The sequence below is a fragment of the Enterococcus sp. AAFC-DPL-6103 genome (assembly GCF_058216595.1).
On record NZ_CM177102.1, the window covers coordinates 287438 to 345108 of the forward strand.

General features: G+C 36.6%; 51 protein-coding genes, 1 pseudogene and 1 other annotated feature (2 of these 53 running past the window's edge). Of the genes and pseudogenes, 41 read left to right on the plus strand and 11 right to left on the minus strand.

What is annotated here, in order from left to right:
• The 4 genes from AC4BC3_RS01440 to AC4BC3_RS01455 all read left to right on the plus strand — a co-directional run.
• Positions 1–1522: the end of a SpaA isopeptide-forming pilin-related protein gene (locus AC4BC3_RS01440; protein ID WP_490466772.1), read on the plus strand. 3020 nt of this gene lie to the left of the window's left edge; 1522 of the gene's 4542 nt are visible here — the last part of the coding sequence; its start codon lies off the left edge, out of view; its stop codon occupies positions 1520–1522.
• Positions 1519–2811, plus strand: a complete 1293-nt coding sequence (locus AC4BC3_RS01445) for a pilin N-terminal domain-containing protein (RefSeq protein WP_490466773.1) — start codon at positions 1519–1521, stop codon at positions 2809–2811. The genes AC4BC3_RS01440 and AC4BC3_RS01445 overlap by 4 nt, the downstream gene beginning before the upstream one ends.
• Positions 2812–2820: 9 nt before the next feature.
• A complete protein-coding gene (locus tag AC4BC3_RS01450) occupies positions 2821–4479 on the plus strand; it encodes a SpaH/EbpB family LPXTG-anchored major pilin (protein ID WP_490466774.1) in 1659 nt (552 codons plus the stop codon).
• Positions 4480–4564: 85 nt separating this feature from the next.
• Positions 4565–5803 carry a class C sortase gene (locus AC4BC3_RS01455; protein WP_490466775.1) on the plus strand — a complete coding sequence of 413 codons (1239 nt, stop codon included), beginning with the start codon at positions 4565–4567 and terminating at the stop codon, positions 5801–5803.
• A 64-nt stretch (positions 5804–5867) separates the two neighbouring features.
• On the opposite strand, the gene AC4BC3_RS01460 is transcribed toward AC4BC3_RS01455, so the two are convergent.
• Entirely contained in the window at positions 5868–6470 is a 603-nt protein-coding gene (locus AC4BC3_RS01460; RefSeq protein WP_206909367.1) for a sugar O-acetyltransferase, read from the minus strand.
• 300 nt (positions 6471–6770) lie between these two features.
• On the opposite strand from AC4BC3_RS01460, the gene AC4BC3_RS01465 reads away from it, so the two are divergent.
• A complete protein-coding gene (locus AC4BC3_RS01465) occupies positions 6771–7100 on the plus strand; it encodes a hypothetical protein (RefSeq protein WP_490466776.1) in 330 nt (109 codons plus the stop codon).
• A 102-nt stretch (positions 7101–7202) separates the two neighbouring features.
• Here the strand turns inward: AC4BC3_RS01465 and AC4BC3_RS01470 are convergent, their stop codons facing one another.
• Together AC4BC3_RS01470 and AC4BC3_RS01475 are read right to left on the minus strand one after the other, a co-directional pair.
• Positions 7203–8897: an oleate hydratase gene (locus AC4BC3_RS01470; RefSeq protein ID WP_206909364.1), complete on the minus strand. Its 1695-nt coding sequence runs from the start codon at positions 8895–8897 to the stop codon at positions 7203–7205.
• 50 nt (positions 8898–8947) lie between these two features.
• Positions 8948–9076 (minus strand): methanol dehydrogenase, encoded by a 129-nt coding sequence (locus tag AC4BC3_RS01475; RefSeq protein WP_206899385.1) that lies wholly within the window; start codon positions 9074–9076, stop codon positions 8948–8950.
• 233 nt (positions 9077–9309) lie between these two features.
• Between AC4BC3_RS01475 and AC4BC3_RS01480 the strand changes: the two genes are divergently transcribed.
• The 6 genes from AC4BC3_RS01480 (at position 9310) to csn2 (ending at position 16435) form a co-directional block, all read left to right on the plus strand.
• Positions 9310–9675 (plus strand): DUF1622 domain-containing protein, encoded by a 366-nt coding sequence (locus AC4BC3_RS01480; protein WP_490466777.1) that lies wholly within the window; start codon positions 9310–9312, stop codon positions 9673–9675.
• Positions 9672–10043, plus strand: a complete 372-nt coding sequence (locus AC4BC3_RS01485) for a DUF1622 domain-containing protein (protein WP_206909360.1) — start codon at positions 9672–9674, stop codon at positions 10041–10043. Before AC4BC3_RS01480 ends, AC4BC3_RS01485 begins: the two co-directional genes overlap by 4 nt.
• A 556-nt stretch (positions 10044–10599) precedes the next feature.
• Positions 10600–14583, plus strand: coding sequence for a type II CRISPR RNA-guided endonuclease Cas9 (cas9, locus tag AC4BC3_RS01490; RefSeq protein ID WP_490466778.1), 3984 nt, complete (start codon positions 10600–10602; stop codon positions 14581–14583).
• Positions 14584–14587: 4 nt separating this feature from the next.
• Positions 14588–15454: a type II CRISPR-associated endonuclease Cas1 gene (gene cas1, locus AC4BC3_RS01495; RefSeq protein WP_490466779.1), complete on the plus strand. Its 867-nt coding sequence runs from the start codon at positions 14588–14590 to the stop codon at positions 15452–15454.
• Positions 15451–15798 carry a CRISPR-associated endonuclease Cas2 gene (cas2, locus tag AC4BC3_RS01500; protein ID WP_206909353.1) on the plus strand — a complete coding sequence of 116 codons (348 nt, stop codon included), beginning with the start codon at positions 15451–15453 and terminating at the stop codon, positions 15796–15798. Before cas1 ends, cas2 begins: the two co-directional genes overlap by 4 nt.
• Positions 15782–16435, plus strand: a complete 654-nt coding sequence (csn2, locus tag AC4BC3_RS01505) for a type II-A CRISPR-associated protein Csn2 (RefSeq protein ID WP_206909350.1) — start codon at positions 15782–15784, stop codon at positions 16433–16435. The genes cas2 and csn2 overlap by 17 nt, the downstream gene beginning before the upstream one ends.
• 739 nt (positions 16436–17174) lie before the next feature.
• Here the strand turns inward: csn2 and AC4BC3_RS01510 are convergent.
• Both AC4BC3_RS01510 and AC4BC3_RS01515 read right to left on the minus strand, forming a co-directional pair.
• Positions 17175–17504 (minus strand): AzlD domain-containing protein, encoded by a 330-nt coding sequence (locus tag AC4BC3_RS01510; protein ID WP_206909348.1) that lies wholly within the window; start codon positions 17502–17504, stop codon positions 17175–17177.
• Positions 17491–18198, minus strand: a complete 708-nt coding sequence (locus tag AC4BC3_RS01515; protein WP_206909345.1) for an AzlC family ABC transporter permease — start codon at positions 18196–18198, stop codon at positions 17491–17493. Before AC4BC3_RS01515 ends, AC4BC3_RS01510 begins: the two co-directional genes overlap by 14 nt.
• A gap of 206 nt (positions 18199–18404) precedes the next feature.
• Here AC4BC3_RS01515 and AC4BC3_RS01520 point away from each other — a divergent pair, with 206 nt between their 5' ends.
• The 15 genes from AC4BC3_RS01520 to AC4BC3_RS01590 all read left to right on the plus strand — a co-directional run bounded on the left by AC4BC3_RS01520 (position 18405) and on the right by AC4BC3_RS01590 (position 36474).
• On the plus strand, positions 18405–18986 hold the full coding sequence (locus tag AC4BC3_RS01520; protein ID WP_490467272.1) for an NUDIX hydrolase N-terminal domain-containing protein: 582 nt from the start codon (positions 18405–18407) through the stop codon (positions 18984–18986).
• Between the two features lie 136 nt (positions 18987–19122).
• On the plus strand, positions 19123–19575 hold the full coding sequence (locus AC4BC3_RS01525; RefSeq protein ID WP_490466780.1) for a MarR family winged helix-turn-helix transcriptional regulator: 453 nt from the start codon (positions 19123–19125) through the stop codon (positions 19573–19575).
• 18 nt (positions 19576–19593) lie between these two features.
• A complete protein-coding gene (locus tag AC4BC3_RS01530) occupies positions 19594–20130 on the plus strand; it encodes a GNAT family N-acetyltransferase (protein ID WP_490466781.1) in 537 nt (178 codons plus the stop codon).
• Position 20131: 1 nt separating this feature from the next.
• Positions 20132–20842, plus strand: a complete 711-nt coding sequence (locus AC4BC3_RS01535; RefSeq protein ID WP_206909340.1) for a B3/B4 domain-containing protein — start codon at positions 20132–20134, stop codon at positions 20840–20842.
• A gap of 192 nt (positions 20843–21034) precedes the next feature.
• Positions 21035–22348, plus strand: a complete 1314-nt coding sequence (locus tag AC4BC3_RS01540) for an NCS2 family permease (protein WP_067483128.1) — start codon at positions 21035–21037, stop codon at positions 22346–22348.
• 154 nt (positions 22349–22502) lie between these two features.
• Positions 22503–23063, plus strand: coding sequence for a bactofilin family protein (locus tag AC4BC3_RS01545; RefSeq protein WP_206909338.1), 561 nt, complete (start codon positions 22503–22505; stop codon positions 23061–23063).
• Positions 23064–23414: 351 nt separating this feature from the next.
• The gene (locus AC4BC3_RS01550) at positions 23415–25028 is read left to right on the plus strand and encodes a glycoside hydrolase family 13 protein (protein WP_490466782.1); all 1614 of its coding nucleotides are present in this window, start codon (positions 23415–23417) and stop codon (positions 25026–25028) included.
• A 509-nt stretch (positions 25029–25537) separates the two neighbouring features.
• Positions 25538–26836 (plus strand): FAD-dependent oxidoreductase, encoded by a 1299-nt coding sequence (locus AC4BC3_RS01555; protein ID WP_490466783.1) that lies wholly within the window; start codon positions 25538–25540, stop codon positions 26834–26836.
• The gene (locus AC4BC3_RS01560) at positions 26826–28286 is read left to right on the plus strand and encodes a helix-turn-helix domain-containing protein (RefSeq protein WP_490466784.1); all 1461 of its coding nucleotides are present in this window, start codon (positions 26826–26828) and stop codon (positions 28284–28286) included. The genes AC4BC3_RS01555 and AC4BC3_RS01560 overlap by 11 nt, the downstream gene beginning before the upstream one ends.
• A 148-nt stretch (positions 28287–28434) precedes the next feature.
• A complete protein-coding gene (gene glpK / locus AC4BC3_RS01565) occupies positions 28435–29931 on the plus strand; it encodes a glycerol kinase GlpK (protein ID WP_490466785.1) in 1497 nt (498 codons plus the stop codon).
• A gap of 13 nt (positions 29932–29944) precedes the next feature.
• Positions 29945–31777: a type 1 glycerol-3-phosphate oxidase gene (gene glpO, locus AC4BC3_RS01570; protein WP_206909333.1), complete on the plus strand. Its 1833-nt coding sequence runs from the start codon at positions 29945–29947 to the stop codon at positions 31775–31777.
• Positions 31774–32490, plus strand: a complete 717-nt coding sequence (locus AC4BC3_RS01575) for an MIP/aquaporin family protein (RefSeq protein WP_206909332.1) — start codon at positions 31774–31776, stop codon at positions 32488–32490. The genes glpO and AC4BC3_RS01575 overlap by 4 nt, the downstream gene beginning before the upstream one ends.
• A 148-nt stretch (positions 32491–32638) precedes the next feature.
• Positions 32639–33508 carry a VOC family protein gene (locus AC4BC3_RS01580; RefSeq protein ID WP_490466786.1) on the plus strand — a complete coding sequence of 290 codons (870 nt, stop codon included), beginning with the start codon at positions 32639–32641 and terminating at the stop codon, positions 33506–33508.
• Between the two features lie 391 nt (positions 33509–33899).
• Positions 33900–35825 carry an endonuclease MutS2 gene (locus AC4BC3_RS01585; RefSeq protein WP_490466787.1) on the plus strand — a complete coding sequence of 642 codons (1926 nt, stop codon included), beginning with the start codon at positions 33900–33902 and terminating at the stop codon, positions 35823–35825.
• A gap of 85 nt (positions 35826–35910) precedes the next feature.
• Complete coding sequence (locus tag AC4BC3_RS01590) at positions 35911–36474, plus strand: CDP-alcohol phosphatidyltransferase family protein (RefSeq protein WP_490466788.1); 564 nt, start codon at positions 35911–35913, stop codon at positions 36472–36474.
• A 195-nt stretch (positions 36475–36669) separates the two neighbouring features.
• On the opposite strand, the gene AC4BC3_RS01595 is transcribed toward AC4BC3_RS01590, so the two are convergent.
• Positions 36670–36906: a metal-sensitive transcriptional regulator gene (locus AC4BC3_RS01595; RefSeq protein WP_206909448.1), complete on the minus strand. Its 237-nt coding sequence runs from the start codon at positions 36904–36906 to the stop codon at positions 36670–36672.
• 204 nt (positions 36907–37110) lie between these two features.
• Between AC4BC3_RS01595 and AC4BC3_RS01600 the strand changes: the two genes are divergently transcribed.
• The 4 genes from AC4BC3_RS01600 to AC4BC3_RS01615 all read left to right on the plus strand — a co-directional run bounded on the left by AC4BC3_RS01600 (position 37111) and on the right by AC4BC3_RS01615 (position 40394).
• A complete protein-coding gene (locus AC4BC3_RS01600) occupies positions 37111–37425 on the plus strand; it encodes a rhodanese-like domain-containing protein (RefSeq protein WP_490466789.1) in 315 nt (104 codons plus the stop codon).
• A gap of 1 nt (position 37426) precedes the next feature.
• Complete coding sequence (locus AC4BC3_RS01605; RefSeq protein WP_490466790.1) at positions 37427–39076, plus strand: FAD-dependent oxidoreductase; 1650 nt, start codon at positions 37427–37429, stop codon at positions 39074–39076.
• Positions 39069–39365 carry a rhodanese-like domain-containing protein gene (locus AC4BC3_RS01610; protein ID WP_490466791.1) on the plus strand — a complete coding sequence of 99 codons (297 nt, stop codon included), beginning with the start codon at positions 39069–39071 and terminating at the stop codon, positions 39363–39365. The genes AC4BC3_RS01605 and AC4BC3_RS01610 overlap by 8 nt, the downstream gene beginning before the upstream one ends.
• 183 nt (positions 39366–39548) lie before the next feature.
• Complete coding sequence (locus AC4BC3_RS01615) at positions 39549–40394, plus strand: LPXTG cell wall anchor domain-containing protein (RefSeq protein WP_490466792.1); 846 nt, start codon at positions 39549–39551, stop codon at positions 40392–40394.
• Positions 40395–40453: 59 nt separating this feature from the next.
• On the opposite strand, the gene AC4BC3_RS01620 is transcribed toward AC4BC3_RS01615, so the two are convergent.
• Together AC4BC3_RS01620 and AC4BC3_RS01625 are read right to left on the minus strand one after the other, a co-directional pair.
• Entirely contained in the window at positions 40454–40765 is a 312-nt protein-coding gene (locus tag AC4BC3_RS01620) for a hypothetical protein (RefSeq protein ID WP_242589926.1), read from the minus strand.
• Positions 40766–40940: 175 nt separating this feature from the next.
• Positions 40941–41261 carry a putative heavy metal-binding protein gene (locus AC4BC3_RS01625; RefSeq protein WP_206909316.1) on the minus strand — a complete coding sequence of 107 codons (321 nt, stop codon included), beginning with the start codon at positions 41259–41261 and terminating at the stop codon, positions 40941–40943.
• A gap of 144 nt (positions 41262–41405) precedes the next feature.
• Here AC4BC3_RS01625 and AC4BC3_RS01630 point away from each other — a divergent pair, with 144 nt between their 5' ends.
• The 6 genes and pseudogenes from AC4BC3_RS01630 to AC4BC3_RS01655 all read left to right on the plus strand — a co-directional run bounded on the left by AC4BC3_RS01630 (position 41406) and on the right by AC4BC3_RS01655 (position 46113).
• Complete coding sequence (locus AC4BC3_RS01630; RefSeq protein WP_490466793.1) at positions 41406–42062, plus strand: HI_0552 family protein; 657 nt, start codon at positions 41406–41408, stop codon at positions 42060–42062.
• Between the two features lie 286 nt (positions 42063–42348).
• A pseudogene (locus tag AC4BC3_RS01635) lies at positions 42349–42637 on the plus strand (PAS domain-containing protein); the annotation flags it as partial.
• Positions 42638–42743: 106 nt separating this feature from the next.
• A complete protein-coding gene (locus tag AC4BC3_RS01640; protein ID WP_490466794.1) occupies positions 42744–44651 on the plus strand; it encodes a heavy metal translocating P-type ATPase in 1908 nt (635 codons plus the stop codon).
• A gap of 27 nt (positions 44652–44678) precedes the next feature.
• Entirely contained in the window at positions 44679–44909 is a 231-nt protein-coding gene (locus AC4BC3_RS01645) for a heavy-metal-associated domain-containing protein (protein ID WP_206909312.1), read from the plus strand.
• Between the two features lies 1 nt (position 44910).
• Positions 44911–45441, plus strand: a complete 531-nt coding sequence (locus tag AC4BC3_RS01650) for a ferritin-like domain-containing protein (protein WP_206909311.1) — start codon at positions 44911–44913, stop codon at positions 45439–45441.
• A 12-nt stretch (positions 45442–45453) separates the two neighbouring features.
• Positions 45454–46113, plus strand: coding sequence for a Crp/Fnr family transcriptional regulator (locus tag AC4BC3_RS01655; RefSeq protein ID WP_490466795.1), 660 nt, complete (start codon positions 45454–45456; stop codon positions 46111–46113).
• Between the two features lie 183 nt (positions 46114–46296).
• Here AC4BC3_RS01655 and AC4BC3_RS01660 read toward each other — a convergent pair whose 3' ends face one another.
• Both AC4BC3_RS01660 and AC4BC3_RS01665 read right to left on the minus strand, forming a co-directional pair.
• Complete coding sequence (locus tag AC4BC3_RS01660) at positions 46297–47907, minus strand: ABC transporter permease (RefSeq protein WP_490466796.1); 1611 nt, start codon at positions 47905–47907, stop codon at positions 46297–46299.
• 21 nt (positions 47908–47928) lie between these two features.
• On the minus strand, positions 47929–48810 hold the full coding sequence (locus AC4BC3_RS01665) for an ABC transporter ATP-binding protein (protein WP_490466797.1): 882 nt from the start codon (positions 48808–48810) through the stop codon (positions 47929–47931).
• Positions 48811–49031: 221 nt separating this feature from the next.
• On the opposite strand from AC4BC3_RS01665, the gene AC4BC3_RS01670 reads away from it, so the two are divergent.
• The gene (locus AC4BC3_RS01670; protein WP_206911095.1) at positions 49032–49628 is read left to right on the plus strand and encodes a TetR/AcrR family transcriptional regulator; all 597 of its coding nucleotides are present in this window, start codon (positions 49032–49034) and stop codon (positions 49626–49628) included.
• Positions 49629–49873: 245 nt separating this feature from the next.
• Positions 49874–51868, plus strand: a complete 1995-nt coding sequence (nagE, locus tag AC4BC3_RS01675) for an N-acetylglucosamine-specific PTS transporter subunit IIBC (RefSeq protein ID WP_206911094.1) — start codon at positions 49874–49876, stop codon at positions 51866–51868.
• 52 nt (positions 51869–51920) lie between these two features.
• On the opposite strand, the gene AC4BC3_RS01680 is transcribed toward nagE, so the two are convergent.
• Positions 51921–53216: a polysaccharide deacetylase family protein gene (locus AC4BC3_RS01680; protein WP_490466798.1), complete on the minus strand. Its 1296-nt coding sequence runs from the start codon at positions 53214–53216 to the stop codon at positions 51921–51923.
• Positions 53217–53510: 294 nt separating this feature from the next.
• Positions 53511–53715, plus strand: a binding site (T-box leader).
• 107 nt (positions 53716–53822) lie between these two features.
• Here AC4BC3_RS01680 and tyrS point away from each other — a divergent pair.
• From tyrS to tyrP, 3 genes are all read left to right on the plus strand, one after another.
• Positions 53823–55079 (plus strand): tyrosine--tRNA ligase, encoded by a 1257-nt coding sequence (gene tyrS, locus AC4BC3_RS01685; RefSeq protein ID WP_490466799.1) that lies wholly within the window; start codon positions 53823–53825, stop codon positions 55077–55079.
• A gap of 290 nt (positions 55080–55369) precedes the next feature.
• Entirely contained in the window at positions 55370–57247 is a 1878-nt protein-coding gene (gene tdc / locus AC4BC3_RS01690; RefSeq protein WP_206899346.1) for a tyrosine decarboxylase, read from the plus strand.
• Between the two features lie 237 nt (positions 57248–57484).
• Positions 57485–57671, plus strand: partial view of a tyrosine-tyramine antiporter gene (gene tyrP, locus AC4BC3_RS01695; RefSeq protein ID WP_206911091.1) — the 5' portion only. It continues 1271 nt past the right edge of the window; the window shows 187 of its 1458 coding nt (coding positions 1–187); it begins with the start codon at positions 57485–57487; its stop codon lies beyond the right edge, outside the window.

Below are 57671 nucleotides of genomic sequence, written 5' to 3' on the forward strand. Positions count from 1 at the left end.
ATACGTGCAATTAGAAATGAAAAATGAATATAAACCAATTCAACTAAACTTGAAAAAGGTAGCAAAAGAAAGTCGATTAGCAATCGATGGTGCTGAATTTTCTCTTTATGAAACAAATGGTTCAGGCGAACTTCAAGGGAAGCCCATTGCAAAAGGTATTTCTGGCGAAAATAAAGAATCTGCTAAAGGTCTGCTGACTTTTTATGAAGTTGATGACACTGGTGAATACGTCTTAGACGGAAATGGACAAAAAAAAGTTTATTCTTTAGCCAAATCCGGTAGCTTTGTCCATACTGGCGATGGTTATCAATATGTAGAATATCGAATTGTTGAGACAGAAAATCCTGCGGGGTATCAAGATCCGGTAAAAGAAGAGGATTGGTTATTACAGGTCCATAATAATGATCGAATCCGATTAAAACAAATAAATGCAACAGATTGGACATTTTTAGCTTATACCGTTGATGAAACTGATGATACGCTGTGGATCGAATTTGAGGTTGAAAATACTTTCTTATATCGAGAAGTCCGCGTAAAAAAAATAGATAAGAATAATCAACTATTAAATGGTGCAGGATTTACGATTACAAAAGAAAATGATACGTCTTTCCCTGCTTATCGTGCTTATACAGGGAATCCGTTAGAGCCAAACACGGAACGACAGGCGGATGGTATCGGTTATTTCTACGCTTATCGTTATCACACTGAAAAATATGCTGATTTAGACTATGACATACCACTGAGATTGATGCCAGGTGAATACACAGTTACAGAAAACGTTGCGCCAAATGGCTATCAATTATCTGATAAAGTTTTTCGATTTGAAGTTAATGAAGAAGGTAATTTTATTGTTGATGGAATAAATCTTGATAAAGAGTCAGCTCAATCCCCAACTGGCTACCAACTGATTGACGATATTTTAGAATTAACTTTAACAAATGATTTAGCACCAATAGATTTAATGCTAGAAAAATTAGACAGTGTAACCAAGAAAAAACTGGAAGGTGCAAGTTTTAGTATTGAAAAGCAACTAGACAATGGCTTCGAGTTGATTGAAGAAGGCTTGACTGTGGATGAAAAGGATCCAGCAAGTTTTATCTCCAAAGATCTAGAAGCTGGTAATTATCGAATTATTGAAACAAGTGCACCTAAAGGGTACCGAAAATTGCCGGGCTATTTCTTGTTAACTATTAGTTACCGAGAAGAAGCTGAGTTAGATGAAAATTCAAAAGTCATTCCTGGAAAGGAAAAAGGAAGTTTGAAAGCAGAAATTGCTTATTATCCAACAATGGATGCAAGCTCTCCAGCTGAGACAAAGGAACTTACGTATGAGTTGATTGATAACGAGAGAATCGAGTTGTCCGTTGAGGTAGGTAATGATACGGAAAATCCACTTCCGGCTACAGGTGGTCGTGGTAGGCAGATCTTTATGTTGATTTCAGCGATTTTAGTTGGCTTGGCTGGAATAGTCGGTGGAAGTTATTTCTATTATCAAAACAAAAGAAAGAAGGGATTGAAATGAGTCGCAAAATAGTAAATCTAGTTGGTGTGATACTGGCGACTCTTTCTTTTCTGTGCATTCCTTTGACGATCGCTCAGGCACAAACAAATGATGAAGTTGAGATTATTTTGCATAAGCGCATCATTCGTGATGTAGATTACAGTCAGGAAAACTTCGAGATGTATGAAAATGACGGCAAAGAAATTGATAAAAACATGACTGAGGTAGATGTCATCACACAAACAACGCCATTGAACGGAGCAAAATTTCAGGTGTACGACCTGACCGAATACTATGGCAAAACAAACACGGAAACAGCGAAACAATTTGTTCAAACAATGGCGAATTATAGTTTTCAACAGATTAATAACTTAGTCGAAAAGGAAGGCATCCCATTAGTTGGCACGATCCAGACGCAAAATGAAGGCGAAGTGAATGGAAAATATGGTGGGGGGATTGGCAGAATTCATCTTCCACGAAAGAGTAATAACCAAGATGCGGTGTATTTGTTTGTTGAGCAAGATACCGATACTGGAAGTGGAACGAATTTGGCTAAAGACACACTGACTACGCCCTTAGCAGTTGTTTTACCAATTATGGACCCAATGGATGCAACAAATGAATTACAGGAAATCCACTTGTATCCCAAAAACATCGGGTATTTACGAGATCCTTATTTCTTTAAATATGGCAGAACGAAAGGGACAAATGAAGAAGGCACTCCAATAGCAGGAGCAAAATTTGTTCTGTATAAAATTGAAAATGGAGAAAAGCTGTATTTGACAGCTGATTCTACTAAAAGTTTTAACAGCAAGTGGGAAAAAGCAAAGAATAATGAACCATTGACTGACGAAAATATTCGTAAATATCAGTCAAAAGACAATGGACTGGTTGATACAGATGGGTTACTTCTAGCACCGAATACTTATTATTTTGAAGAAGTTCAGAGTGTGGAAGGGTATGAAATCAATGAGGCGAGTAAACAAATTGAAGTGAAGATTCCTGCTTCATGGGTTGATGATGAAGGAAATGAAACCTTTGTAACTGTCGCTGGACAAAAAATGTTAGAACTGCTTTCAGGAAAAGTACCTGAAGAAGCAGAAGAAAGTGCAACACCGCGCATTTATAATGAGCGGCAAGCAACTACGAAAGATTCAGAAGAGCCAGCGAATATGGGGAATAAACTGCCGTTTAGTAAGTTTCCGCAAACAGGTGCAGTTAAGACAGGTGCATTTTTGTTTGGTGTAATGATTCTGTTAGGTGTTTGGTATTACTTGAGAAGAAAAAAAACAACTAAAAAAGATTTATAGGAGGAAAAAATGAAAAAAATTTGGAAAGTACTAACGATTGCGGGGATGCTTACCCCGCTCTTTCAAGGATTTGGTACAACTGTAGATGCAGCAGCAGTAGCAACGAAACCAGAAGAAGTAGCAATCACGCTACATAAGCGTAGTTTTTCATCGATGCCATCTGATACCCTTAATAATGGTTTGGTAAATGATAATTTTGGTGGCGAGCCACTTCCAGGTGTTGACTTTAGTTTATTTGATGTAACAGACGTCTATTATGCTTTGTTAAAGGATAATCCAACGACAGTTGAAGTGGACGATGGGATGACTTCACCAGAAGCAATCAAATTGATTCAAGAGGAGTATACAGCTACTTGGTTCCAAGACTATAATCTAGTAGCTGAAAGAACTGTCACAACGAATGATAAGGGTGAAGCTGTTTTTAATCAATTAAAAGTGACAGAAGCGACTAATGAAAAACGGGATAAAGCGTATTTATTTTTAGAAACATATTCGCCAGCTGATATTGCCAAAGTGGCGGCACCGATGGTTGTGCTGATGCCAGTGATGATGCCGAATACAGCTACCCCTGGAGAATGGCTAGATACGTATAATGATGATATTCATTTATATCCAAAAAATGAAACGCAAGAGTCTAGTAAGGCAATGAATATTGATCCTTCTGAATTAAGAAAAATCACATTAAGCAACGGCACAGAAATTAGTTATGCAGATTTAGAAAAAGGATATTTGATCAATTATACGATTACTGCACCAATTCCTTACTTTATTGATTCAGTGAATGATGATGACACACCAGTAATCAATAACTTTATTATTGAAGATAAACCAACTGCTGGCTTGACTTATTTTAACCAACAACTTGTTGTGACAGCAGGCACGGCAGAACTAACTATAGATAACGATTATTCATTGGAAGAAGTGGGTAATGGATTTATACTAACGATTTTAACGGAAAAAGATGGGAAAGCTAATGTGGATACATTGACTAAACTTGCTGCTGCACGTGGGGGACAATTAACTGTCCACTATGCGATGAAACTAACAGCAACGATCACACCTGATGAGCTACAAGAGAATACAGCGAAAATTGCGATTGGTCGTGGAGATGCCTATGACTACTCAGAAGATGTGCAACCTCCAGAAAAAGTAGTTACAGGTGGACGTCAATTTGAAAAATATGACGCATCAAGTAAAGCCAAACTTGCTGGAGCAGAATTTGAATTATGGAATGCAACGAAAGAAAAATATGCTGTTTTCTATAAAGATAATAAGGAACTAAGTAATTATCAAAACGATGCAGATCGTGTTGAATGGGTCGATGACCAAACAGGTGCCACTAAATTTGTATCTTTGGCAGACACTGGAAAATTTGAAGTTCAAGGATTAGAGTATGGTACTTATTACATGAAAGAAGTGAAAGCTGCTGACGGTTACGCATTACCAACTGGGGATGCTGCATTCACAGAGTTTACAGTAGAACTTGGAAGCTACAGTGGGTTTGAAACAATTGGGCAACCAAAGGATGTAGAAGTTCCGAATACGAAAAAAGGTGCATTACCTTCAACAGGTGGAAACGGAATTTATCTATTCTTGTTGATTGGTTCATTCCTAATGCTAGCGGCTTATGGTGGGTATCGTAAATTAAAGAAACCAACAGAAATTTAAGGATATGAAGGGTGGACGATGATAACCAATGGTAAAGTTGTCATTGTCCATGTTTCGCTAGAATTTGGCGAAAGAGGTGAGGGATGTGAAGAAGTTGAGAAAAAAAGAACAAAATCAAGTGCAAGAAGAGCCACTGGGGTTGTTTTTAAAGGGCAGTGCTTTGATGTTGTTCTTGATTGGTTTCTTTATTTTTTTGTATCCCTTTGTGGCTGATTCATTGAACAATGTGGTTGACCAAGTTAGGCTACAAACTTACCAACGAGAAGTTCATCAAAAAGGTGAGGAAGAACGGAAAAAACGGCTAAGTAGCATGGCTAAAACAAATCAACAACAACGAGAAAAAGGTTTGCTGATTGGTTCTGAAAAATTAGGGGATTATTTCTCGAAACGTTCTCAAAAGAGTGAGGGAAAACAAATTCAACACTTAGACGATCACTTGATCGGCGCCATCCATATTCCTAAAATCAATGTCAGTTTGCCAATTTTTGATCAAACGAATGAATTATTTTTGGAAAGAGGAGCGACTTTACTGCAAGGAACCTCTTATCCAATTGGTGGAAAAAGTACACACTCAGTGATTACGGGGCATAGCGGCTTGCCCAAAAAAAAATTATTTACTGATTTAGAGAAATTAAAAATTGGCGATCAGTTTTATATTGAAACTCTTGGCAAAAAGCTTGCGTATGAAGTTAGTCAAATCACGATTGTTTTGCCAACTGATGTAGATGCGTTAGCCATAAAAGAAAAGGAAGATTTAGTGACTTTAGTGACTTGTACGCCTTATGGTATAAATACGCACCGTTTACTAGTCACAAGCAAACGAGTCCCTTACGAAGAAAAAAAAGCACAATCGGCGGAAAAACAAGTAGCGACTTATCATCTCAGCAGATTTATTTTACTTGGACTGATTTGTTTGATTCTTTTAGTTATCGTTATTCACTGGAGCTGGTTAAAATGGAATCAGATAAAAAGTAAAGATTTTCATTATTCTTTAGCATTTACATTTTGTGTGGACGGTCAACCTCAAAAAGATCAACAAGTATATCTGACTGATTGGGATCAACAAATAATCATGGATGCGCAAGGGCTGCTCCTTCAACAAAGCAGTGATGCACAAGGACATATTTTATTTGAACAACTGCCAGGCGGACGCTATAAGATAATCATCAAAGAGAAATCAAAAGAGCAGATTATAAAAGCTAGCATCAACAATTATAAGAAATCAGCTTTTGTGTTAAAGGCGAATCGCTTTGATGACTATCATCTTAAAAAACAAAATAAGCAATTTGTTTTATGGAAGAAAACGAAGAAATCTTATCAATAAAAAAAGACTGAATTTTTTCAGTCTTTTTTTCGTATCTAGTTATGAATCAGAAACAAAAGTAGAATTAGGGAGTCATGAGTGTGGAAAAATAATCTGTTTTATCTGCTTCAGTAATTGTTCGCAGTACATGACAAGGGTTTCCAACAGCGATGACGTTTGCAGGAATGTTCTTTGTAACGACACTACCAGAGCCGATAATCGTATTTTCGCCAATTGTCACTCCTTGATTTACCGTCACATTTGCCCCTAGCCACACTTTGTTACCGATTGAAACTGGTTTTGCATAACAAGCACCAGCCACTCGTTCTTCTGGATCAATTGCGTGATTGGTTGTAAAAATTCCAACACGTGGTCCAAATAAGACGTCATCACCAATTCGAATTTCCGCGCCGTCTAATAAGATACAATCGAAATTGCTATAAAAACGTTCGCCAATATGAATATGTTTGCCAAATTCACAACGAAAACCCAGTTCAAAAAAAACAGATTCTCCAACAGAACCAAGTAATTCGGAAAGAATCTCTTTTCTAGCAGACTCATCTGTTCCGTAGAGGTTGTTGTAAGTCAAAACTTTTGCCATTGTTGCCTGGCGGGCTTGTATCAGTGTATTAGCCAAATCATTGTACATTTTTCCAGATTGAATAAAATCAAGATAGTTCGCTTCCATTAGGACACCCACTTTGCTTATTTTAGTCTTGCTTTCAGTTAAACATAGTCTATTGACAAAGACAAATGAGTTTATAAATGGAAGGGCATTTTGCTTACTGACAAGGCAAGTCTGTACTACAAAAGGAATTAGTTCAAAGAATGTGTTCATTGATGGTACACTTAACGACGTAATTAGTCGAAAATTAAATCACTTAATGCATGCTATTTTTATGAGAAAGATGGGTGAGTAAGATGCTACGAAAAAGTTTAGTAACAGACACTGTAGCATTAGTTACAATTAATGCTTAGGGTTTGGGCTATGAATGGAACAAGTAATGTGTTCAAGAAAAAATCCGAGAGTTTCAACAAGATTCGTTTCATCATTTTTTACTTGTTTTTGAAGATCTTGATGAAGAAGTGCAGGATACGTTCACGCAGAAGTTTATTTAACCTGGTATTCCTTGTATTTTTAGGTTTAACTGTAGGAAGAAAAGTACGATGTCAAGGTATTGGAGACGGCCTTGAGCAAGAAGGAAGACGCCGAAAGTATGCGGGGGTTCGTCTGAACTTTGGTCAAGAAAGAGTGGATGCGCATCAATTTTATGAAGTAGGTTATCAGTCTACCAAGAATCAAAAAAAGCTTGATTAAATATCTTTAACTATGAAGAGTGTGTGCATAAAAAACGAGAGGCTAGGAGGTTACGTTTCCTAGTCTCTCATTGATTGATTCGTTATTACAAGCCAACAATGTTTATTCAAACATTTTCTTAGCTGCTCTTGCAAGTGTTGGGATGTCTTTATCATAACGCGGTGTTTTGACAAGACGTGACATTGGGATCCCAGCAAAATGGAATGCGGCAATTTCACCAGAACGAACAGCACTTTGTTCTGTAAAAATCATTTGATAAGGTTGTTCGACAAACTCGCCAGTGAAGGCAAGGTTTGTTGAATGTTTTGGAATAACTTTTGGACGATCTGTTTTTGCCCGATTATTGAACAACGCAGAAGCATAAGGCATATATACTGGAATGTTATTAATAACACTAGCAAAAATGTCTTCTTCTTTTTCTCTGATATTTACTGGACCAGGATCAACTTTTGATAGTTGACCAATAAGTTCTTGCAACATTTCTCGGCCAGTCATTTCAATATAAGGTTTATTCACAAACTCGCCATGACGACGTGGGTAAAGGAAGTAACCCCAAATAACCGTTTCATTTGGTTTTTGTGAAGTAAAATGTGGTTGATGATGAACCACGATCGACATATTGACATCTTTATGACCTAAAGGGGTGATTGGCGTTGTTGAAATAAATGAATTCAACGCGTTGCCGGGTTCTTGAGTGGTAATTCTTGCAATTTCATTCAGCAACAAATGATTTTTAGTTGTTAAAGTAAAGCTGACCCATTCGCTAGTATCTCGATCAGCAAAAAACTTGTCGGGATTTCCCAAATTATAGAAACGTTCACTTGCTTTTTTCCACAAACTTGAAGCGGCACCGTAGTCCATATTTTCGGCAGCAGGTGTTTCGTAATCGCCCAAAGTTGCTGAGTCAGTGATTGAGCCATTGGTAAAGATAACAGCGGTATCGCTGTCAACAATAATATGTTCTTTTTCATTTGTTTCTGTATTGATCATTTCTAAACCAGTTACAGTGATTTCATCTTGCATAGGTGTTTCTTTGAATTCCCAGTCAGTGACTAAACGATTCAAGATGATCTGACAACCTTGGTCTTTTAAATAATTGATCAATGGCAACATGATACTTTCATATTGATTGTAGCGTGTACGGTTGACACCTACTAAATGTTCGATTTGTGTAAATTCATAAATCATTTGGTGCATGTAACGACGAAGTTCTTGAGCAGAACTTTGGGTGCGGAAAGCAAAAGTTGTTTCCCACATGAACCAGAAATTTGTTTCAAAGAAATGAGGAGATTCTTTGAAATATTCAGCTATTGTTACGTTGTCTAATTTTTCTTCTTCTGAATCAGGCATCGAAATTAGTTTTGTTAAGAGTAAGCGGTCTTTATTGTTGAATCCTAGTTTTCCACCATCAATAATTCCTTTTCCACCTTCTAACAAACGTGCCTTGTCGTATGTTCGATGTTTGGCATCAAAGTCGCGTGTGTCTTCCGCTGCAGTCATTCCTGGTTCTGTTGCAGATGGAATGCGACTGAGTAAATCCATCAAGTCAACATAGGTTCGATAGTTCAGCATTCGACCACCACGAGCAATATAGCCTTTTGTATTTTCCATCGGATGGTTTTTATTCCAATATTCATCTGTGACGGTGTCTGTTGGTGCGCCATCATTTGCACCGTGGTCATCTAACGAGTAAAAAGTGATTTGATTTCCTTGCCATTTTCCTTCTTGAATTAAATACACAGCAGCAGCCATATTGGCAATGCCTGCCCCGATCATGATTGCTTTACTTTTTTTCATTGCGATTCTTCCTCCAGTACTTGGCTTTGACAACTCTGATGATTGGACGACTAGATTGATTCATATTCGTCATATAAATGACTGTCATCTTCAAAGAAACCCGTCTTCTTTCCAACGATAAGTGCACTAATTGCTAGAACACCTAAACCAATGCTTAATTTTAGTAGTTTCTTGTTCATAAGAAAATCCTCCTTTATTTCTCGTGACATCTCTCTTATGTTTTAAATGATAGACCCAATAGTTAAAACTACCAAATGATACGCGTGTCAAAAAAAGATTTTTTTGACACGTTTTGTAGTCTGTCTAATTTATATAAGTAAACATGACAAACGAATTTTTTTGTTCTGATTGGACGAGACCTCTTGCATTCTTTACAATAAAGTTATGGATAATGGAAGAGGTGTGATATGTGATGTTTGATGAAACGTTTATTTTCTATTTGGAATGGGCCATTTTTGTTTTAAATATTTTTTCCATTTTAATTTTGATCGTGGGAATATTTTTAGTGCTTAAAACGTTATTTCAGTTTCAGTCGATAAAAAAAAGTTATGTACAAAGAAATCAGCGCAATGCAGAAGTTAGAAAATTGCTGGCTAGCTATATTTTATTGAGTTTGGAAGTGCTAGTTGTGGCGGATATTGTTGAATCAATTATTCGACCAACTTGGGCAGATATTTTGAAGTTGGCTGTGATGGTTATCATTCGAACAGTGATCTCTTATTTCTTGAACAGAGAAATTTCGGATAAACAAAAACGAGTAAGGGGGAGTGAAGGATGAAGGATATGTTGAATGAACAATTCTTGTCTTATGCACAATACCTCGTTTTAGGATTTAATTTTTTGGCTATCTTATTGTTACTGTGGGGAGCGGTATTATCCGCAAAAGATTTCCTCTATTTTTCATTTGATAAACAATTAACTAAACAGGAAAAAATCAAAAAGAACACGGAAATTAAAAAAATGTTAGGTGGCTACATTCTACTAAGCTTGGAAATTATTATTTCTGCTGGAATCATCGAGTCGATCATCAAACCAACATTGAAAGATATTTTTCAATTGGCGGCATTAGTAGGAATTCGCACGATTATTTCTTATTTCTTGAATGAAGAGTTGGGTGCTTTTGATTCTTCTGAAAATGAAAGATGAATAGGAAGGAAGCAAGGAAAACCAGCTAATAGATAAGCTAAATAAAGATGATTGAATTATTTTCACAAGTATAAATTGATGTTTAGTTTCAGTCTGAAAAAAACTATTTGAACCTGTGATACTAAAAAAGTGAGGCAAAACAGATAATGTTTTTGTCTCACTTTTTTTATTTGGATAAAAATAACTTGATATGGATTGATGTAAAGTTATTTTAAATTCAATAAATGTTTTGTTTTTATTCTTATTTTAATAAGAATAAAAATTGTTTGTATATCAATTGAAAAGGCTTGCTTGTGAAGTGGGTAGTGGTATAATTTGAAATGATTAAGTAGCAATTTCTTGTTCTAAAAACAACATTCAATTAAAAAAAGAGTACAAAAAAAGCACCGAATACAGTGCCAAAATTTGTTTACGGACTAAGCCTTATTTTAACTTGCTATGTTGTTTTGAATGCTACCAACAAGTACATTTTATCACATATTCGAGAATACACAACAGAAATATTCTTTTTATTTTTACAAAAGAAGTTACAGAAGCAAATTTGGGAGGGGTAAAGATGAGAAAAAATTACACGATTGGTCTTGACATCGGCACAGCAAGTGTCGGATGGGCAGTGCTGACAGAAGATTATGATTTAGTAAAACGAAAAATGAAAATTTCAGGTAATACTCAAAAAAAAGCAGTCAAAAAAAACTTTTGGGGTGTTCGCTTATTTGAACAGGGTGAAACCGCTGAAGGACGACGATTGAAACGGACGACTCGTAGACGAATCGCTCGACGCCGACAACGAATTCAATATTTACGTACGATATTCGGTGAAGAAATGAATCAAGTCGATCCGAATTTTTTTGCTCGTTTGGATGAAAGCTTTTCTATCACAGATGAAAAAGAAAATGAACGTCATCCGATTTTTGGAAGTATAGCTGAAGAAGTAGCTTACCATGAACAGTTTCCGACGATTTATCATTTACGTGAGCATTTAGCTAATTCCTCTGAGAAAGCAGATTTACGTTTGGTTTATCTTGCCTTAGCGCACATTATTAAGTTCAGAGGACATTTTTTGATTGAAGGAGAACTGAATACAGAAAATTCTTCTGTTTCTGGAACGTTTGAACAGTTTATCCAAGTCTACAATGAAACCTTCAACGTTGAAAAAGAGCTGGACTCACTGACCGCTTTAGATAGGATTGCCGAGCAAAAAATTTCTCGTATGAAGCGAGCTGAACTGATTTTAAGTCTATTTCCTGAAGAAAAAAGTACAGGAGACTTTGCGCAGTTCATTAAAATGATTGTTGGAAATCAAGGGAATGTCAAAAAAACATTTTCGTTGGATGAAGATGCTAAAATCCAATTTTCAAAAGAAGAGTATGAAGAAAATTTAGAAACTTTACTCGCTGAAATAGGTGAAGATTTTCGCAGTGTGTTTGATGCAGCAAAAAGTGTCTATGATGCGATTTCGTTGACCAATATTTTGAAAGTAACTGAAGCTTCCACACGAGCAAAATTATCAAGTAGTATGGTTGCGCGTTTTACAGATCACAAAGAAGATCTAAAAGCATTGAAGCGATTTGTTCGTGAAAACATACCAGACGAGTATGATGATCTATTTAAAAACAAAAAAGTAGCTGGGTATGCGGGGTATATCGATGGCGGTGCGTCCCAAGAAGCATTTTATAAATATTTGATAAAAACGCTAACGAAAACGACAGGTGCGGAAGATTTCTTAGCAAAAATAGAACAGGAGGATTTTTTACGCAAACAAAGAACTTATGATAACGGTGTGATTCCTTATCAGCTCCATTTAGAAGAATTAAAAGCAATTATCAAAAATCAAAAACCATATTATCCCTTTTTAGAGGAAGCAAAAATTAGCCAGCTCATGACATTTAGAATTCCTTATTATGTAGGACCATTAGCACAAGGAGAAGGGGGCTTTTCCTGGCTAACTCGAAAAGAATCTGGAAAAATTACACCATGGAATTTGAATGAAAAAGTAGATATCGAAAAATCAGCAACGGACTTTGTGGAACGGATGACCAATAACGATTCTTATTTGCCAATGGAAAAAGTCTTGCCTAAACATAGCTTATTATATGAAAAGTTTACTGTTTACAATGAATTGACCAAGGTAAAATACATTGATGATAACGGACGTGTGCAGAATTTTTCGAGTAAAGAAAAACAGCAAATCGTCAATGATCTATTTAAACAACAACGAAAAGTCAAAAAAGAAATACTAGAGGCCTTTTTAAAAAATGAATATGGCATTGAAAATCCAAAAGTGGAAGGAATCGAGAAAGCTTTTAATGCAGGTCTAGGAACGTATCATGATTTAGTCAAACTGGGTATCCGACCAGCGTTATTTGAACAACCAGAATACGAACAACACTTTGAACAAATCGTAAAAATTTTGACTGTCTTTGAAGATCGTAAAATGCGTCGTAAACAATTAGAACAGTTTTCCGACTTATTAACTGAAGAAGAACAAAAGCAATTGGAACGTAAACATTACAAAGGGTGGGGACGTTTATCAGCCAAGCTGATTCATGGTATTGTTGACCAAAAAACACAAAAAACGATTCTCGATTACTTGATTGATGATGATGATCTACCAAGAAATCGTAACCGTAACTTTATGCAATTAATTAACGATGAAAATCTATCCTTTAAAGAAGAAATCGAAAAAATAGCTTTTGACAATGACAAGAATACAGAAGAACGTGTCCAAGAACTAGCAGGTAGCCCCGCAATCAAAAAAGGAATTTTACAAAGCTTGAAAATCGTGGAAGAAATCATTGAGATCATGGGGGAATTACCAACAAATATTGTGGTAGAAATGGCGAGAGAAAACCAAACAACCGCGCAAGGAAACCGTGCTTCGCGGGCACGCATGAAATATTTAGAAGAAGCGATCAAAAAATTTGGTAGTAGTATTTTGGAAGATGAACCGATTAGCAAGGACGCTAATTTACTGAGAAATGATCGCTTGTTCTTATACTATCTCCAAAATGGGCGTGATATGTATACCGGCGATGAGCTAGACATCAACAACTTATCTTCCTATGATATTGATCACATTATTCCCCAAAGTTTCGTAAAAGATGATTCCATCGACAACCGTGTATTGACTACATCTCGTATGAACCGTGGCAAATCAAACACGGTACCTGCTGAAAATATAGTGAAAGAAATGCAACCTACTTGGGAAAGACTTTTGGTTTCCGGACTGATCAGCAAAAAGAAATTCAGTTATTTGACGAAAGCAGTCAATGGCGGTTTGACGGAAGAGGACAAAGCATACTTTATTCAACGTCAATTAGTTGAAACACGCCAGATCACAAAAAATGTTGCTCAGATTTTACACCAAAAATATAACAATCAACAATCATCCGAAAAACCTGTTCGTGTGATTACGTTAAAATCTTCTTTAGCAAGCCAGTTTCGAAAAGATTTTTCGTTATATAAAATTCGAGAACTCAATGATTACCATCATGCACAAGATGCTTACTTGAATGGGGTCATTGCACAAGCTCTATTGAAAGTTTATCCTAAATTAGCACCTGAATTTGTCTATGGGGATTACACGAAAGTTTCCATTCGTGCACTGAACAAAGCGACCGCCAAAAAAGAGTTCTATTCAAATATCATGAACTTTTTTACAAGCGATGAGGTGTTAAAAAACAAAGAAACTGGCGAAGTCCTTTGGAATCGCCAAAGAGACATCAAGACGATCAAAAAAGTGATGAACTATCATCAAATGAATATCGTAAAGAAAGTTGAAATACAAACGGGTAGATTTACGAAAGAATCAATCTTACCTAAAGGACCTTCAAAAAAATTGATTGCTAGAAAAAACAACTGGGCACCCGTCAATTATGGTGGGTTCGACAGTCCAACAGTGGCATATTCTGTTATTATTACTCATGAAAAAGGAAAAGCGGCGAAAGTTGTTCAACAATTAGTGGGAATCAAAATTTTAGAACGACAAGCGTTTGAAAAAAATGAAGTCGGCTTCTTAGAAGAAAAAGGCTTTATCCATCCTGAAGTTCAATTGAAGCTTCCAAAATATTCTTTGTATCAATTTGCCGATGGTCGTCGTCGTTTATTAGCAAGTGCAGATGAATCTCAAAAAGGCAATCAAATGGTCTTGCCAGATGACTTAGTTGAACTATTGTACCATGCCAAACATGTGGATGATTCCGGTGGTAAAAGCTTGCTTTATTTAGAAAATCATCGCGCAAAATTTACTGAATTATTAGAAGTAATCTTACAGTTTACCGATCGCTATGTTGGTGCGGAAGACAGACAGAAAAAAGTCCGTGATTTATATGAAAAGAATCGTGATGCAAATATGAAAGAATTAGCATCATCATTTATTCAATTACTTCAATTGAACAAACAAGGTGCACCAGCAAGCTTTAAGTTCTTCGGAGAAACAATCGAACGAAGTAGATACAAAAACACAGCAGAACTATATAAGGCAACATTTATTAATCAATCAGTTACAGGGTTATACGAAACTCAAAGAAGGTTGGTCTGAGTCAATGGGGTGGCGGACAGTAGTAGTAAATACGCATTCTAAATTGACTTACAAAAACAATCATTTAGTTTTTCGGACATATGATCGCCAAGAATTGATCCACCTGTCTGAAATTGATGTTCTCCTACTGGAAACAACAGATATTACGTTAACTACCATGCTGATCAAACGCTTGATTGATGAAAATATTCTGATTCTTTTTTGTGATGATAAGCGTTTGCCTATTGGTAAATTGTTATCTTTCTATGCACGTCATGATAGTAGTTTGCAATTAGCTCGGCAATTGGAATGGAAAGAAAACAGAAAAGCGGAAATTTGGACTGAAATCATTTCACAAAAAATCTTGAATCAAAGTCAGTTACTAGCTGGCTTTGACCTTCAAGAAAAAGCAGCCTCACTTCTTAACCTGCAAAATGAATTAGAAATTTTTGATCCTAGTAATCGCGAAGGTCATGCTGCAAGAATTTATTTCAATGCTTTGTTTGGTAAGGAGTTTACACGTGAGGCGGACAATTCAATCAACGCCGGTTTGAATTATGGCTACACGTTATTATTGAGTATGTTTGCAAGGGAAGTTGTTCAAACAGGTTGCATGACGCAACTTGGGTTAAAACATGCAAATCAGTTCAATGATTTTAACTTAGCAAGTGATTTTATGGAACCATTTCGACCACTAGTTGATCACATCGTTTATGAGAATCAGCATCGGGAATTTCAAGTAATCAAACGAGCACTATTTGATTTGTTTACGAATAATTACCCTTACCATAACAAAAAAATGTTTTTGACCAATATCGTTAGTGATTATACGAAAAAAGTAGTGAAATCACTAAATAACGAGATAGAAAGGGCGCCTAATTTTAGGATATGAGCTATCGTTATATGAGAATGATTTTGATGTTCGACATGCCGACAGAAACTGCCGAAGAGAGAAAAATTTATCGGAGATTCCGAAAGTTTTTACTTAGTGAAGGGTTTATTATGCACCAATTTTCTGTTTATAGTAAAATTTTGCTGAATAACACTGCTAACACAGCTATGATTAATCGATTGAAGCAACATAATCCTAAAAAAGGATTAGTAACAATTTTGACAATTACGGAAAAACAATTTGCGCGAATGCTCTATTTGACAGGAGAACAGGATACTTGCATCGGAAATTCAGATGCAAGGGTCGTTTATTTAGGAGAAGCACATGATGAATTTGAACTTTAAGCTACTCGATGAATCATTAAAATTAAATTTATCAACAATTTTAGTGATTGAAGATGTAAAGACTTATGCACATACTGTTGAACAGTTCTATCATTATGATGAGACGAGTGATCTAAAATTGTTTGATAAAAATCAAAAAAACCTCAAAGAATCTGAACTGATTTTGATTACAGACATTTTGGGGTATGAAGTGAACTCACCTGCAACATTGAAATTTATTTACGCTGATTTAGAAAATCAGTTGAATGAAAAGCCAGAAATCAAAACGAAAATTGATCACCTGTCGATGGAAATTGCCAAAGTGATGCAGCATGAGTTGTTAGAACATGCGCTAGATCTTGAAGAAGATGAGTTGACCCTCATGGAGATATTTAAGTGTTTAGGAATACGGATCGAAACAAAAAGTGATACTATTTTAGAAAAAATGATTGAAGTAATCCAAGTATATCGTTATCTAGTGAAAAAGAAATTATTAGTATTTGTGAATGCTTGTTCTTATTTAACAAAGGCAGAATTACAAATATTAATTGACCATATTTCTTTATACAATGTGGATGTATTATTTTTGGAACCTAGACCAGTTGAGGGTGTTACTCAGCAAATTCTAGATCAAGATTATTTTTTGACAACAAAATAACAGATATCACTTATCTTTTCGTTCTTTGACAAGTAAATCAAACTAATGAAGCATTCATGCTGAAGCCTTGCTATGGGCGAATAGTGCGATTACGGAACCTCAAAAATATTTATCCGAGGTTTTAGAGCTATGCTGTTTTGAATGCTTCCAAAACGTAAGTGTTGTTCTACCATTATATGCTTTTGTTTTAGAGCTATGCTGTTTTGAATGCTTCCAAAACTCAATTTCATTGATAATCACAGCTCCTTGAGTTTTAGAGCTATGCTGTTTTGAATGCTTCCAAAACACCATCAATTGTTTTTTGATTCCAGCCTGTGTTTTAGAGCTATGCTGTTTTGAATAGATACAAAGATTATTTTTCCTGTTGTAGATTGAAAATATGTTTGATTTAGTATTGATAGCAGGTGTGTTGCTCTCAGTAATATTTCTTTCATGCTGAAAAGGTCTACCAAGCTTTCTAAGACAAATGGGAATCCTTCGTGAGTTCGATACGATGATCCTCACTACCGCATACACACTGTTCACCGACAAAAGATAGTTGATGTCAAGTAAAGGCTATCTGAATTTTCTGTACGATGACTCTAGCGAATTCTTGATATAATCAGAGAAGTAATTGTTATGGATTTAAAGTATGGTTACTTGAGATTTATGATAATCATGTTCGACACAGTTTTATAAAAATAAAGACAAAATCCTACAAACACAGTATTTTTTCTGTGTCTGTAGGATTTTTTGCTTATCATAAAATGAAAAACCGTAGAGCCGCCAAAGAAATCATTCCCACGATGACGATTACTAATAAGTTTTTAGAAATGATTGCACTGAGAACAGTTGGCAAGGAAGCAAATAAGTTTTCCCAGTCGATGCTTGGAAGATGTCCCAAGTTTTGAACGAATAAACTATTGAACCATAGCGCAGACATGATAACGATTGGAACGAAACTTAAAAATTCTGCTACGGGTTGAGAAAAGTTCATTCGCTTAATGAACAAAAAAGGTAAGACCCTTGATAACCAAGTTGCTAAGCCGCAACCTAAAATAGTAAAAAAGAGATAACTAGTAGTATACATGTTTCATCATCACCCCAAATCCACAGCCTAAAAGTGTTACTACAATAATTAATAAGTTACTTGGTATAAAAATCAATCCGAGAACGATTGCTATTAACGTAAATAAAATAACGGAAAATTGTAGAGAAAGAGGTAATGTTCGATCTGCGATTACCTGAAGATAAAGTAGGCCAATAAACATTGCAACAATTGCAAAATCAAGTCCAAATTGTTTGGGGTCATTAATAAAATTACCCATCAGAGCACCAATCATTGTTGCGCCGATCCATGTCAAATAAGAAATAATATTTGCTGTGTTGAGCCACTCAAATGATAACTTTCCTTTACTAAAATTCAACTTGTTCATCCCTAACGCAAAACTTTCATCTGTTAGCAGTGTTCCTAGCATTACATTTTGTGCTAATGAGTTTTCTTTTAAATAATTTGCTAAAGTTGTACTCATGAGGATCATGCGTGAGTTGACTAGGAAAGTAGATAAAATAATTGATAATACAGGGCTTGAAACAGTTAACATACTGACAGTGATGAATTGTGCAGAGCCTGCATAAACAAAAGCTGAGAGCATGAAAATAACGAATAAATGAAGACCAGCAGCATGTCCAACGACCCCGAATGCAATACCAATTCCGATATAGCCAAAAACAGTAGGCAAAGTGTCTTTGATGGCAGTTTTATAATCTAATTGTCCGTTCATCTTTATTCTCCTTTCTTGATGTGCCACTAAGCATAGCAGAAAACTTATTGTGATTCTACTACTGTGTCAAAATAAATACGCGGAAATTTTCTCTAAATTTTTGTCAAGAAAAGTGAAACATTTAGTTAAGTGTAAACGATTGCGTTAAACTAAAAATAGATGATTGGATTTTTGGGAAGGAGAAAAGAAGTGTGAGTGATTTAGAGATGTATCGCAGGTTATTAGCAATTGCTGAAGCAGGTTTGTATTATGGAAAAGATGAATTTGACAAAGAACGGTATCAAGAATTAAAGAAACTTTCTTTGGAACTACTGAGTAGGGTTGGGCGGGAATCTGTTGCTGAACTATTTCAATTAACAGAACAAAATGAGGGATACCCGACACCTAAAGTTGATGTACGCGCGTATATCAAGCATGAGGATAAGGTGCTGCTAGTTGAAGACAAAAAAACAAAAGAATGGGCACTTCCTGGTGGCTACGCTGAAGTAGGTCTGTCGCCCAAAGAAAACATTCAAAAAGAAGTGTTAGAAGAAACAGGATTAATTGTTCAAGTAGATGAGTTATTGGGTATCTTTGATACGAATTTGAGAAAAGATATTCCACAAGTCTATCAATATTATAAACTGATTTTTAGTTGCTCAATTATTGAAGGCTCCTTTGTTGAAAATAACGAAACTTCAAACATGGATTTTTTTGCGTTAGACAACTTACCTAAACTATCGGTAAAACGAACGACGAGAGAACAACTGGAATATTTGCAAAAACAAAAGAATACTTATTTTGAGTAAAGTGATTCAAACGATTGAGTCAAATTGACTGGCAGATGTGCTGATTGATTTGGCTTTTATTTAATTAAAATAAATTGTTGCATTTGCAACAAAAAAGAGTAAACTAGAAAATAAATAAATGAAAAGAGGAATTTGATTGGTAGAGATTCTTCGGGATATTGGTGTGATTGCTCGAGCTTTAGATTCCATCAGTAACATTGAATTCAAAGAAGTTGATTTGACACGTGGTCAGTATCTTTACCTTGTTCGTATTTGTGAAAATCCCGGAATCATCCAGGAAAAATTAGCAGAAATGATCAAGGTGGATCGAACTACAACTGCTCGTGCCATTAAAAAGTTGGAAAAAAATGGGCTGATCGAGAAAGAACAAGATCAAGAAAACAGAAAAATAAGACATCTTTATCCAACAAGTAAAGGAAAAACTGTTTATCCATTAATCATTCGAGAAAATGAGTATTCAAATCAAGTTGCTCTACAGGGGATTACAGAAGAAGAAGCACAGCAATTGAAAATTTTATTAGAAAAAGTGAGTGCAAACGTGAGTGATGATTGGAATTTTGTAAAAAAAGGAAATAAACGAATTTATTGAGAGGAAATTATACTTTATATGGCAGAAATAACTCTAAAAAAACTAACAGAAGATGATGCACAACAACTGCAAGCAATCAGTATTGAAACATATGAAGATACATTTGGAGAATTTAATACAGATGTAAATATGACGATTTATTTGGAAGAAGCTTATGAAATCGGCAAGTTGCGTCGAGAACTAATGACGACTGGTTCGGAATTTTATTTATTAATGGTATCTGATGTACCGGCAGCTTATCTAAAAATCAATATTGATGAGCAACAGTCAGAAGAGATGTCAGCAGATTTTTTAGAAATTGAACGTATTTATGTACGAAAACAGTTTAAACGTATGGGTTTAGGAAATCGTTTGATGGAACTAGCTGTTGCGAAAGCGAAGGAGAAGAAAAAAAGAAAAATTTGGCTAGGTGTTTGGGAACACAACAAAACAGCGTTAGCTTTTTATCGTAAATGGGGATTTACTCATTTTAGTGAACATATTTTTTATATGGGTGATGATGCGCAAACAGATTATATTTTTGTCAAAGAACTTATTAGAGAGGATGGAAAGTGAAATGAAAAAGGTGATAGTTGATCAAAGCTTTTGGGAAATTTTTCCGAATGCAACAATTGAATTATTAGTTATCGAAGGAATCAATAATCAGGTTGATCCGTCCAATGAGGCGAAAGCTACTCAGTTACTGGGTCAAGCGGCTAAAAAAGCACAAGTTTATCTAACGGAGGAGCCATTTAGTCAAAATGAAGTGATTGTACAGTGGCGACAAGCTTTTACGAAATTCAAAACGAAAAAAGGTGCGCGTTCATCCATTGAAGCTTTATTAAAGCGAGTCAGTCAAGGGCGTGAATTCTCACCGATCAATCCATTGGTGGACTGTTACAACAGTATTTCTTTGGAATATGGCGTGCCGTGTGGGGGAGAAGATCTAGAAAAAATAAAAGGTGATTTACAGTTGGGAAAAGCAATTGGTGGCGAAAAATTCTTACCTTTAGGTGCGCAAGAAGATGCGCCGGCTTTACCAGAAGAACTAATTTATTTTGATGAAGAAGGAGCAATTTGTCGTTGCTTGAATTGGCGTGAAGCACAGCGGACGATGTTGACGGAAGAAACAACCAAGGCGATCTTGGTGATCGAATCAATCAATGAAGAACAGGCAGCCCGGGGTGCGCAGGCAATGGAAGCTTTGAAAGAATTAACGGAGAAGACATTCGATGTAAGTGGAAAAAGAAGTACGTTAACAGCCAAAACCCCTGAAACAATTATTTGATAAAAATACTAATGTTAGCGTGCTAGTGTTAAATGGAATATGAGTTTGGAAAATGTTCGTGTTTTACTGATTATTCTAAATTTTAGTTTACTTATGTTGCTAATTATTATATGATTAAACACGTTGTTTTAGTGTTTAATCATTTTTTTACGAACTTATTTTTTAATGTTCGGATTTTTAGGAGGATGTCAGATGAAGGAAAAAATACTTTCCTACTTCGAGCTAGAAAAGCTAAATACTACGGTCAAACGTGAAGTATTAGCTGGTTTTACTACGTTTATTTCAATGGCGTATATTTTATTTGTTAATCCAACTGTATTGGGTGCTTCTGGTATGGATGAAGGAGCGGTCTTTACAGCAACAGCCTTAGCGAGTGCATTAGGTTGTATTTTGATGGGAGTTTTAGCACGTTATCCAATAGCAACTGCGCCAGCGTTAGGAATTAACGCATTTTTTGCGTATTCCGTTTGTTTGGGAATGGGTATTCCTTGGGAAACAGCACTAGCAGGAGTATTTGTCGCTTCATTGATTTTTATTATCATTACGATTTTTAAATTGCGTGAGATGATTATTGATGCGATTCCAGCAGATTTAAAGTATGCAATTTCTGGTGGTATTGGTCTATTTATTGCTTTCTTAGGTTTGAGTGAAGGCGGAATTATTGTAGCAAATGAATCGACATTAGTTGGTTTAGGTCCCTTGAACGTTGGATCTACTTGGTTAACTATTTTTGGTTTGGTCGTGACAGCTATTCTATTGGTTCGTCGTGTGCCAGGTGGAATTTTTATTGGGATGATTGGAACTACATTACTTGGTTTAGTTACTGGCTTGATCCAAATGCCAACACAAATTATTTCAGCTGCACCAAGTTTGAAACCAACATTTTTGGTTGCTTTGAAACACATTGGGGATATTAATTCTTTACAAATGTGGGTCGTTGTTTTAACTTTCTTATTAGTTACGTTCTTTGATACGGCTGGAACTTTAGTTGGTTTAGCCAATCAAGCAGGATTCATGCGAGAAAATAAAATGCCTCGAGTTGGTAAAGCATTGGCAGCTGATTCAACAGCGATGTTGGCTGGTTCATTGTTAGGAACTTCGCCAGTTGGCGCTTATGTAGAATCTTCTGCAGGGATCGCGGTTGGTGGCCGTTCTGGTTTGACAGCTATTACAACGGGTGGATTTTTCTTATTAGGCTTGTTCTTCTCGCCTTTATTAGCAATCGTGACGCCACAAGTGACAGCACCTGCATTGATTATTGTTGGTGTATTGATGGCTCAGTCACTTCGCCAAATTGAATGGGGAAAAATGGAAATTGCGATTCCTTCTTTCTTGATTTTGATTGGCATGCCGTTAACTTACAGTATTTCTGATGGGATTGCGTTAGGATTTATTTTCTATCCAATCACAATGATTGCTGCTAAACGTGGAAAAGAAGTTTCGCCTATCATGTATTTATTATTCTTTGTTTTTATTGGCTTTATGTGGATTTTAAATGTGAATTAACAAATAAATCGTTACCTATTTGTAAGTGAACTAACTTACAGATAGGTTTTTTTTAATTAAAACAGAAGAAAAGAGACAATTTATTGATTTGTAGGCGTTTTATTAGTAAAATTGTGATGAGGAAAACTAACTCACAATAATTGGAGGTAACATCATGAAACACACAAAATTAGCAACAACAGTCGTAACTTTGGCAGCAGCAGGAATGTTTTTAACAGCTTGTGGCTCAGATTCAGATAAAGGAACAGCAGCATCTTCAAGCACTGCTTCAACAACAGAAGTAGTTTCAGGTGCATCAGTAAGTGATAAAGCAAGCGACTTAGAAAAAGCGTTAGGTGCTGATGGTAACTGGATCGTTGCAACAACTGCAGACGTTACATTTGATAACGATGTAACAGTTGCTGGTGAATTCCATGACAAAGGTGAAGCAGGTAACGATATCTATCGTAAATTTGCTTTGTACGCACAAGATGATAAACGTAATGTAACAGATGAATACACAGTAACAGTTCCAACATTGATCGTTGAATCAGAAAACTTCAACATCGTTCACGGAACAGTTAAAGGAAATATCGAAGTAAAAGCAAATGGTTTTGTTTTAAACGGTGCGAAAGTTGACGGAAACATCACATTTGAAAAACAAGAATATAAAGATTCTGCTGTTTTAGATAAAGATGGCGCATCAGTAACTGGTGACGTAACAGTCGCTGAATAAAGCAGTATTTCTAAATAATATCAGGTTCTTCATCAAGTGGTTTTGATAGAGAAAAGCATGAGGTGTAATCCAGAGGAGAAGTCCTCTGGATTTTTTTGTCTTCTTATAAAGAAATTTTAATTGCTTCAAAAATTGTTATCGTTAACATTCATCACGAATATTCTTTCTAGTGATTGTGATGAAAGGCTTTTTGTTTTTTTTATGAAAAATGACAAGAAAAGGTCTATTTACTATTTGATTTAGTCACGCTACAATTCAAGCAACCAGATCTAAAGTGAAAAAGCTAATTTCGTTGAATAAAAACGTAAGCGATTTCTTTTTTACTTGAGCAAATGTATAGGAGGAATGAATATGAAGGAACAATGGTGGCAACGTGCGGTCGTTTATCAAATTTATCCAAGAAGTTTTCAAGATACGAATGGGGACGGAATTGGAGATTTACAAGGAGTTATTTCGCGTTTAGATTATCTTGAACTTTTAGGAATAGACGCTATTTGGCTGTCGCCAGTCTATCAGTCACCTAATGATGATAATGGGTACGATATCAGCAATTACGAAGAAATCATGAGTGAGTTTGGTACGATGACAGATATGGAAGAGTTGATTGCAGAAGGAAAGAAAAGAGACATCCGAATCATTATGGATCTAGTAGTCAATCACACTTCAGATGAACATGCTTGGTTTGTTGAAGCACGAAAGAGTCCAGAAAATCCTTATCGTGATTACTATATTTGGCGTGATCCTGTTGCTGGTCAGGTGCCTAATAACTTACGCTCCACATTCAGTGGTTCTGCTTGGGAATTTGATGAAGACTCAGGACAATATTTCTTACATTTATTTAGCAAAAAACAACCTGATTTAAATTGGGAAAATGAAAAAGTTCGTCAAGAAGTCTATGACATGATGAATTTTTGGATTGAGAAAGGTGTTGGCGGGTTTCGGATGGACGTGATTGACTTGATTGGCAAACTTCCAGATCAAGAAATTACAGGAAACGGACCAAAACTCCATGAATACTTACAAGAGATGAATGCTGAAACATTTGGTGGCAAAGATCTTTTAACAGTTGGAGAAACCTGGGGGGCAACGCCAGAAATTGCGAAATTGTATTCTAATCCACAACGAAATGAATTGTCCATGGTTTTCCAATTTGAGCACGTTGGTTTAGATCAGCAAGAAGGAAAAGAAAAATGGGATTTAGCACCATTAGATTTAACCAAATTGAAGGAAGTATTGTCAAAATGGCAAACTTCTTTAGGAAATGAAGGGTGGAATAGTTTATTTTGGAATAACCATGATTTGCCACGAATTGTTTCAAGATGGGGAAATGATCAACAGTATCGAGTAGAGAGTGCCAAAGCTTTTGCAATTTTATTACACTTGATGAAGGGGACGCCCTATATTTATCAGGGAGAAGAAATTGGAATGACCAACTATCCCATTACTGATATCAAGCAAGCAACGGATATTGAAACTATCAATATGTACCAAGAAAGATTATCGTTAGGTTTTTCTAAAGAGGACTTGATTGAATCAATCAATGCTAAGGGGCGAGATAATGCTCGAACACCGATACAGTGGGATGAAAGTACAAATGGCGGTTTTACGACTGGAACTCCGTGGCTACACGTGAATCCAAATTATCAAACAATCAACGTAGAACAAGCATTAGCAGACGCGAATTCGATTTTTTATACCTATCAGCAATTGATTGCTTTACGAAAAGAACATGATGTTATTGTTTGGGGGGAATATGAATTAGTGCACACACCAACAGAAGTTTTTGCTTACTTGCGTAGTTTAGGTGACGAAAAATGGTTGGTCGCATGTAATTTATCGGAACAGAATCAGACAGTTTCAGTTCCACAGAGTACAGAAATTATTTTAACAAACTATGAATTGACAGAGGTACCTGTTGGAGAAGTGACGATGCGTCCGTATGAAGCATTTGTGTTGAAGGTTTGATAAGAAGTAGCTAATTGAGAAAAGTCAGGCAAATGCACTAAACAAGCTGCCTGACTTTATTATCAAGTCAGCACGATAAAATAGGTATAGATTTTTGACAAATAATCCAAAAAATCATATGATATGCACACATGATTTTTACAGCAAAAGGATTCAACTGTTTTGTAACTTTAAATAACGAAAATTAGTATGCTTGTATCAGTTTTTCGTGAAAAGAAAATTAGTTAACAATTGCAACTGACGTTGTTCAAATCATTGGAAGTTTTTGCTTAAGTAATCATTCTTGATCAGAAACTTTACATAAATTCAATCCAATTCATTCACAATTCCAACACACACGAGAAAACTTAGCGAAAGAGAACAATTTCATCCGAGAGGAGGAAGAATCTCTTTTACTGAGTTTTTTTGTTTTTTTTTAAGGAAAAAATCGTTAAGAAGAGTGATATTTTTGAAACATTTTGACTGAAATGCTATTCTGCAAATAAGAAGATCAGAAAAGGAGAACATAGATGAAAATTGTGATCATTGGCGGTTCATTCGCAGGAATCCACGCAGCTCAATTACTTAACGAAGCTTGTCCACAAGCAGAAATTTATTTGATCGAAAAACAAAATGAAATCGGTTTTATCCCAAGCAGCTTTCATTTACTCTTGACGCAACAAATCATTGACAAAAAACAAAGCCATTGGATAACAAAAGAAAGACTTGAAAAAAATAGTCGAATCAATGTAATGACACAAAAGGCAGCGATTGGGTTAGTGAGAAATGAAGTGATATTAGACAACGGGGAAAAATTACCTTTTGACCAATTGATTATTGCGACGGGTTCCGCGCAAAGTTTTAGACGAATGGAGGAGCCAAAAGCACAGTACATTTATTCCGTTAAGAGGGGAAACGATTTTACTGAGTTGGAAGCAATACTTGCGCAAGCGGATAAAGTAGCAGTTGTAGGGGCAGGACAAGTAGGTGTGGCGCTAGCAGAAGACTTAACAGCTTTAGGAAAAAAAGTTGATCTTTATGAAAGCCGCAATCAAATTTTGTTTCGTTATCTTGATGAACAAATGACAGAGTCAATCGTGAATGAAATGACCAAAAGCGGCATACAGCTTTTTTTGAATGAACAAGTCCAAGTTTTAGCCGATAAAAATGGTGCTATTTTAGAGTCTGAAAAACGCAAAGCTCATTATGATCTAGTTTTATTAGCTAATCATACACGACCAGATAACAGTTTATGGGCAGAGACTATCAGTCTGAATGATGATGGAACGATTTGGGTGGACGACTATCTGCAAACCTCACGAAAAAATGTGTATGCCATTGGGGATGCTATCCAAGTAACCTTTCGACCAACACAAGAAAAAATGTATGTTTCACTAGTGAATAATGCTATTCGAACAGCACAAGTAGTTAGTCAAACAATCAGTGGGAAACCGACGAAAGATAGTGGTACCTATCGTCCAGTTGGTAATAAATGGTTTGGACATTTTATTGGTAGCGTAGGTTTGACCGAAAGTGAACGCTTTTTTTATGCAGGAAGAGTTCGGAAAATCAATCAAGAACATCGTGTTTCGCTTACGAATAATGAAAAGATTTACCTCCAGTTATTGGTTGATCAGGAAACAGATCAATTGATTGGTGCACAACTTCAAAGTAAGTCATCTGTTTTTCGATTATTGGATCTATTGACGATTGCGATCGAACAGCAGTGGACGTTACAACAATTGGGGGCGCATGAGTTATTTTTCCAACCAGAATACCGAACTCCAGAAACGATTTTAGAGATGAGTGAGTCTTCTTATGAGAGTTGAAGAATTACTAGAAAAGAAAGAACAACTACAAGTAACAATTTTACGTCAATTAGTCTTACGAGGTGGACAATCTTCCTTGAATGAATTGCGTCATGAGGTGGAGTTGTCTAAATCATCCTTTGATTCCTACTTGGAAGAGATTGAACTGATTGGTTTGAGTATGCAAAAAAAAGTAGAAGTTTTTCGAACTGATTATCAAGTCATCTTGTCTTTGGATGAAACAGTAAGTTTGGAACAAATCATATTGCACCTTTTACAAGATAGCTTGAAATACAAATTACTGACATATCTATTGGAACATCAACAAGCTTCAATTGTCCAGTTAGCAACGGCTTTTTCTATCAGTGAATCGTCTGTTTTTCGGAAGATCAAAGAATTGAATCGATTACTGAAAGAGTTTGGAATCCAGATAAAAAATGGTCAACTTTACGGAGAAGAACTGCAAGTAAGGTACTTTTATTACGAATTATTTCGATTTATTCCTGAAGAACAACGTCCACTTTACCTCCAAAATACACCAGATAAAAAGACGATTATCTTAGGGTTGGAGCATGTGTTAGAAACAACTTTTTCTACATTTTCGACTGCTCAATTAGCTTGTTGGGTGGGAATTACGAAGAAGCGATTAGTGAGCGAAAAAACGACTTTTTCAACTTTGCGGGAAAAGAAACAGCTATATCAAGAAGATCGGCTGTATCAAACAATCGATGCAATCTTGATTTTATATCTGAGTCGTTTAGCAGCGGATCTAAGTGCGTACGAAACGCTGATGTTTTATAGTTTTTTTGTTTCTTTTTCAATTTTAGAAGAGGAAATTTTTTATCAGTATGAGTTGACTCGAAGCAAAAAATTACCAACTGCAGTTTTGGATACATATATTCGAGAAACGATGTTATGGCATTATCGTCCAAGGCGACTAAAAATCAGTGAAGAAAAAGCTGTCGGGTATCAACTCTCACAAATCAATAATGAATTATATTTCTTTTATGGTAAATTAACGATTTACGATCGTAAACACTTGCTTGAACAACAGAAAAAGATGCTTGGGCATTCTTTGAGCAAGTTATTGGAACAACTAAAAGAAACAGCTATCAAGCAGTTACCTACGAAAGAATTTGATATTCAAACATTGGATAACTTAATGATTTTATATGCTAGTGTTCTGATGATGATTGATTTTTATATTGCGAAATTAGTGATTATCGGGATTGATTTAACGACTTTACCGATTTATCGCATTGCTTTCCAGCAATTTTTATTGAGCGAACTTAAGGGAATTAGTGGTGTGCAAGTAGAATCATACCAAGAAGGAAAAAAATATGATCTTATCATAACGTTTAATCAAATTAACAAAGAAGAAAATCGCTATTATCTTTCAGAATTTGCTTCTAGTTATGATATTGCACGATTGAAAAATCAGATTGAACGTTACAAAAAAGAAAAAAATTAACATCTTTGAAAGTCATTCGTATCAAGGAATTGAAAGAAAACTGTCAAAAATAATTCAAAAAAATCAATTTTTGGCAGTTTCTTTTTTTAATTACATTGTATGATTAGTTCAGTTAAAGAAAGCGTTTGCAAAAAATGGAGGGATAACAATGACAGAATCAACTTACATTATGGCCATTGATCAAGGGACAACGAGCTCACGAGCGATCATCTTTGACAAAAAGGGAAGACACATCGGCAGTTCGCAAAAAGAGTTCACTCAACATTTTCCTCAAGATGGTTGGGTCGAACACGATGCAAATGAAATTTGGAACTCAGTTCAATCAGTTATTGCAGGAGCATTTATTGAATCGGGGATCAAACCCAATCAAATCGCTGGGATTGGTATTACGAATCAACGCGAAACGACAGTTATTTGGGAAAAAGACACGGGACGACCAATCTACCACGCAATCGTTTGGCAATCTCGTCAATCAGCGGATATTGCGAATCAATTGAAAGAAGAAGGCTATCAAAAATTCTTCCATGAAAAAACAGGATTAGTGATTGACGCGTATTTCTCAGCTACTAAAATTCGCTGGATTTTAGATCATGTGGAGGGCGCACAAGAGCGTGCAGAAAAAGGTGAATTACTTTTTGGAACAATTGATTCATGGTTGGTTTGGAAGTTGACAGATGGACAAGCACATGTAACAGATTATTCCAATGCTAGTAGAACGATGTTGTTCAATATTCATAATTTAGAATGGGATCAAGAAATTCTTGATTTGCTGAAAATTCCTCGTGCAATGTTGCCAAAAGCAACGTCTAATTCAGAAGTTTATGGCTATACACAAGGTTATCATTTTTATGGTAGTGAAGCACCAATTTCAGGAATGGCAGGCGACCAGCAAGCAGCATTATTTGGTCAGATGGCATTTGAACCCGGCATGGTAAAAAACACGTATGGTACAGGTTCATTTATTGTCATGAATACAGGTGAGACACCGCAATTATCAAAAAATAATTTATTAACTACGATCGGTTATGGAATCAACGGTAAAGTGTACTATGCCTTGGAAGGAAGTATTTTCGTGGCAGGTTCTTCGATTCAGTGGTTACGTGATGGGTTACAGATGATGCAAAAAGCAAGTGACTCAGAAGAAGCAGCAAAACGTTCAACAAGTGATGATGAAGTTTATGTTGTTCCAGCGTTTGTAGGGTTAGGCGCACCTTATTGGGATCAAGCAGCACGCGGAGCGATGTTTGGGATTACTCGGGGAACGACGAAAGAAGATATCATTAAAGCAACGTTACAAGGAATTGCTTACCAAGTTCGTGACATCATTGAAACCATGCAGGCAGATACGGGTATTCAAATTCCTGTATTAAAAGTAGATGGCGGAGCAGCCAACAATGAGTATTTAATGCAATTCCAAACAGATATTTTGAACACACCAATCCAACGAGCTGAAAACTTGGAAACAACTGCTTTAGGAGCAGCTTTCTTGGCAGGTTTAGCAGTAGGTTATTGGAAAGATATGGATGAAATTCGTGAATTTTACGAAGCTGGGAAAATGTTTGAGGTTCAAATGGAAGAACAAAGACGTGAGAAACTTTACAGTGGTTGGAAAAAAGCTGTAGAAGCAACACGCGTATTTGAATAAGGGAGGAAAAACCATGTTCTCAAAGAAAACACGACAAGCAAGTATTCAAGCAATGCAAAAAGAAGAATTAGATTTACTCATCATTGGTGGTGGGATTACTGGTGCTGGGGTAGCAGTGCAAGCTGCTGCGGCTGGTATGAAGACTGGCTTGATTGAAATGCAAGATTTTGCTGAAGGCACTTCTTCACGTTCAACTAAGCTAGTCCATGGTGGCATTCGTTATTTGAAAAATTTTGATGTTGAAGTTGTAGCAGACACAGTGACTGAGCGTGCAGTGGTTCAACAGGTTGCACCACACATTCCTAAACCAGATCCAATGCTACTACCTATTTATGAAGATGAAGGTGCAACGACTTTCAATATGTTTTCTGTCAAAATTGCTATGGATTTATATGATCGTTTGGCTAACGTGATTGGGACAAAGTATGAAAATTATACATTGACGCCAGATGAAGTTTTAGAGCGTGAACCATTTTTAAAAAAAGAAGGACTACTAGGTGCAGGTGTTTACCTTGATTTTCGTAACAATGATTCACGTTTGGTGATTGATAATATCAAAAAAGCAGCTGAAGATGGTGCTTACTTGGTAAGTAAAATGAAAGCGGTTGGCTTCTTGTATGAAGGAAATCAAATCGTTGGCGTTAAAGCAAGAGATTTATTAACTGACGAAGTAGTTGAAATCAAAGCAAAAGTTGTAATCAATACAAGTGGACCTTGGGTCGACAAAGTTCGTAATATGAATTTCGCTCGGGCAGTTGTGCCGAAAATGCGTCCGACAAAAGGGATTCATCTAGTAGTCGATAGCAAGAAATTACCAGTTCCACAACCAACCTATTTTGACACAGGTAAGCAAGATGGACGTATGGTTTTTGCTATTCCTCGTGAAAACAAGACGTATTTTGGAACAACAGATACGGATTATCAAGGAGAATACACAGATCCAAAAGTAACGCAAGAAGACGTTGACTATCTTTTAGATGTTATCAACCATCGTTATCCAGAAGCAAATATTACGTTAGATGATATTGAGTCAAGCTGGGCAGGGTTACGTCCATTGTTAATTGGAAATTCTGGTTCAGATTACAATGGTGGTGACAATGGTTCGATCTCAGATAAAAGTTTTAATCAAGTGATTGATGCAGTAACTCAATTTAAAGAAAATCAAGTTTCTCGAATTGAAGTAGAAGATGTTTTGAATCATTTAGAAAATAGTCGTGGTGAAAAAGATTTAGCACCATCTGCCATTTCTCGAGGAAGTTCTCTTGAAATCGAACCAGATGGATTAGTAACTTTATCTGGTGGGAAAATTACCGATTACCGCAAAATGTCTGAAGGGGCATTGGCTTTGATTCGCCAACTATTACAAGAAAAATATGACTTAACCTTCAAAGAAATCGATTCAAAAACGTATGCTATTTCTGGTGGCGATTTTGATCCAACAAAACTAGAAGAAACGGTCGAAGAATTAGCAAAAATCGGTGTGGAAGCTGGCTTGTCTGAAGAAGATGCACATTATATCGCTGATTTTTATGGAACGAATGCTAAGCGAATCTTTGAATTAGCTAAAGAAATGGCACCATATTCTGGTTTGAGTTTGGCAGAATCTGCTCGGTTACGTTATGGTCTAGAAAATGAAATGGTCTTAACACCAGGTGATTACTTCATCCGTCGAACAAACCATATGTTATTTGAACGAGATCAACTAGATGAATTAAAACAACCTGTGATTGACGCAATGGCTGCTTATTTCGGTTGGTCTGAAGAAGAAAAGGAACAAGAAACAAGTCACTTCAATCAATTAGTCGATGAGTCAGATTTACGTGAATTAAAGGAGGAGAATAAATGAGCGCAGAAATGACCCAAATCATGGGAGAGTTTATTGGCACGTTGATTTTAGTATTGCTTGGTGATGGTGTCTGTGCAGCGGTTAACTTGAATAAGAGTAAAGCACAAGCATCTGGTTGGATCGTCATTGCTTTAGGTTGGGGGATGGCAGTAACGATGGCTGTTTACATTTCGGGATTTATGGGACCTGCTCACTTGAACCCCGCAGTTAGTATTGCAATGGCGATGACTGGTGCAATTGGGTGGAACCTTGTTTTCCCATTTATTATTGCCCAAATGCTAGGTGCATTTCTTGGTGCAGTATTAGTATGGCTATCTTACTTACCACATTGGGAAGCAACGAAAGATCAAGGAGCTATCTTAGGAACGTTCGCCACTGGACCAGCAATTAGAAATTATCCTGCAAACTTTATCACTGAATTGATTGGTACGTTTGTTTTAGTTTTAGGTCTATTAGCGTTTGGCGAAAATGCATTTGCTGATGGAACAAATGTATTTGCTGTTGGGGGCTTGATTTTAGCAATCGGTCTATCACTTGGTGGTCCAACGGGATATGCCATTAACCCAGCACGTGACTTAGGTCCGCGTATTGCTCATGCGGTGCTGCCAATTGGGAACAAAGGAACTTCGGATTGGGCATATTCTTGGGTACCGGTTCTTGGACCTGTTGCAGGTGCAATCGTAGCGGTTGGCGTTTTTTCATTGATGGTTTGATAATCAGATAAATTAAATCGTGAATCTCTAAGTGTGGGGTGAAAGTTCATCTCGCACTTTTTTTGGTGAACAAGCATTTTATTTCAACTTACAAAAAGTAAGCTGTATACTGGATGTAATCAAATAAATAGAAAATGAGGATAAAGCGATGGCGATTTTAATACCAGATTTTCAATTAGCAGCTACAGCACACATCGGAGTAGTCGCATTAACTGTTTCAAACTTAGTGAAAATGACTGATTTTTATGAACGTGTCATTGGGTTGACGTTACTGGAATCAACAGAAAATCAAAGTTTTTTAGGCGTGGAAGATCAAGTGTTGCTGATTTTAACCAAAATCGAAAATCCATTACCAGTTACTAGAAAAACTGGACTATATCATGTCGCCTTTTTATTACCGACGCGAGAAGCATTGGGTGATGCCTTGCTTCATTATTTACAAGTCAAAGCGCCGATTGCTGGTGCTAGCGATCATGGGTATAGTGAAGCCTTGTATTTAACCGATCCAGAAGGAAATGGCATCGAAGTTTATCGAGATAAGCCGATGCGCGAATGGCAAATCAAAGAAGATGGCGAAATCGTCGGAGTAACCGAAGCATTAGATGGCGATGGTGTACTAGAATCAGCTAGTCGCCATTGGCATGGATTTCCTAAGGGATCGATTGTAGGTCATATTCATTTAAAAGTCAGAGATTTAGATCAAACACAAACATTTTTTACAGAAGTGCTAGGCTTGAGTTTAAAAAATGATTTTGGTAACCAAGCAAAATTTTTTGCGGCTGGTTCTTATCATCACCATATTGGCAGCAATATTTGGTTAGGTACACATATTCCAGCAATGGCACCTAATGATCTGGGCTTGAATTACTATACGTTTGAAGTACCGCTAGCTGAATTAACTCGTCTAGAAGAATATTGGAAAACAAAAGCAATCGACTATGAGAAAAATGAAGAAGGACAATTGATTCTCTTTGATCCAAATGGAATCCAAGTCAGAATCACTGGTAGAAAATCATAAATTGAGGGATAAAATTGACAAAGTATCGTCTCCTTGCTATAGTTAAGTGGAAAATAAATAAACCTAGATGAATGGGGAATTTTTGTGAGTGTAGTAGGTATCTAATTAGTAAGTTGAATAACCGATGAACCAATAGAGGTTTATTTGGTGTGCTTATGAGTGATACCTGTCAGAAGAACATATTTTTTGACTTTTTAAGGATGGGACACAACTTTTAAGCTGTGTTGCGTCCTTTTTTTGTACGGAAAAAGACGTAACAAGCGATAGCGGTTTGTGTTATTTCATCGTACTTTGAAAAAGGCTTAAGGTAAGTGTTTGTTTTTTACAATAAAAGTTTTCTAGGGATTTATTTATTTTAGGACGGGTATCTCTTCGTAGAAAAGGAGAGAATATGAATAATCAAATGATTGAAAAATTACAATTTAATGAAATCAAAGAAGAAGTAAAAAAACGTGCGATCGGACAATACACCAAGGAGCGAATTGAACAAACAACTGTTCAAACAAATTTGCAAACTGTTCAAGTTTGGCAAGTGGAGACGAAAGAAGCACGGACAATTTTAGAAAGTAACCAACACGTACCATTTATGGGTCTTAGTCGAATTGGTCATTTAACAGAGCAAGTGAAAAAAGGATTGATTTTAACCCCTGCAGACTTGATTGAGTATGCTGATTTTTTGAGAAGTAGTCGAATGATTACGAAGTTTTTTGAGAAAAATCAATATCAAACACCCACTTTACATGCGTATACCAATCATTTGCCAGACTTGTTGGCAGTGGAAGAAATGATTTATCAAAAAATCACGAACCAACAAGTGAGTGATAACGCTTCACGAAATTTACGAAAAGTACGAAAACACCTACAGAATTTAGAAAAAGAAATTCAAGAACGTTTATTAAAAATTTTACGTCATCCAAATCATAAAGAAATGATCCAAGAGGCAATGATTGTTCGAAAGGGTGAGCATTACACGATTCCGATCAAGGCAAGTTATAAAAATAAATTTTCAGGAACGATTATTGAACAATCAAATAAAGGGACGACCGTTTTTATGGAACCAGCAGTTATTGCTAAGTCAAATGAGCAATACCAGTTGCTAAAAGCAGAAGAAATTGCGGAAGAATACCAAGTGTTAGCTGAATTAACTGGATTGCTAGCAGAAGAAGAACAAGCAATCAGTTTGATTATTGAAACGATTACAGCGTTAGATATCATTTTTGCTCGTGCGAAGTATAGCCGTGAATTACAAGGTGTCACACCACGAATCAATAAATCAGAAAGAATTTCAATCAAGCAAGGGAAACATCCTTTCTTAGCTGAACATGCAGTGCCGTTAGACTTTGACTTAGGGATTGATTATCGTGGCTTGGTGATTACAGGTGCGAACGCTGGTGGGAAAACAGTTGTATTGAAAACGGTAGGATTATTTACACTCATGGCGATGTTCGGTTTACAAGTCCCAGCACAAGAAGGGACAGAACTCGCTATTTTTGACGAATTATTTGTAGACATTGGCGATCAACAAAACTTAGAAAATGCTTTGAGTACGTTCTCTGGTCATATGCAAAATATTGCAGAAATTTTAAAAAAGGTGAACAGAAATACGTTAGTTTTACTTGATGAAATCGGCAGTGGAACAGAGCCTAATGAAGGCGCAGCGTTGGCTGTTGCAATCATGGAAACGATGTATGAGAAAGGCGCCTTGCTTGTTGCAACGACTCATTATGGTGAAATCAAGAAGTTTGCTAAGGAACATGAAGATTTTATCCCTGCAGCAATGGCGTTTGATAGAGACGCTTTACAACCAAAATACTTGTTACAAGTAGGTGAAACAGGTGATAGTCAAGCGTTGTGGATTGCGAAAAAAATGAAAATGTCTTCCGCGCTGATTGGCCAAGCGCAAAAATATATCCAACAAAAAACGTATCAAACAGAGAAAAAAGATTTTGCAGAACTAGGCTCAAAAGTAGGAACTAACGCGACTGAGTTTGTCAAACGATGTTTTGATAAAGGAGATCGTGTATGGTTAACAGAATATCAAAAAGAGGGACTAGTATTTGAAGATGATGGTTCAGAAAGAGTAGTGATTTACTTAAACGACGAAAAAATAGCAGTCCTTCGTCAACGCGTGCAGTTCAGACGAAGTGCAAGTGAATTGTACCCTGAAGGATACGATCTAGATAGTCTATTTGTAGACTTTAAAACAAGAAAAAAACAACGTGATTTAGAAAGAGGATCGAAAAAGGCGCATAAAGAGCTGTTGAAAGAAATGCGTACACGACAACATCAAAAGAAAAAAGAACCCGATATTCACTAAAGGAGATAACCCGCTATGATAGTGTTTTCGTGGGGCTTAAGTTAAAATAAAATGGAACGAGTTTTGAGAAAGGAGTTGTTAACAGATGAAAATTACGCAAAATTGGCGAGAAGAAATCAAAACAATTCCCAATGGGCTTTCGCTTTTTCGGATCGTTTTGTTGCCAATATATCTTTATTTTGTTTGGCAACGTGCCTTTTATTTGGCGGGAATAGTGATTGCTGTCTCAGGATTAACTGATTTTTTAGATGGCTACATCGCGCGTCGTTTTAACCAAGTTACCGAATTAGGAAAATTGCTAGATCCTTTATCTGACAAACTTACACAATTTGTGTTGATTTTATCAATGGCATGGTATCGACCATGGATCTGGCTATTGTTAGGATTATTTGTAATAAAAGAGGGATTTATGCTAGTTGCAGGGATAATTGGGCTGAAACATAAGGTGAAATTAAGTGGAGCCAAATGGTATGGAAAATTGGCAACAGCAGTGATTTACTTAGGTATGGTGATTTTATTAGTCTTTCCTCGATTGGCTGAAACTTGGGTAAGAGTCATTTTCAGCGTGATTGCCTTATGTTTGATGTTATCATTTATTCTATATGCATTAGAGTATCGGAAAATGTTGTGTTCGACTAAACTTAATTAGCTGTTTATAAAAAAGTTGTGGCACAAAGCGTTAAGTTTCAAACAATCAAGGTGCTTTTCCGAAAATAGTTTTCATATTTTTAAGAAAAGAAAATTTATTTTGGAGAAGTTGCTTTGGAAACACTGTTTATTCGGGGAAAAAGGCTGTGACAATATATTGTCACAGCCTTTTTTTGTGGAAAAGATTCAATAATCTTTATTTTTTGATAATCATATTGATTGCTTGTTCTAATTTTTTTGCTTGTTCTTCAGGATTGGTTTCAGGTTTTTCAAAACAATTTTTAAGATTGTCAGCAACAATCATTCCCATTACTCGATCGATACTTGAACGGACTGCGGTTAGCTGAGTGATGACGTCAATGCACTCTTGTTCATTTTCAATCATTTTTTGAATACCGCGGATTTGTCCTTCAGTCCGTTTCAGACGATTCATGATTTTTTTTGTTTCTTTGGCTTCTTTTTCCAATATGACGTCCTCCTTTGATGATAATAAATGAAATATACCTTAGGTAGGTATTTTTTGCAAATAAAAATCTTTTTTTCAAAGTGAAAAAACTATTTCTCTTGACAGTTTCGAAATCCTCCTGTTAAATATACCCCGTGAGGTATATTTGTAAAAAAGAAAAGAGGGAAGGTAATGTTTTCATTTTTTAAGGTCATTCCGACAATCACTACACAAGAATTAGCTGAAAAACTACCAACTAATCCAAAGATTGTTGATGTTCGAACAAATTCTGAATACCAAGGGGGGCATATTCGACAAGCTAAGAATCTTCCTTTGGCCCGGATTAATCATTATCGTGGGAATCAAGAAGAAACCATTTATGTGATTTGTCAATCTGGTATGCGGAGTAAACAAGCTGTTAAGAAGTTAAGAAAAGCAGGCTATCCTGCAGTGAATGTTCGTGGTGGCATGAATCAATGGCGTGGAACGAAAGTGAGAGGGAAATAAAATGAAAATTATTATTATTGGTGGTGTAGCTGGTGGGATGTCTGCTGCTACGAGATTACGACGCTTGATGGAAGAGGCGGAGATTATCGTGTTTGAAAAGGGCCCGTTTGTTTCATTTGCAAACTGTGGATTACCCTATTTTGTTTCAGGAGAAATTGATGAGCGAGAAAAATTATTAGTTCAAACACCGGAAGCTTTGGCTGCTCGTTTTCGCTTAGATGTCCGACCAAACCATGAAGTAGTGAATATTTCTCCCGAAGAGAAACAGATCGAAGTGGTAGCAAATGGGCGAAAAGAAATAGTTGCATATGATGTACTGATTTTATCACCAGGGGCAAAACCATTTGTTCCTAATATTTCGGGGATTTCGACAGCAGAAAATGTTTTTTCAATCAGAAATGTACCTGATATTGACCGAATCATGCACGCGTTGGAAGCAAAACCTAAAAATGCGGTTGTTGTTGGCGCAGGCTTCATCGGATTAGAGATGGCAGAAAATTTACAAAAGATCGGGTTGCAAGTCACGATTGTGGAGCAAGCCCCCCACGTCTTACCGACCCTTGACGAAGAGATGGCAGTCTATGTTCAACAAGAACTAGTCAAACAAGGTGTAGCGGTCTTGACGAGTCAATCAGTCGTGGGATTTGAAGAAAAAGGGAAAAAGCTTCGTTTAGCAAATGGTGAAACGTTGACTTCTGATTTGACGATTTTATCAGTTGGTGTTCAACCAGAAAGTACGTTAGCTGAAAAAGCTGGATTAAAATTGGGCTTACGTGGTGGGATCATTGTGAATGAAAACTATCAAACAAGTAACTCTTCAATTTATGCTGTGGGAGATGCAATTGTAGTCAAACAAAAAATCACTGGTGAAGATGCATTGATTTCATTGGCTTCTCCAGCCAATCGTCAAGGGAGACAAGTTGCTGATGTTATTGCTGGGTTACCGAGAACAAATCAAGGAAGTATCGGAACAGCAATTGTTCGAACGTTTGATTTAGCTGCAGGTTCAACTGGTTTAAGTGAAAAAAGTGCGAAAGCAGCTGGGTTGCCAGTGCAAGTGACACATGTGCTTGGAAAAAGTCACGCTTCTTACTATCCGGGAGCAACTGAGTTATTGTTAAAATTAATTTTTAATCCAATGACTGGTGAAATTTATGGCGCACAAGGTGTGGGAGCTACAGGAGTTGATAAGCGTCTAGATATTTTAGCAACAGCAATCAAAGGACAGCTGACGGTTTTTGATTTGCCTGAATTAGAATTGACGTACGCGCCACCGTTTGGTTCGGCAAAAGATCCAGTGAATTTATTGGGATATGCGGCGATGAATATCGTGGAAGGAGTCAGTGAGACTATACAGTGGCATGAACTTGCTACGGCATTAGAAAACGGAAAGATTCTTTTAGATGTGCGCAACGAGAATGAACTAGCTAACGGAAAATTTAAAGAAGCAATCAATATTCCTCTCAATGATTTGCGCGAGCGTTTAGATGAGTTGGATCAAAGCAAAGAATACATTGTAAGTTGCCATAGTGGGTTGCGTAGTTATCTTGCAGAGCGTATTTTGAAGCAAGCAGGGTTTTGTGTGAAAAATTTAGATGGTGCATTTGGACTGTATAAAATGGTGTTGCCAGAGGAGATTAGTTATGTATAGAAGTATTGGTCCTGCAGAATTTTATCAAGAAACAAAAAAGAAAAGTGTACCTATTATTGATGTCCGTGAATCGGTAGAGTATCAAATGGGGCATGTGCCAAATGCAGAATCGTTTCCACTAAGTGAGCTAGAATCGATCAGCTCACAATTGACCAAAGAGAAGACGTATTATGTTATCTGTCAATCAGGTGGACGTTCAGCAACTGCTTGTCATTGGTTAGCTTCAGAAGGATTTGATGTCATTAATGTGATGGGTGGAACTTCCGCTTGGCCAGACCGTTTAGTTTAGATGGAACTGAGTGACAGAACTTAGTGACTGTGAGTGATTTTAATAAATGATTTAAAGAAATAATCTGCTTGTAGCTTTGGGGACTTGGTTTTATTAGACAAATTCCATAGAGTGTTTATGTTTCTTTTTCTTGATTTGTTTTATACTAAAACGAATATTGAAGAATAAGGACGGGATCCAGACATGAAGAAATTTGTTACAAGTCTAGCAGTGACCGTTACTGCTTCGGGATTGTTTTTTTTAGCACAACCAGTCTTGGCAGAAACAACGGGAATAACACAAACAACTAGCTCGACAAGTATCGAGGAAACAGTGGCAACGAGTGAGTCACAATCAGTACCACAACCAATTGAGTCAACAGAATCAACGATTACTTCTGATGCAAACGAAACGATGACATCTTCAACACAGCGGTTCGACCCTGATTGGTTTCAAAAATTGGAAGAACGACGAAAAGAAATCGAACAGTCTTTAGAGGATGCCAAGAACAAACTGAAAGAAAATCAAGAAACGATCCATCAAGATTTGACTGAATTAAAAGAGAACGCCCAAAAAAATCATGAACAATTGGAACAAAATTTAGCTCATGCACAAGAAATTGCTGATGCGACACAAAAAGATATTGATGGAAAAATTCAAAAAGCAAAAGAGATTCAAGAACAAATCCATTCATTGGGGACAGACGCATCCACGACTTTAACTAATACACAATCAGATATTGAAGCAGCGAGTGCTGAAATTGATGCAAAAATTCAAGATGCACAAGCGGCAATTGAAGACGCAAAGGCAAAGAAAACAGATCTTGAGTCAAGTATCGGGCGAATCAAGTCGATTTTACATTCAGCTGGTTCTAACATAGAGAATCAAGACGTTTATGCAACTGATACGAAGCAAAGTGTGGAGCCTTTGGCAGCTAGCTCTACGGTAAAAGAACTACCAAAAACAAACGACGAACAATCAGTTGGGTTAGCTGTCTTAGGATTCAGTTTGATTAGTCTCACAGCTTTTTTAATGAAAAAAAGAGCCTAAACAGGTTTAGTTAGACTAAGCAGGAAGAAATTGATTCTAGTGTTTCAAACGAAAATAGGCTAAAGTAATTTAGAAAAAGGAGTTGCATCAGTAACTCCCCAACAGCACCGTTTAAGACGGTGACCAGATTTATTTAACGAAAAAATAATCGTCCTAGTTAGAGGAAGTAGACGGTTATTTTTTTTGTCTTGGTTGACTACTGCTAGGATGCCAAAAATAATCGTTGCGATTAACGAGCCGAAAACAATCATTCGCTCCAAAGCTGATCCAACAGGCGAAAAGGCTTCTCTTCTCTCTGAATGTTGGAAGTACGCACATACGCATCCCCTCACTTTTAATTGGATAACCACCATCATAAACTCTACTGTCATTTGTTGGTATACCATGTGCATTAGTAAAAAAACTTGGCTTTAAAATCATCATGGATGTTTTTTTATAGCGCATTCATTCATTTTTAGAAACGGAATAAAAGCATAGCTTTCTCAAAAATAGTAATCTATTTGAGGAGCTATGCTTTTGTTTTTTGCTAATCTGTGGAAAAGCTGTTTATCGTGTGATTACAGCGGTTCCGCTACAAGTAACCATTAACATACCATTGTCACTACCAAGAACCTCATAGTCCATTTTTACACCAATGATGGCGTTAGCACCAAGGGATTCTGCACGACGTGCCATTTCAGCTAGAGCTTCTTCTCGAGCTTGTAATAGTTCATCTTCGTAACTCTTTGAGCGTCCACCAAATACGTTCCGTAATCCTGCACCGATATCTTTAAAAACATTGATACCAGTAATCACTTCACCAAAAACGATCCCTTTATAGGCCTCGACCGTTGTTCCTTCAACACTATTTGTAGTTGTTGTAATCATATGATCACTCCTTTCATAGCAAAAGTATAACAAATTTTTTAATAAAGCGCTCTTTTTCAACTAAGGTGAGGATAAACTAAGTAAAAATTGCAACTTTGACTCGCGCTGTTTACAATGAAACTGGTGATAGAAAGAGGTGCGCACATGAAATTGAATCAAACCGATTTTCAATTATTTGATCGAGAAATATACACATTCAAACAGTTAAAAGAACAGTATTCAGCACAAGAAATCGAAGAAATCAAAGCGAAGTATAAGAAACAGTGGCAAAAATGGAAAACGTTACAGTTGGAAGTTGCAAAAGAATTGCCGGCAGAGTATGGAATGAAAAAACCAAAAGTTGAGAGTTGGACGAATGGTTGGAATTTACGAAGTCATTTTTGGAGTGCTTACCGCAGTGAAGATCGTCAGCAAGAAAATGCGTGTTTGGCTGTGTTATTAAATAAAAAACAATTTCAAGTTTATTTGATGTTTCAACATTACAAAAGTGACGAGCGAAGTGGTGGGGTAGAAGAATACAATGAATTGTTAGCTACATTATCAGAATGGAGCAAGCAAGTTGCGATCGAAAGGTATTACATTTGGCCTCAAGTAGAACACGAGTTGATTGATCACTTACCTTTGGCTACTTATTTAGCGGATACGAAAGGTCAAGAAACATTGAGAAAAGCAATGGGGGATCGTTCGTTTCAAATTGGTCGCTTGTTTTTTGAAACAGATGGTCCAGTAGAAGATCTTGTAGCGGAAACAGCCAAAGCATTAAACGAGTTAGCTCCTCTGTATTTTGCATTAAAAAAATAAACTTGTTTCTACTTTTCTAGCAAAGCTTGGGAAAAATCGCAGCAGATAGCTTATCGATTTTGCCTTTATCCCAGAACTACTTCTTTTGAAACCAAATCAAAAAGTGTTAGGAAAAGGAAGTGAGTGCGAGAACTAGCTCGTCAACTAGCGATCCAACAAACAAAAGAAACCACAGACGTAATTTGCAGAAAGTTTGTTGAATGAGAAGGATAATGTACCAGTATTTCTAGAAAAACAAGACAACTCAAAGCCAGTGACTGAGACGCTCGCGTACGCTTTTCTCTGAAGGAAAAGAACAGGTTCGCGAACGACATCCGTGATTGGACGAGAAGTGGTAAATTGTCATCCGCCAAAGAGCTTGCATATTGTTCAGCAAATCTTAGATGATTTTCGTTCAGGTATCTGTTCCGAAGTCGAATTTTAGATTGGCATGCGCGAAAAAAATCTATATTCGCTACTTTGTGTTAAAAAATGAAGTAAATAACTATCTCGGTGGTTTAGAAGTTACTCAAGATGTGACAGAAGTTCAATCACTTAGATTATTAGACTTAAACATCAATGACATAGGGTTGTAATGAGTGAAAATGCTCATTGCAGCCTTTTCTGCTTTCTTGATAGCTATCAATGTTTCCTGTCTCTTTTTTGATTATTCTGTTATTGGAAAGTAAAGGAGGAATTAGGATGAAAAGTCAAAAAATGATTTTAAGTCATAAGAAGCAATTGATGATAGTGAGTGGTAGCTTTATTATTTTAGCGCTTGCTGCTAAGTTTTTTTTGTATCAAGAAGCGTATCGTTTAAGTATGGCGATTTCTGCTGTTTTTGGGCTTCTGCCAATTGGGCTTCAAGCATATCAAGCACTTAAAGTGAAAGTTATCAGTATTGACCTGTTAGTGACGATTGCGATTTTTGGTGCGTTTGCGATTGGTGAGTACAACGAGGCTGCAATTGTTGCTTTCTTATTTTTATTCGGTCATTTTCTTGAACAAAAAACATTAGAGAGAACGCGATCGGCTATACAAAGTCTTGTTCAATTAGCCCCAACGACAGCTTGGAAATTCTTTGGAGACGCGTTGAAAAAGATCCCGATTGATGAGGTCGAGGAAGATGACTTGTTATTAGTTAAAACTGGTGCCCAAATTCCAGTAGATGGCGTAGTCATAGAAGGCGAAGGTTCAATTGACGAATCGAGCGTTACCGGTGAAGCAAAGCGAGTAGTGAAAAAAGCCAAGGATCAAGTATTTGCTGGAACGATTTTAGAAAATGGGACATTGAAAGTACAGGCAACGCGAGTCGGTGAAGAAACAACCTTTGGGAAAATCATTGAATTAGTTGAAGAAGCGCAAGACGCTAAATCGACAACTGAACGCTTTATTGATCGGTTTGCGACTTATTACACACCATTTGTGTTCATTCTTGCACTTTTAATTGGGGTGTTTTCTAAGGATATTCGTTTAGCAATCACAATTTTAGTTTTAGGATGCCCAGGAGCGTTAATCATTGGTGTTCCAGTGTCCAATGTTGCTGGGATTGGTAACGGTGCAAAAAACGGTGTGCTGGTCAAAGGTAGCGAAGTAATGCAGGCATTTAATCGAGTAGATACCATGGTTTTCGATAAAACAGGAACGTTAACTAATGGAAAACCAAGTGTTTCAAGTATCAAGTCTTATGGTCGATCAGCGACAAATATTCTACCACTCGTAGCTAGAATCGAACAAGAGTCGGATCATCCCTTGGGGCAGGCAATTGTAAAGTATGTGGAAAAACAAGTAGAAAATATTGAACAATACCAAGTAACAGATACCACTGTGATCAAAGGAAAAGGAATTATTGCAACAATAGCAGGAGAAAAGCTATTTATAGGTAATCGCCAATTGTTAAGCGATCAAGACATCTCTTTGACAGAAGCTGAATCGGATGAGCAACGACTACAAGAAGAAGGGGATTCTTTAGTATTTGTAGCAACAGAAAATAAAGTCGTCTTACTGATTGGAATCAAAGATCAACTTCGTGAGGGAGTCAAAGAAACTTTACAGAGTCTGCAAGAAAAAGGAATCAAACGACTAGTGATGTTATCTGGTGATAATCAACTGACTGCTGAAAGTGTAGGGAAAGAAATTGGTCTCTCGGAAATACATGGAAATTTATTACCAGAAGACAAAGCAACCTACATCAAAAAATTACAAGAAAAGGGTCAAGTCGTTGCTTTTGTTGGCGATGGAATCAATGACAGTCCTTCTTTGGCAATTGCAGACATTGGAATTGCAATGGGAAATGGGACAGATGTTGCGGTGGAAACGTCTGATATCGTTTTGATGCAATCTGATTTTAAAAAATTGATTTATGCGTATGATTTAACCAAAAAATCAGTTTTGAATATGAAAGAAAATATTGGAATTGCGTTAGGCACAGTTTTACTTTTACTGATTGGACTGATTTTTGGCTATGTCTATATGGCAAGCGGGATGTTATTTCATGAGTTAAGTATTTTACTAGTTGTTTTCAATGGAATGCGTTTATTATCTTATCGTCAAAAAAAGAAAAAACTTGATAGAAATCAATTATTTAAAGAAACAGAGGAATTAAACTAAAAGTGTAGTGAAAGGGAGGAATCTATCATGAAAAAAGTAATTATCCAATTAGGGACATTAACTTGTCCGTCTTGCATGCAAAAAATCGAACAAGGACTTAGTCAACAAACCGGTGTTGAAAAAGTAACAGTTTTGTTTAATGCCAGCAAAGTAAAAGTTGAAATAAATGAAAAGGATATTCAACCAGAAGACCTAAGCAAAAAGATCGAAGCATTAGGTTATAACGTCGAAGGAATGAAAGTAAAGGAGTTAGCATAAGATGAACTCAATCCAAAAATATGAACAAGAAAAAATCCAAAGTGAACAAGATCATCATACGCCTACCGCTGCAGCGATGATTAGTCATATTTTATCTAACTTAGTTATTCATCGTATAAAACTTAAACAAACAAGAGCATACCTTAAAGGAAATCAACGTGGTTATTTAGAAACCAAGTTACCGACAATCATTTTCAAAGAAGATGAGTTGTTTGACGAATTAAGTCAGTTGGTATTAGATGAAGGAGAACTCATTCCAACAACGACTGCTGAATTTGTCGATTATGCCATGATTAAGGAGAGTGGGCAGTTGAAATATGATTCTCCTGAAAAAATGTTGACTGAGATGGTCACTGATTTTGCTACTCAAAATTTATTTGTTACTCGTGGAATTGTTTTGGCGGAAAAAGAAGGTAAATATGGATTAGCAAAATATCTCAAAGAATTATATGCTTGGCTTAATCACCAATTGTATACTTGGCAAAGTTATTTAGGAAAAGATATTCAAGAAGGATTAATGGAGGAAGAATAAGGAGGGGGTTACGTGGATCATCAACATTTGTGTGTCTCAGTCGTGCCATTGTTCAATCATCTGGCAGAAGCAGAACAGCAAAAAATCCATGAATTAGTGAGCCATCGAAAGTTTAAGAAAGGTGAACAAATCTTTTCGCCAGCTGATGATGCTCAATTAGTGATTGTTGCTCATGGAAAGTTGAAAGTGTATCAGCTTTCTTCTAGTGGCAAGGAGCAGTTATTGCGTGTTGCTTTGCCAGGAAGTTATGAGGGAGAGAGCCAATTGTTTGGTGTTCCCAATGATTCCTTATTTGCTGAAGCATTGGAGCCCACAGAAATTTGCTTGTTAAGACAACGAGATTTTTCAAATCTATTACTTCATTATCCAGCATTAAGTTTGAAATTGTTAGAAATTAATGCAGTCAAAATGGCGAAGATTGAGCAACAAACACAATTTTTAATGATGGAAAAAGTGGAAGAACGTTTAGCTACGTATTTGCTTGATCTGTTTCAGGTAGAAGAAAATCCGCAATTGACACTACCAATGAAAATGAAAGAATTGGCTGCCTTTTTGGGAACTACGCCTGAAACGTTATCTAGGAAATTCAAGTTATTGGAGAAACAACAACTCATTCAACGAAAGGGACGAAACGTTGAATTGATGGATATAGAGGGATTAGAAGATCTATAAGATAGGTGCTGAAAAAAGAGGTTGTGGCGCAAAGCAATCAGCGCCGAAAAGATAGCTTACATTTATTTCAAAATAGTATTTTATATTTTGAAATAAATGTAAGCTAGAATGAGAAGGCGCTTCTTGAATACCATTTAATCGTAAAAAGGAGGTATGACAAGATTTTTGTCATACCTCCTTTTTTTAACCGATAATCAAATCTCTTTGACGATAACCAAGAAAACCTAAGAAAATCATGCCTATACTAATGAACATTATCGTGCTAAACGTGGGAAAATCAAATGTTTCCGTTGGTAACTTTGGAAGCCAACTTTGGATAGCTGTTTTGGCAAACCAATCAGGTAAATTCAAAATACCACCGAAGTAATTCAACATAAATGAATAACCTAAATAGATGTAACTAATTTTACCAAGCTTGGGTACCCAACCTAAGAATAATCCAGTTAACCCAATGAAAAATAAAATTGTTGGGAAAAGATTAAAGCCTGCTGCAAAAAAAATAGACAATGTCATAGATGTTTTAGCAGCCATGACAGACAATGCTGTCATACCGAGGGCGCCTGCGCTCAATAGAGTTGCTACTCCGCCAACAAGTACAGCTAGACTAATTGTAGTCCAATAAAACGTACTACGAGAAGTCTTAGTTGAAAACAATTGATCCAGATGGCCACGAGCTTCTTCTGAGAATAATTTATTCGTTATCGCAATAGGTAAAATAGCGGAAAGACAAATCAGTACCATGATAATCGTACTAGTAAATGACTCTTCTATAGAAGAACCTGATTGCATAAACATGTGTTTCATTAACTCATTACTTTCTAAAAAATCTTGCATATCTCCGTAAATCGAACCATAAGCAGCCCCCATGATAACAATGGCTACGAACCAACTAATGATTACTCCACGATTTAGCCGTAAAAATAACCATGGAACAGACAATAACGACTGTTTTGCTGTTGCATTTCCTTCGCTTTCTGGAAAATAACCAGAATTCAAATCACGATGCTCTTCTAATAAATTGGCACAAATACAAACTACAATACTAAATAAGAACAGATAAAGAAGTGGTTTCCAGTTATTTTTAGTAAAAGGAAACGTTAAATAAGTCCAGCTCAAGGGATTCAGCATGGACAAGTTGTTGTTGCTGACATCACTCCATGCTCTTAGTAAGTACATCACTCCTACTAGTGAAAGTGATGCGCCAGTTGCACTTGATGAAACCGGCATTACCTGAGCGAAAAATAAAGCAATTCCGCCACCTAAAAAACCAGCAGCTCCAACTGAAAAGCCAAATAGCAAAGAGCCCTCTACTGTTATAGAAGAAGCTTGAAAAGCAATCATCATTCCGCTGGTCAATCCTGCTAGTAACAAATTGATTAATAGCGTTTCAGTTAAAACAGCAAATGAATTGGCTTGGCGGCCAACTCTGAAGGAGCGAATCAATTCTGCTAAGCCAAGATCTTCTTCTTTTCTTGTATGACTGACTACATGTAAGATAGACAACACAACTGCAAATAACCCGCAGAAAAGTAACATTTCGTTCGCATACATCGCACCTAGTGTGTAATCAGCTGCTGAATGGACAGGTGAAGGACCGACCATGGAAACCATCGCTGGATTTTGCATCGTTTCGTACATTCCAGCTAAGCCATTTCCCTTTGCAATTTCTTCAAAGGCTGGAACATAGGCACCAGAAAATAAGCCTAATCCAATGACCCAAAAACTTATTTTTTTCCAGTCACGCCTGAGATATTGTAAAAAAAGAACAGACCAACGTGAAAATCGTTTATTCATAATAAAAAACCTCCCAGTGACTTAATTTTCATAATGACGCATAAATAAGTCTTCGAGTGTTGGTGGAATAGACTCAAATTTTTTTACTCCTAGTTTTGTAGCGGCAAGTAAAATTTCATTGAGTTGTTCGGTATCCGCAGAAAAATGTGCTTGATTTTCTTTTTGAACAAAGTCGTAAACGCCAGACAAACTTGCGAGGGCTGCGACATCACCTTGTGTTTCAATAGTGATCGTCGAGCGAGTCAAGTGTCTTAATTCGGCTAATGAACCCTCTTCGACAACCTTTCCTTTCCGGATAATAACAATCTTATCTGCCAAACGTTCCACTTCACTGAGAATATGTGAAGAAAGCAAAATTGCTTTCCCAGCCTGTTTGATTTTTTCGACTTCTTCTTGAAATATTGCTTCCATTAACGGATCCAGACCTGAAGTTGGTTCGTCAAATAGATACAAATCAGATTCTACTGACAATGCCGCAATCAATCCAACTTTTTGCCGATTCCCTTTTGAATAGTTTTTGGCTTTCTTCTTAGGATCTAATTCAAAACGCGTAATCAATTCATCACGTTTTTCTTTGTTGCCGTTTCCATGTAATTTCATAAATAAATCAATAATTTCGCCACCAGTCAAATTCCCCCACAAAGCAACATCTCCTGGAACATACGAAAGACGTTCATGGATGGCAAGACTTTCTTTAAACACATCTTTACCAAAAATTTCAGCTTGTCCACCATCTTTCCGAATGATTCCTAACAATGTTTTGATAGTGGTCGATTTTCCTGCCCCATTTGGACCAATAAAACCAACAACTTCACCAGCGTTCACAGAAAAAGACACATCTGTTAGTGCATCAAATTTTCCAAACTTTTTTTGTAGATGCTGTACCTTAACAACTTCGGACATTCCCAACTCACTCCTTCCATCTTCTACTGCAGGTCAATGTTTGGTTCGCTGCAATGAATCTTGTCACTGATAATATTCCTTTTGTTTTTTACTGTCAATGAAAATCATTGTACAAATAAAACTGAAATGCTGTTGTTGGTTTAATTTTTTGGGTGTATAATACCTTTGCTTATAGAAATGAACTATTTAAGGTAGCAAAGTTTAAAAAAGAGGCTAGTAGAATGAATGGTTTTGAAAAAAGAACAGAAGAAAAAAAGAAACAAATTGTTGAAGCAACATTCGATATAATCAACTCTGAAAATGGTTTGGCAGCTTTAACGATCGATGAAGTAATCGCTAGGGCATCTGTCAGTAAAGCGACAGTTTTTAAGTATTTTGGGAACAAAGAAGCGTTGATTTACCAAGTGTTCTTTGAATTTATGGACGAGTTGAAAGATTCAGCAAAGCGAATTATGGAACAAAATCTTTCGTTTGAAGAAACGTTAATCAAGATGAGTGAAAATAAAATCAATTATTTAAAACAAGTGGATCAACAATTTTATCTTGATTTGATGGCTTATTATACGAAAAAAAGTAACCAACGATTTTCAGAAATGATGGACGAATATACGAAAGAGAGTTTAGACATGATGTTGGATCTTTTTCATCGTGGCAGAAAAGAAGGAAAAGTGGACTTAAAATATTCAGATGAATTTTTGTTGCTGTACTTCCAAGCGATGATCGAAGGGATTTCTAAGCCTGCTATTTACAGTAAATTATTACCTTACACAGCGGAGTGTACGGAGTTATTATTAAAGGGAATCTCTCCTAGTAATTAAAATTGGTATAGATTGATTTTGGTGTATGCTTATTACTACAGTAGAATAAAAATTTACTCTTAAGTATGGAAATTGGTAGATAAGAAATGATTTTTCTTGTTCAATCAAATTTTCATGCTTTTTTTTATTTGAAATGGTATACTTTCTTTTGTTGGTTTTTTCATGAAAATTTTCTATGAGCGGAAATCAATAATAATTTAGACTAGATCAGGTAAATAAATGGTCTTGTTTTTTGGAGGAAGAGAATGAAAGCATACATGCAAAAGATGGGTCGCTCATTAATGCTACCTGTCGCAGTTTTACCAGCGGCATCACTTTTAGTAGGGATTGCGAATTGGCTCGTAGGGATGGGTATCAGTAATGCAGGAACAACTTTTTTGATGAATGCTGGGTTAGCCATTTTAAATCACTTGGCATTACTATTTGCTGTTGGTTTAGCGTTGGGAATGTCTAAAGATAAGGATGGATCAGCCGCTTTAGCTGGTTTAGTCGCTTATTTAGTTCCGCAAACTGTTTTAGCGCCACTGTCTGTTCAAGGGTTATTTGGCATAACCAATCTTGCTGACGTCAATCCGGCGTTCAATAGCATGGATAATAATGTTTTTGTGGGAATCGTGGCTGGCTTAGTAGCTGCTGAAATGTACAATCGTTTTAGTCAAGTCAAATTACCCATGGCTTTATCATTTTTTAGTGGGAAGCGGCTGGTTCCAATTATGTCGGCATTAGGAATGCTTCTAATTTCGGCTATTCTATTATTCATTTGGCCGAGCGTATATGATGTGTTAGTTGCACTTGGGAAAGGAATTTCTGGATTAGGATTTATTGGCGCTGGCTTATACGGTTTGTTTAATCGTTTATTGATTCCAACGGGTTTACATCATGCGTTGAATTCAGTTTTTTGGTTTGACGTAGCTGGAATTAATGACATTGGAAACTTCTTAGCTGGTCAACAAGCGTTGGATACTGGCAAAGCAATTATTGGACAAACTGGGATGTATCAAGCAGGATTTTTCCCTGTGATGATGTTTGGTTTACCTGCTGGAGCGTTTGCTATTTATCAAAGCGCTCGTCCTGAAAAGAAAAAGCAAACTGCTTCGCTAATGCTTGCAGCAGGCTTTGCTTCATTTTTTACTGGTGTAACAGAACCATTAGAATTTTCATTTATGTTTGTTGCTTGGCCGTTGTATGTTTTACATGCTATTTTTACGGGTATCTCATTAGCAGTTAGTGCCTTTTTCCATTGGACAGCTGGTTTTGCGTTTAGTGCAGGATTTGTTGATTACTTCTTGTCATTGAAAAATCCAGTAGCAAATCAACCTTTGATGTTGCTTGTACAGGGAGCTGTGTTTGCAGTTATTTATTATTTTGGTTTTCGATTTGCTATTCAAAAGTTCAACTTGATGACTCCGGGAAGAGAAGCCGGTACTGGAGAAGAAACGCCAGAAGTTGCCACGGGAGAAGATAAGTTTTCGCACTTAGCAACTGAAATTTATCTAGCGCTTGGCGGCATCGAAAACGTTCAAGTAATCGATAATTGTACAACTCGTTTGCGTTTACAAGTAAAAGATACTAGCCAAGTGAATCAAGAAAAAATCAAAGCAACTGGTGTCCCAGGAGTTAACGTAATTGATGATACAAATATTCAAGTTATTGTTGGGACTGAAGTACAATTTGTTGCTGATGAAATGAGTAAATTACATGGACAACCAGGGAGTTTCAAGTCGGCAAACGAATCGAGCCAACCCACTGAGATGAAAACACCAGTTGTTAAGGAAGTTACAAAAACAACTGAACTTTATGCTGTAGCAAATGGAAAATTGATTCCAATTAGTGAAGTTGCAGATACAGTTTTCTCGGAAAAAATGATGGGAGATGGCTTTGCGGTTATCCCGACCTCAGGAGAAATTTTCGCACCGGTTTCTGGAACAATCGCAAGTATTTTTCCAACAAAACATGCTGTTGGTATCAAGACGGATAGTGGTGTTGAAGTATTGCTTCATATGGGAATCAACACGGTTGACTTAAAAGGAGAACCATTTACGATCTATGTCGAAGAAGGGCAACGCATTGCGCGTGGGCAACTAATCGCAGAAGTGGATCTGGCCATGTTAGCAGTGAATGAGAAAAAAACTGATATGATTGTTGTTTTCACCAATAAAGAGGCAATTAAAACAATAGCAATAGATACTGTAACTTCTGTTCATGGCAATGAAATTATCGGAAAAGTGGAAGCAAAATAAAAAAAAGAAGCTGGGATGTTAATCCCAGCTTCTTTTTTGACTAATTTTATATTTAGCTTAATCCGCGAGCTTGTTTATCCACAACGGAAGGCACATTGATGAACTGCTCTAAGACTTTATTTTGACCTGAAAGTTCAGATTCAAAGCGAATACCATCAATGTTGATCCGTGCTTGACGGTAATAGTTTGCACCCAATTGCCCCCAAGAAGGCGTAGACGCATCTACGTTACAGAAAATTGAAAAGCCTTGCGATTTTAAGTAATCAAATTTTTGGTTTTCAGCTGTATAGTCGTGCCAATCACTGATGTCTGCACCAAAAGGATAAATCAACATCGTTGTTTTTCCTAAGATTGGAGCGACTTCTGTTTGCCAAAGTTCATTGTCACGTTTTACATCTTCTAGAGAAGCATTTGTCATATTCAGATGACCCCAAGTGTGAGAAGCGAAGGTCCAGCCATCTTTTTTCAATTGTTCAGCAACTTTTGTCGCTTTTTTGATTTCTGTGTTCGTTTTCTCATTATCCCCGTATTCGGATTTGGAAGTTCGATAACCAAGCACGCCATTGTAGCCAGTTAATGCCAGCGTGCCCTTCGCTCCTTGATAAGAAAAATCAGGATGTTCTTCGACAAATGTATCAATCAAGGGAACCATATCAAAATCACCGATTTGTTCTTTTTTGTTATTAACATACACATTCTTCACTTTGTCCTTATCAATGACCAATTTGTCAGGAAAGCCTGAATCTTTCATGTATTCATAGTAACTGACATCATCTTCTGAAAGGACGAGTGGTTTTTTATCTTTAGGCAAAGAAACGCCTACAAAGGAAACATTTCCTTGATCATCAATCGTAACTAAGTCTGGTAAGTTGACTAAAACATAATTATTTTTATAAAGCTGTTCGATTGTTTTGTTGAATTCAGGGATTGTCACCATGTATTCTTTGTAGCCTTGTGCTTGTTGTGATTGGAATGCTTTAGCTGGATCAACAATCAAGCTATGGAAAAACAAATGAGAGATTTTTGTTGGATCATCCCATTTGACTAATTGTTCTTTTTCTTTTTTGATGGTTTGAAGGAGCTCCTTCGCTTCAGTGGAATGCGCGTCAGCTAATTGCTTGATCGCTTCGTCATAATGATAACTTTTGACTAATTGTTGTGCTTTACTCAGTTTTTTATCATCGGAATTGGCAGTTGTTGGTTGGCTTTCGGTTGACTGTTCAGCCGTCGTTGAAGAAACTGACTTTTCATTAGAAGTTGCATGAATAATCAAAAATAAGCTGAAGATTGAAATTAGTACTGTTATACCAGCAGTGACGCCAAGAATTTTTCTTTGTTTTGGTTCCATTAACTTATACCCCTACCTTTACACTTTTACTCAAATAATAGAATAACTTTGTTTCTTTTATTGTAACGAAGACAGGAAAGAAGTAAAAGTGATACGCTGATTTATGAGAAAATCAGCTATTTTTTTCATCAACTCTAAGAGAAAAAATAATATGTTATAAAATTGTCTATAAAACTAATCAAATGTGGGCTTGAACACTTTATTTTTTTGTTTTTTAGTTATTTAATAAAAAAATATTTGTTTTGTGTTGACAAAGAAAAAAACGGGCTCTATGATAGACACATGTTAATAGATAACAAGACGAAGAACGAAACGAAGTAGTGATTAAGGTCGATGTTTCAGAAAGCTAGTGGTTGCTGCGAACTAGCACATGCCTTAAAACGAATTACATTTCAGGAGTCTTTGACAATTTTTTGTCACGCGACAGCGTTAGATGTTTGAGAGATATGTTCTTAAAGAGCATATAATTTGGGTGGTACCGCGAATTTTCGTCCCTTGACTAGTTATTAGTCAAGGGACTTTTTTTGTTCACTCAAAAAAGTTTTACTAATTTTACGAATGCTAGCAGGTTCCTGCTTTCATAAAAACTATACGGAGGTCAATATAATGAATATTATTGATGAATTAACTTGGCGTGATGCCATTAATCAACAAACAAACGAAGAAAGACTTCGCGAACTCGTTGAAGAGAAGAGTATTTCACTTTATTGTGGCGTTGATCCGACAGGCGATTCTATGCATATCGGACATTTGATTCCCTTTATGATGATGAAAAGATTTCAATTGGCAGGCCATCATCCATATATTCTTATTGGTGGTGGAACAGGAACAATTGGTGATCCAAGTGGACGACAAACAGAGCGTGTTTTACAAACAATGGAACAAGTACAACATAATGTGGATGCACTTTCAGCACAAATGGGTAAATTATTTGGCGCAGATGCAAATATCACATTTGTAAACAACTACGACTGGTTATCAAAAATTTCTTTACTAGAATTTTTGAGAGATTACGGTAAAAACTTCAACATTAATACGATGTTGGCAAAAGATATCGTTGCAAGTCGTTTAGAAGTAGGAATTTCATTTACTGAATTCACTTACCAAATCCTTCAATCAATTGATTTCTTGCACTTGCACAAAACATTTGATGTGCAATTACAAATCGGCGGCGCTGACCAATGGGGAAATATTACTGCTGGTTTAGATTTGATCCGTAAACTAGAAGGTCCTGAGGCAGAAGCCTTTGGACTAACGATTCCATTAATGCTAAAAGCAGATGGAACAAAATTCGGGAAAACAGCTGGTGGCGCAATCTGGCTAGATCCTAAGAAAACATCACCATTCGAATTCTACCAATTCTGGTTGAACCAAGATGATCGTGATGTTGTAAAATACTTGAAATTCTTCACATTCTTAACAGAAGAAGAAATCAATGACTTAGCTAAAAAAGTTGAAACTGAACCTGAAAAACGTGAAGCACAAAAACGTTTAGCAGAAGAAGTAACTGCTTTTGTTCATAGTAAAGAAGACTTGAAAGAAGCGCAAAAAATAACAGCAGCTTTGTTCTCAGGAAATATTAAAGAACTAAACGCTGAAGAAATCGCGCAAGGCTTTGGTAAAATGCCAAACGTTGACATTTCAAGTACACCTGAAAATATCGTGGAACTACTTGTTTCAACAAAAATTGAACCATCAAAACGTCAAGCACGAGAAGATGTTTCAAACGGAGCTATTAGTATTAACGGTGACCGTGTTACCGATTTAAATTTTGTCGTAAATCCATCTGATGAATTCGATGGTAAGTTTGTGGTTATTCGAAAAGGTAAGAAAAATTACTTTTTGGCCAAAGTAGTTGATTAGAATTTAGTAATTTTTTGCCTTGAAAAAGGGAAGCTCTATTACAAGATTCAAACTTTTGAAACCCATCCTAAAAGGGAACGACGGTTGTCGTTAATACAATCTTTAAGAGGGAATTTACTTTTGTAAATTCCCTCCTTTTTTTTAATTTTTTTAAAATCATATACAATTCACTCAATTACATATTATTAGAAAACGATTATAAAATCGTCTTATTTTTAGTTTACAGAATTAAAGAACAGGTGTAATGTAGGGCTCGACAAAATTTAAATATTTTTTTAGGAGGGTTTCACATGAGTGAATCATTGTCAAATGATCTAAACCTGAATGCACTATTCATTGGTGACAAAGCGGAGAACGGCCAAATCTATAAAGCTTTGTTAAATGAGTTAGTTGATGAACATTTGGGATGGCGTCAAAACTACATGCCTCAAGACATGCCTATTATTACGCCGGAAGAAAAAAGTAGTGCTAGTTTCGAGCACACTGTAAATAAAACGAAAGACGTTTTATCAGAAATTTCAGCACGTATGCGTACTCATTCTGTTCCTTGGCACAATGCCGGACGTTATTGGGGACACATGAACTCTGAAACATTAATGCCATCTTTACTAGCGTACAATTTCGCAATGTTATGGAATGGTAATAACGTTGCCTACGAATCTTCTCCAGCAACAAGTCAAATGGAAGAAGAAGTAGGACATGAATTTGCAAAATTAATGAGCTATGAAGATGGCTGGGGACACATTGTTGCCGACGGTTCTTTAGCAAACTTAGAAGGTCTTTGGTATGCTCGTAATATCAAATCTTTACCTCTTGCAATGCAAGAAGTAACACCTGAATTAGTTGCTGGTAAGAGTGATTGGGAATTGATGAACATGTCAACAGAAGAAATCATGAATCTGTTAGATAGTGTCCCAGAAAAAATTGATGATATCAAAGCTCATTCAGCACGTAGTGGTAAACATTTAACAAAATTAGGTAAATGGTTAGTACCACAAACAAAACACTACTCATGGCTAAAAGCAGCCGATATCATTGGTGTTGGTTTAGATCAAGTTATTCCAGTACCAGTTGATCATAACTATCGTATGGATATCAACGAATTAGAAAAAATCGTTCGTGAACTAGCTGCTGAAAAAACACCTATCTTGGGTGTAGTCGGAGTTGTTGGTTCAACTGAAGAAGGCGCAATCGATAGCATCGATAAAATTGTTGCTTTACGTCGTGTTCTAGAAAAAGAAGGAATTTACTTCTACTTGCACGTAGATGCTGCTTATGGTGGTTATGGCCGCGCAATTTTCTTAGACGAAGACAACAACTTTATTCCTTTTGAAGAATTAAAAGATGTTCATGCGAAACATCATGTCTTTACTGAAAACAAAAATTATCTTTTAGAAGAAGTTCATCATGCATATGAAGCAATTTCTGAAGCTGAATCTGTAACAATTGACCCACACAAAATGGGATATGTACCTTATTCAGCTGGTGGGATCGTTATTAAAGATATCCGCATGAGAGACGTTATTTCTTACTTTGCTACTTACGTATTTGAAAAAGGAGCAGATATCCCTGCTTTACTTGGTGCGTACATTCTTGAAGGTTCAAAAGCTGGAGCAACTGCTGCGAGTGTTTGGGCTGCTCATCATGTATTACCATTGAACGTAACTGGTTACGGAAAATTAATGGGTGCATCAATCGAAGGTGCACATCGTTTCTTCAATTTCCTAAACAACTTGTCATTTAAAGTTGGTGACAAAGAAATCGAAGTTCATCCATTGACTTATCCAGACTTCAACATGGTTGATTATGTATTCAAAGAAAAAGGAAACGATGACCTAGTTTCTATGAATAAATTGAACCATGACGTATATGACTACTCTTCATATGTGAAAGGTAGCATTTATGGAAATGAATTCTTAACTTCACATACTGATTTTGCTATTCCTGATTACGGTAACAGCCCATTACAATTTGTGAACCAATTAGGCTTCTCAGATGATGAATGGAACCGTGCTGGAAAAGTAACAGTTCTACGTGCAAGTGTAATGACACCATATATGAATAAAGCAGAAAACTTTGAAGAATATGCTGAAAAAATTAAAGCTGCTCTTCAAGAAAAATTGGAAAAAATCTACGCAGACCAATTATTGGCAAGCGAAGCAAAATAATTTAATCGAGATGGAGTACCCGTTTATTTCGTGAAGGTAGGAGAAGTCTGGGAATGATTGCCCAGGCTTCGCTTCTCCATTTCTTAGTTTTGAGGACGTCTTTGGAGCATTGTCGTTTAAGCGATAGGCTAAAGCATGAAACCGAACTTTGAATCGATGGAATTACTTTTGTTTATTGCTAACTTAGATTGCTTCAAAGACACTATTTTATCCAACAAATCAAGGAGAGTGTCAACCGTGAGTGAATCTAAAGTAAGTAAGATGGGTCTTGGAACCTTTATTGGTCTGACAATGGCACTGTGTGCTACAGTTCGGAGTATTCCGACTTTGGCAGCAGTAGGTTGGACGTTAATTTTTTATTCGATTTTTGCAGTTTTATTTTTTGCTGGCCCGATCTCAATGGTTTCTGGTGAACTTTCAACAA

Excerpts from the sequence above, each read along its gene's own strand:
- AC4BC3_RS01670 (WP_206911095.1), top strand. The coding sequence starts at position 49,032 with ATGAATGGTTTTGAAAAAAGAACAGAAGAAAAAAAGAAACAAATTGTT.
- AC4BC3_RS01560 (WP_490466784.1), top strand. The coding sequence starts at position 26,826 with ATGAGAGTTGAAGAATTACTAGAAAAGAAAGAACAACTACAAGTAACA.
- AC4BC3_RS01615 (WP_490466792.1), top strand. The coding sequence starts at position 39,549 with ATGAAGAAATTTGTTACAAGTCTAGCAGTGACCGTTACTGCTTCGGGA.
- AC4BC3_RS01535 (WP_206909340.1), top strand. The coding sequence starts at position 20,132 with ATGAAAAAGGTGATAGTTGATCAAAGCTTTTGGGAAATTTTTCCGAAT.
- AC4BC3_RS01575 (WP_206909332.1), top strand. The coding sequence starts at position 31,774 with ATGAGCGCAGAAATGACCCAAATCATGGGAGAGTTTATTGGCACGTTG.
- AC4BC3_RS01545 (WP_206909338.1), top strand. The coding sequence starts at position 22,503 with ATGAAACACACAAAATTAGCAACAACAGTCGTAACTTTGGCAGCAGCA.
- AC4BC3_RS01520 (WP_490467272.1), top strand. The coding sequence starts at position 18,405 with ATGTATCGCAGGTTATTAGCAATTGCTGAAGCAGGTTTGTATTATGGA.
- AC4BC3_RS01630 (WP_490466793.1), top strand. The coding sequence starts at position 41,406 with ATGAAATTGAATCAAACCGATTTTCAATTATTTGATCGAGAAATATAC.
- AC4BC3_RS01540 (WP_067483128.1), top strand. The coding sequence starts at position 21,035 with ATGAAGGAAAAAATACTTTCCTACTTCGAGCTAGAAAAGCTAAATACT.
- glpK (WP_490466785.1), top strand. The coding sequence starts at position 28,435 with ATGACAGAATCAACTTACATTATGGCCATTGATCAAGGGACAACGAGC.
- AC4BC3_RS01610 (WP_490466791.1), top strand. The coding sequence starts at position 39,069 with ATGTATAGAAGTATTGGTCCTGCAGAATTTTATCAAGAAACAAAAAAG.
- AC4BC3_RS01665 (WP_490466797.1), bottom strand. The coding sequence starts at position 48,810 with ATGTCCGAAGTTGTTAAGGTACAGCATCTACAAAAAAAGTTTGGAAAA.
- AC4BC3_RS01580 (WP_490466786.1), top strand. The coding sequence starts at position 32,639 with ATGGCGATTTTAATACCAGATTTTCAATTAGCAGCTACAGCACACATC.
- AC4BC3_RS01445 (WP_490466773.1), top strand. The coding sequence starts at position 1,519 with ATGAGTCGCAAAATAGTAAATCTAGTTGGTGTGATACTGGCGACTCTT.
- tdc (WP_206899346.1), top strand. The coding sequence starts at position 55,370 with ATGAGTGAATCATTGTCAAATGATCTAAACCTGAATGCACTATTCATT.
- AC4BC3_RS01645 (WP_206909312.1), top strand. The coding sequence starts at position 44,679 with ATGAAAAAAGTAATTATCCAATTAGGGACATTAACTTGTCCGTCTTGC.
- AC4BC3_RS01530 (WP_490466781.1), top strand. The coding sequence starts at position 19,594 with ATGGCAGAAATAACTCTAAAAAAACTAACAGAAGATGATGCACAACAA.
- AC4BC3_RS01625 (WP_206909316.1), bottom strand. The coding sequence starts at position 41,261 with ATGATTACAACAACTACAAATAGTGTTGAAGGAACAACGGTCGAGGCC.
- glpO (WP_206909333.1), top strand. The coding sequence starts at position 29,945 with ATGTTCTCAAAGAAAACACGACAAGCAAGTATTCAAGCAATGCAAAAA.
- tyrS (WP_490466799.1), top strand. The coding sequence starts at position 53,823 with ATGAATATTATTGATGAATTAACTTGGCGTGATGCCATTAATCAACAA.
- csn2 (WP_206909350.1), top strand. The coding sequence starts at position 15,782 with ATGAATTTGAACTTTAAGCTACTCGATGAATCATTAAAATTAAATTTA.
- nagE (WP_206911094.1), top strand. The coding sequence starts at position 49,874 with ATGAAAGCATACATGCAAAAGATGGGTCGCTCATTAATGCTACCTGTC.
- cas2 (WP_206909353.1), top strand. The coding sequence starts at position 15,451 with ATGAGCTATCGTTATATGAGAATGATTTTGATGTTCGACATGCCGACA.
- AC4BC3_RS01510 (WP_206909348.1), bottom strand. The coding sequence starts at position 17,504 with ATGTATACTACTAGTTATCTCTTTTTTACTATTTTAGGTTGCGGCTTA.
- AC4BC3_RS01650 (WP_206909311.1), top strand. The coding sequence starts at position 44,911 with ATGAACTCAATCCAAAAATATGAACAAGAAAAAATCCAAAGTGAACAA.
- AC4BC3_RS01485 (WP_206909360.1), top strand. The coding sequence starts at position 9,672 with ATGAAGGATATGTTGAATGAACAATTCTTGTCTTATGCACAATACCTC.
- AC4BC3_RS01585 (WP_490466787.1), top strand. The coding sequence starts at position 33,900 with ATGAATAATCAAATGATTGAAAAATTACAATTTAATGAAATCAAAGAA.
- cas1 (WP_490466779.1), top strand. The coding sequence starts at position 14,588 with ATGGGGTGGCGGACAGTAGTAGTAAATACGCATTCTAAATTGACTTAC.
- AC4BC3_RS01640 (WP_490466794.1), top strand. The coding sequence starts at position 42,744 with ATGAAAAGTCAAAAAATGATTTTAAGTCATAAGAAGCAATTGATGATA.
- AC4BC3_RS01450 (WP_490466774.1), top strand. The coding sequence starts at position 2,821 with ATGAAAAAAATTTGGAAAGTACTAACGATTGCGGGGATGCTTACCCCG.
- AC4BC3_RS01620 (WP_242589926.1), bottom strand. The coding sequence starts at position 40,765 with ATGACAGTAGAGTTTATGATGGTGGTTATCCAATTAAAAGTGAGGGGA.
- AC4BC3_RS01515 (WP_206909345.1), bottom strand. The coding sequence starts at position 18,198 with ATGAACGGACAATTAGATTATAAAACTGCCATCAAAGACACTTTGCCT.
- AC4BC3_RS01660 (WP_490466796.1), bottom strand. The coding sequence starts at position 47,907 with ATGAATAAACGATTTTCACGTTGGTCTGTTCTTTTTTTACAATATCTC.
- AC4BC3_RS01555 (WP_490466783.1), top strand. The coding sequence starts at position 25,538 with ATGAAAATTGTGATCATTGGCGGTTCATTCGCAGGAATCCACGCAGCT.
- AC4BC3_RS01550 (WP_490466782.1), top strand. The coding sequence starts at position 23,415 with ATGAAGGAACAATGGTGGCAACGTGCGGTCGTTTATCAAATTTATCCA.
- AC4BC3_RS01680 (WP_490466798.1), bottom strand. The coding sequence starts at position 53,216 with ATGGAACCAAAACAAAGAAAAATTCTTGGCGTCACTGCTGGTATAACA.
- AC4BC3_RS01465 (WP_490466776.1), top strand. The coding sequence starts at position 6,771 with ATGAATGGAACAAGTAATGTGTTCAAGAAAAAATCCGAGAGTTTCAAC.
- AC4BC3_RS01600 (WP_490466789.1), top strand. The coding sequence starts at position 37,111 with ATGTTTTCATTTTTTAAGGTCATTCCGACAATCACTACACAAGAATTA.
- AC4BC3_RS01475 (WP_206899385.1), bottom strand. The coding sequence starts at position 9,076 with ATGAACAAGAAACTACTAAAATTAAGCATTGGTTTAGGTGTTCTAGCA.
- AC4BC3_RS01595 (WP_206909448.1), bottom strand. The coding sequence starts at position 36,906 with ATGAATCGTCTGAAACGGACTGAAGGACAAATCCGCGGTATTCAAAAA.
- AC4BC3_RS01480 (WP_490466777.1), top strand. The coding sequence starts at position 9,310 with ATGTTTGATGAAACGTTTATTTTCTATTTGGAATGGGCCATTTTTGTT.
- AC4BC3_RS01470 (WP_206909364.1), bottom strand. The coding sequence starts at position 8,897 with ATGAAAAAAAGTAAAGCAATCATGATCGGGGCAGGCATTGCCAATATG.
- AC4BC3_RS01605 (WP_490466790.1), top strand. The coding sequence starts at position 37,427 with ATGAAAATTATTATTATTGGTGGTGTAGCTGGTGGGATGTCTGCTGCT.
- AC4BC3_RS01590 (WP_490466788.1), top strand. The coding sequence starts at position 35,911 with ATGAAAATTACGCAAAATTGGCGAGAAGAAATCAAAACAATTCCCAAT.
- cas9 (WP_490466778.1), top strand. The coding sequence starts at position 10,600 with ATGAGAAAAAATTACACGATTGGTCTTGACATCGGCACAGCAAGTGTC.
- AC4BC3_RS01460 (WP_206909367.1), bottom strand. The coding sequence starts at position 6,470 with ATGGAAGCGAACTATCTTGATTTTATTCAATCTGGAAAAATGTACAAT.